46 protein-coding genes and 1 pseudogene are annotated in these 44,623 nt (G+C 44.7%); 27 read left to right on the forward strand and 20 right to left on the reverse strand.

Annotated features, from left to right (window positions below; translation table 11 throughout):
* The first annotated feature begins 222 nt into the window (after positions 1 to 222).
* Complete coding sequence (locus ACYQ4S_RS02345) at positions 223 to 1,176, forward strand: 2-hydroxyacid dehydrogenase (RefSeq protein ID WP_346024894.1); 954 nt, start codon at positions 223 to 225, stop codon at positions 1,174 to 1,176.
* Positions 1,177 to 1,244: 68 nt separating this feature from the next.
* Here the strand turns inward: ACYQ4S_RS02345 and ACYQ4S_RS02350 are convergent, their stop codons facing one another.
* Positions 1,245 to 2,168 carry an ATP-grasp domain-containing protein gene (locus tag ACYQ4S_RS02350; RefSeq protein WP_346024895.1) on the reverse strand — a complete coding sequence of 308 codons (924 nt, stop codon included), beginning with the start codon at positions 2,166 to 2,168 and terminating at the stop codon, positions 1,245 to 1,247.
* 166 nt (positions 2,169 to 2,334) lie between these two features.
* Between ACYQ4S_RS02350 and ACYQ4S_RS02355 the strand changes: the two genes are divergently transcribed.
* Entirely contained in the window at positions 2,335 to 2,466 is a 132-nt protein-coding gene (locus ACYQ4S_RS02355) for a hypothetical protein (protein WP_459769117.1), read from the forward strand.
* Between the two features lie 521 nt (positions 2,467 to 2,987).
* Here the strand turns inward: ACYQ4S_RS02355 and ACYQ4S_RS02360 are convergent.
* The gene (locus ACYQ4S_RS02360) at positions 2,988 to 3,605 is read right to left on the reverse strand and encodes an alpha/beta hydrolase (protein WP_459769119.1); all 618 of its coding nucleotides are present in this window, start codon (positions 3,603 to 3,605) and stop codon (positions 2,988 to 2,990) included.
* A gap of 34 nt (positions 3,606 to 3,639) precedes the next feature.
* The gene (locus ACYQ4S_RS02365; RefSeq protein WP_459769121.1) at positions 3,640 to 4,560 is read right to left on the reverse strand and encodes a VOC family protein; all 921 of its coding nucleotides are present in this window, start codon (positions 4,558 to 4,560) and stop codon (positions 3,640 to 3,642) included.
* A gap of 398 nt (positions 4,561 to 4,958) precedes the next feature.
* On the opposite strand from ACYQ4S_RS02365, the gene ACYQ4S_RS02370 reads away from it, so the two are divergent.
* On the forward strand, positions 4,959 to 5,942 hold the full coding sequence (locus ACYQ4S_RS02370; RefSeq protein ID WP_459769123.1) for an NAD(P)H-quinone oxidoreductase: 984 nt from the start codon (positions 4,959 to 4,961) through the stop codon (positions 5,940 to 5,942).
* A gap of 160 nt (positions 5,943 to 6,102) precedes the next feature.
* Here the strand turns inward: ACYQ4S_RS02370 and ACYQ4S_RS02375 are convergent, their stop codons facing one another.
* Entirely contained in the window at positions 6,103 to 6,462 is a 360-nt protein-coding gene (locus ACYQ4S_RS02375) for a hypothetical protein (RefSeq protein ID WP_459769124.1), read from the reverse strand.
* A 383-nt stretch (positions 6,463 to 6,845) separates the two neighbouring features.
* On the reverse strand, positions 6,846 to 7,745 hold the full coding sequence (locus ACYQ4S_RS02380) for a glycine betaine ABC transporter substrate-binding protein (protein WP_459769126.1): 900 nt from the start codon (positions 7,743 to 7,745) through the stop codon (positions 6,846 to 6,848).
* Between the two features lie 314 nt (positions 7,746 to 8,059).
* On the opposite strand from ACYQ4S_RS02380, the gene ACYQ4S_RS02385 reads away from it, so the two are divergent.
* Positions 8,060 to 8,995: an aldo/keto reductase gene (locus tag ACYQ4S_RS02385; protein ID WP_459769128.1), complete on the forward strand. Its 936-nt coding sequence runs from the start codon at positions 8,060 to 8,062 to the stop codon at positions 8,993 to 8,995.
* Positions 8,996 to 9,084: 89 nt separating this feature from the next.
* Here ACYQ4S_RS02385 and ACYQ4S_RS02390 read toward each other — a convergent pair whose 3' ends face one another.
* Positions 9,085 to 9,519, reverse strand: a complete 435-nt coding sequence (locus ACYQ4S_RS02390) for a GNAT family N-acetyltransferase (RefSeq protein ID WP_459769130.1) — start codon at positions 9,517 to 9,519, stop codon at positions 9,085 to 9,087.
* Between the two features lie 138 nt (positions 9,520 to 9,657).
* Between ACYQ4S_RS02390 and ACYQ4S_RS02395 the strand changes: the two genes are divergently transcribed.
* From ACYQ4S_RS02395 to ACYQ4S_RS02410, 4 genes are all read left to right on the forward strand, one after another.
* Positions 9,658 to 10,488, forward strand: a complete 831-nt coding sequence (locus ACYQ4S_RS02395; protein WP_459769132.1) for an SMP-30/gluconolactonase/LRE family protein — start codon at positions 9,658 to 9,660, stop codon at positions 10,486 to 10,488.
* A 373-nt stretch (positions 10,489 to 10,861) separates the two neighbouring features.
* Positions 10,862 to 11,062 carry a PLD nuclease N-terminal domain-containing protein gene (locus ACYQ4S_RS02400; RefSeq protein WP_346023804.1) on the forward strand — a complete coding sequence of 67 codons (201 nt, stop codon included), beginning with the start codon at positions 10,862 to 10,864 and terminating at the stop codon, positions 11,060 to 11,062.
* A complete protein-coding gene (locus ACYQ4S_RS02405; protein ID WP_459769134.1) occupies positions 11,062 to 11,979 on the forward strand; it encodes an ABC transporter ATP-binding protein in 918 nt (305 codons plus the stop codon). Before ACYQ4S_RS02400 ends, ACYQ4S_RS02405 begins: the two co-directional genes overlap by 1 nt.
* The gene (locus ACYQ4S_RS02410; RefSeq protein ID WP_459769136.1) at positions 11,976 to 12,743 is read left to right on the forward strand and encodes an ABC transporter permease subunit; all 768 of its coding nucleotides are present in this window, start codon (positions 11,976 to 11,978) and stop codon (positions 12,741 to 12,743) included. Before ACYQ4S_RS02405 ends, ACYQ4S_RS02410 begins: the two co-directional genes overlap by 4 nt.
* Before the next feature lie 138 nt (positions 12,744 to 12,881).
* On the opposite strand, the gene ACYQ4S_RS02415 is transcribed toward ACYQ4S_RS02410, so the two are convergent.
* On the reverse strand, positions 12,882 to 13,385 hold the full coding sequence (locus ACYQ4S_RS02415) for a hypothetical protein (RefSeq protein ID WP_459769138.1): 504 nt from the start codon (positions 13,383 to 13,385) through the stop codon (positions 12,882 to 12,884).
* A gap of 172 nt (positions 13,386 to 13,557) precedes the next feature.
* Here ACYQ4S_RS02415 and ACYQ4S_RS02420 point away from each other — a divergent pair, with 172 nt between their 5' ends.
* Positions 13,558 to 14,079 carry a cupin domain-containing protein gene (locus tag ACYQ4S_RS02420; protein ID WP_459769139.1) on the forward strand — a complete coding sequence of 174 codons (522 nt, stop codon included), beginning with the start codon at positions 13,558 to 13,560 and terminating at the stop codon, positions 14,077 to 14,079.
* A gap of 88 nt (positions 14,080 to 14,167) precedes the next feature.
* Here ACYQ4S_RS02420 and pulA read toward each other — a convergent pair whose 3' ends face one another.
* The 3 genes from pulA to ACYQ4S_RS02435 form a co-directional block, all read right to left on the reverse strand.
* Positions 14,168 to 16,153, reverse strand: a complete 1,986-nt coding sequence (pulA, locus tag ACYQ4S_RS02425; RefSeq protein ID WP_459769141.1) for a type I pullulanase — start codon at positions 16,151 to 16,153, stop codon at positions 14,168 to 14,170.
* A 107-nt stretch (positions 16,154 to 16,260) separates the two neighbouring features.
* Positions 16,261 to 16,854 carry a TVP38/TMEM64 family protein gene (locus ACYQ4S_RS02430; protein WP_459769143.1) on the reverse strand — a complete coding sequence of 198 codons (594 nt, stop codon included), beginning with the start codon at positions 16,852 to 16,854 and terminating at the stop codon, positions 16,261 to 16,263.
* An 85-nt stretch (positions 16,855 to 16,939) separates the two neighbouring features.
* Positions 16,940 to 17,593, reverse strand: coding sequence for a metal-dependent transcriptional regulator (locus ACYQ4S_RS02435; protein ID WP_346023811.1), 654 nt, complete (start codon positions 17,591 to 17,593; stop codon positions 16,940 to 16,942).
* Positions 17,594 to 17,764: 171 nt separating this feature from the next.
* On the opposite strand from ACYQ4S_RS02435, the gene ACYQ4S_RS02440 reads away from it, so the two are divergent.
* The 4 genes from ACYQ4S_RS02440 to ACYQ4S_RS02455 are packed head-to-tail and all read left to right on the forward strand — an operon-like array spanning position 17,765 to position 21,338.
* The gene (locus tag ACYQ4S_RS02440) at positions 17,765 to 18,703 is read left to right on the forward strand and encodes a metal ABC transporter solute-binding protein, Zn/Mn family (protein ID WP_459769145.1); all 939 of its coding nucleotides are present in this window, start codon (positions 17,765 to 17,767) and stop codon (positions 18,701 to 18,703) included.
* Positions 18,704 to 18,749: 46 nt separating this feature from the next.
* The gene (locus ACYQ4S_RS02445; protein WP_459769147.1) at positions 18,750 to 19,505 is read left to right on the forward strand and encodes a metal ABC transporter ATP-binding protein; all 756 of its coding nucleotides are present in this window, start codon (positions 18,750 to 18,752) and stop codon (positions 19,503 to 19,505) included.
* Positions 19,459 to 20,424, forward strand: a complete 966-nt coding sequence (locus tag ACYQ4S_RS02450; protein ID WP_459769149.1) for a metal ABC transporter permease — start codon at positions 19,459 to 19,461, stop codon at positions 20,422 to 20,424. Before ACYQ4S_RS02445 ends, ACYQ4S_RS02450 begins: the two co-directional genes overlap by 47 nt.
* A 5-nt stretch (positions 20,425 to 20,429) precedes the next feature.
* Entirely contained in the window at positions 20,430 to 21,338 is a 909-nt protein-coding gene (locus ACYQ4S_RS02455; protein WP_459769151.1) for a metal ABC transporter permease, read from the forward strand.
* A 172-nt stretch (positions 21,339 to 21,510) separates the two neighbouring features.
* On the opposite strand, the gene ACYQ4S_RS02460 is transcribed toward ACYQ4S_RS02455, so the two are convergent.
* From ACYQ4S_RS02460 to ACYQ4S_RS02470, 3 genes are all read right to left on the reverse strand, one after another.
* Positions 21,511 to 22,482, reverse strand: coding sequence for a LacI family DNA-binding transcriptional regulator (locus tag ACYQ4S_RS02460; RefSeq protein ID WP_459769153.1), 972 nt, complete (start codon positions 22,480 to 22,482; stop codon positions 21,511 to 21,513).
* Between the two features lie 128 nt (positions 22,483 to 22,610).
* A complete protein-coding gene (ppk1, locus tag ACYQ4S_RS02465) occupies positions 22,611 to 24,746 on the reverse strand; it encodes a polyphosphate kinase 1 (RefSeq protein WP_459769155.1) in 2,136 nt (711 codons plus the stop codon).
* Positions 24,747 to 24,748: 2 nt separating this feature from the next.
* Entirely contained in the window at positions 24,749 to 26,311 is a 1,563-nt protein-coding gene (locus tag ACYQ4S_RS02470) for a Ppx/GppA family phosphatase (protein WP_346023818.1), read from the reverse strand.
* Positions 26,312 to 26,632: 321 nt separating this feature from the next.
* Here ACYQ4S_RS02470 and ACYQ4S_RS02475 point away from each other — a divergent pair, with 321 nt between their 5' ends.
* From ACYQ4S_RS02475 to ACYQ4S_RS02485, 3 genes are all read left to right on the forward strand, one after another.
* The gene (locus ACYQ4S_RS02475; protein WP_346023819.1) at positions 26,633 to 27,892 is read left to right on the forward strand and encodes a 3D domain-containing protein; all 1,260 of its coding nucleotides are present in this window, start codon (positions 26,633 to 26,635) and stop codon (positions 27,890 to 27,892) included.
* Positions 27,893 to 28,218: 326 nt separating this feature from the next.
* Complete coding sequence (locus ACYQ4S_RS02480; RefSeq protein ID WP_346023820.1) at positions 28,219 to 29,016, forward strand: AAC(3) family N-acetyltransferase; 798 nt, start codon at positions 28,219 to 28,221, stop codon at positions 29,014 to 29,016.
* 20 nt (positions 29,017 to 29,036) lie between these two features.
* Positions 29,037 to 29,783, forward strand: a complete 747-nt coding sequence (locus ACYQ4S_RS02485) for an alpha/beta fold hydrolase (protein ID WP_459769157.1) — start codon at positions 29,037 to 29,039, stop codon at positions 29,781 to 29,783.
* 89 nt (positions 29,784 to 29,872) lie between these two features.
* Here ACYQ4S_RS02485 and ACYQ4S_RS02490 read toward each other — a convergent pair whose 3' ends face one another.
* From ACYQ4S_RS02490 to ACYQ4S_RS02500, 3 genes are all read right to left on the reverse strand, one after another.
* Positions 29,873 to 30,265 (reverse strand): DUF4430 domain-containing protein, encoded by a 393-nt coding sequence (locus ACYQ4S_RS02490; protein WP_346024972.1) that lies wholly within the window; start codon positions 30,263 to 30,265, stop codon positions 29,873 to 29,875.
* Entirely contained in the window at positions 30,258 to 30,839 is a 582-nt protein-coding gene (locus ACYQ4S_RS02495) for an ECF transporter S component (protein WP_346024973.1), read from the reverse strand. Before ACYQ4S_RS02495 ends, ACYQ4S_RS02490 begins: the two co-directional genes overlap by 8 nt.
* Before the next feature lie 164 nt (positions 30,840 to 31,003).
* Positions 31,004 to 31,171, reverse strand: a complete 168-nt coding sequence (locus ACYQ4S_RS02500; RefSeq protein WP_459769160.1) for a hypothetical protein — start codon at positions 31,169 to 31,171, stop codon at positions 31,004 to 31,006.
* A gap of 30 nt (positions 31,172 to 31,201) precedes the next feature.
* Here ACYQ4S_RS02500 and ACYQ4S_RS02505 point away from each other — a divergent pair, with 30 nt between their 5' ends.
* The 3 genes from ACYQ4S_RS02505 to ACYQ4S_RS02515 are packed head-to-tail and all read left to right on the forward strand — an operon-like array spanning position 31,202 to position 33,850.
* Positions 31,202 to 31,456, forward strand: a complete 255-nt coding sequence (locus ACYQ4S_RS02505; RefSeq protein ID WP_346024975.1) for a hypothetical protein — start codon at positions 31,202 to 31,204, stop codon at positions 31,454 to 31,456.
* 30 nt (positions 31,457 to 31,486) lie between these two features.
* A complete protein-coding gene (gene uvrC / locus ACYQ4S_RS02510) occupies positions 31,487 to 33,277 on the forward strand; it encodes an excinuclease ABC subunit UvrC (RefSeq protein WP_459769162.1) in 1,791 nt (596 codons plus the stop codon).
* 15 nt (positions 33,278 to 33,292) lie between these two features.
* On the forward strand, positions 33,293 to 33,850 hold the full coding sequence (locus tag ACYQ4S_RS02515; protein ID WP_459769164.1) for a GNAT family N-acetyltransferase: 558 nt from the start codon (positions 33,293 to 33,295) through the stop codon (positions 33,848 to 33,850).
* 124 nt (positions 33,851 to 33,974) lie between these two features.
* Here ACYQ4S_RS02515 and ACYQ4S_RS02520 read toward each other — a convergent pair whose 3' ends face one another.
* From ACYQ4S_RS02520 to ACYQ4S_RS02530, 3 genes and pseudogenes are all read right to left on the reverse strand, one after another.
* Positions 33,975 to 34,550, reverse strand: a complete 576-nt coding sequence (locus tag ACYQ4S_RS02520; protein ID WP_346024978.1) for an LURP-one-related/scramblase family protein — start codon at positions 34,548 to 34,550, stop codon at positions 33,975 to 33,977.
* A 143-nt stretch (positions 34,551 to 34,693) separates the two neighbouring features.
* The gene (locus ACYQ4S_RS02525) at positions 34,694 to 34,858 is read right to left on the reverse strand and encodes a YvrJ family protein (protein WP_346024355.1); all 165 of its coding nucleotides are present in this window, start codon (positions 34,856 to 34,858) and stop codon (positions 34,694 to 34,696) included.
* Between the two features lie 223 nt (positions 34,859 to 35,081).
* Positions 35,082 to 35,234, reverse strand: a pseudogene (locus tag ACYQ4S_RS02530) (bifunctional hydroxymethylpyrimidine kinase/phosphomethylpyrimidine kinase); the annotation flags it as partial.
* A gap of 134 nt (positions 35,235 to 35,368) precedes the next feature.
* Between ACYQ4S_RS02530 and ACYQ4S_RS02535 the strand changes: the two are divergent.
* From ACYQ4S_RS02535 to ACYQ4S_RS02545, 3 genes are all read left to right on the forward strand, one after another.
* Entirely contained in the window at positions 35,369 to 36,103 is a 735-nt protein-coding gene (locus tag ACYQ4S_RS02535; RefSeq protein WP_346024356.1) for an NAD-dependent protein deacylase, read from the forward strand.
* A 66-nt stretch (positions 36,104 to 36,169) separates the two neighbouring features.
* Entirely contained in the window at positions 36,170 to 36,808 is a 639-nt protein-coding gene (locus ACYQ4S_RS02540) for an NUDIX hydrolase (protein ID WP_346024357.1), read from the forward strand.
* Positions 36,805 to 37,335 carry an acyl-CoA thioesterase gene (locus ACYQ4S_RS02545; RefSeq protein WP_346024358.1) on the forward strand — a complete coding sequence of 177 codons (531 nt, stop codon included), beginning with the start codon at positions 36,805 to 36,807 and terminating at the stop codon, positions 37,333 to 37,335. Before ACYQ4S_RS02540 ends, ACYQ4S_RS02545 begins: the two co-directional genes overlap by 4 nt.
* Before the next feature lie 124 nt (positions 37,336 to 37,459).
* Here the strand turns inward: ACYQ4S_RS02545 and ACYQ4S_RS02550 are convergent, their stop codons facing one another.
* Positions 37,460 to 38,347, reverse strand: a complete 888-nt coding sequence (locus ACYQ4S_RS02550) for a Cof-type HAD-IIB family hydrolase (protein ID WP_459769167.1) — start codon at positions 38,345 to 38,347, stop codon at positions 37,460 to 37,462.
* A gap of 104 nt (positions 38,348 to 38,451) precedes the next feature.
* On the opposite strand from ACYQ4S_RS02550, the gene ACYQ4S_RS02555 reads away from it, so the two are divergent.
* The 5 genes from ACYQ4S_RS02555 to ACYQ4S_RS02575 all read left to right on the forward strand — a co-directional run bounded on the left by ACYQ4S_RS02555 (position 38,452) and on the right by ACYQ4S_RS02575 (position 44,452).
* On the forward strand, positions 38,452 to 39,138 hold the full coding sequence (locus tag ACYQ4S_RS02555) for a uracil-DNA glycosylase (protein ID WP_346024360.1): 687 nt from the start codon (positions 38,452 to 38,454) through the stop codon (positions 39,136 to 39,138).
* A gap of 87 nt (positions 39,139 to 39,225) precedes the next feature.
* Positions 39,226 to 40,209, forward strand: coding sequence for a phosphate acetyltransferase (gene pta / locus ACYQ4S_RS02560; protein WP_459769169.1), 984 nt, complete (start codon positions 39,226 to 39,228; stop codon positions 40,207 to 40,209).
* Between the two features lie 280 nt (positions 40,210 to 40,489).
* Positions 40,490 to 42,019 carry a glycerol kinase GlpK gene (gene glpK, locus ACYQ4S_RS02565; protein WP_459769171.1) on the forward strand — a complete coding sequence of 510 codons (1,530 nt, stop codon included), beginning with the start codon at positions 40,490 to 40,492 and terminating at the stop codon, positions 42,017 to 42,019.
* A 27-nt stretch (positions 42,020 to 42,046) separates the two neighbouring features.
* Positions 42,047 to 43,714: an FAD-dependent oxidoreductase gene (locus ACYQ4S_RS02570; RefSeq protein ID WP_459769173.1), complete on the forward strand. Its 1,668-nt coding sequence runs from the start codon at positions 42,047 to 42,049 to the stop codon at positions 43,712 to 43,714.
* Positions 43,715 to 43,729: 15 nt separating this feature from the next.
* Complete coding sequence (locus ACYQ4S_RS02575) at positions 43,730 to 44,452, forward strand: MIP/aquaporin family protein (protein WP_091265690.1); 723 nt, start codon at positions 43,730 to 43,732, stop codon at positions 44,450 to 44,452.
* Positions 44,453 to 44,623 lie beyond the last annotated feature (171 nt).

A 44,623-nucleotide genomic window follows, 5' to 3' on the forward strand; every position in this document is an offset into this window, starting at 1 on the left:
ATTTGATTCATAAGAAGACCTCTTTTCTGGATTTGTGGTTATCTCTAGATTAAGGGTCTTCTTTCTTTTTGTCTACTTTAATTTCTTGCCCTACTATTTTACTTTCCGACAACTATTTTACACATAGGTGGAAATTAATTTAAAACAATCACGCTGGCTCCCTTTTTATCTTGTCGGATGATATAGTAGAAGAGATAAACAGGAATTGGAGTGGATGTATAAATGAAAATTGCACTGATTGAATCGCTGCGTGTCCCTGAAACACTGATCGAACGGCTGGCCCAGCCCATTAAAGACAAGGGTCATGAGTTTATCTACTATAACGAGAAGACTACAGATACAGATGAACTGATCGAACGAAGCAGAGATGCGGACATCGTCATGATCGGAAACAATCCCTTCCCGGAAGAAGTGGTCGATGCTTTGGACAAGACTCAGCTGATCAACGTCGCATTCACAGGTGTGGACCATGTAGGTAAAAAAGCGGCTGATCGAAAAGGCATCAGTATTGCTAATGCAGCAGGCTACTCGGATCAGTCTGTTGCAGAACTGGTCATCGGATTGACTCTGGCTGTCTACCGGGCAATCTCAAAGGGGAACGAGGATGTCAGATCAGTAGATTTCCCCGGCATGATTCAAGGGAGAGAAATCCACGGGAAGACAGTCGGCATTATAGGGACAGGCAACATAGGGCTGAAAACGGCTCAGCTATTCAAAGCCTTCGGAGCAGACCTGATCGGATACAGTCGCACAGAAAAAGAGGAAGCTAAGGATCTGGGACTTGTCTACAAATCGCTTGACGAGGTCTTTAAGGAAAGTGACATCCTTTCCCTTCATCTGCCGGTGACCGACGAAACGAAAGGACTCGTCTCTTCAGAAAAACTGGCTTTAATGAAATCATCAGCTATTCTGATTAATTGTGCGAGAGGACCGATCGTCGACAATCAGGCACTGGCTGATCTTTTGAACAAGGATGAGATCAGCGGAGCGGGTATCGATGTCTTCGATATGGAACCGCCACTTCCACAAGACTATCCTCTGCTTAAGGCAAAAAATGCGGTGCTGACTCCTCATGTGGCCTATCTGACAGATGAGGCAATGGTTAAGCGGGCGCATATAGCTTTTGACAACACCTTGGCTTTCATCGAAGGAAATCCTAAGAATATTATCAGGTAAAATAAAAACGGGCTGCCTCTTATCGAGACGGCCCGTTTCATTTTGTCCGATTTATTTGAATGCCAGTCTTAAATTGCATCCAGTTCGTTTTTCAGATACTTAGCCAGTTCAAGCATAGCAAATTGACCGGCTTCTTTTTCGGCATCTTCATTGTAGTTAGTGTTCGTATTGACGTCGTATGTGTAGACGTCGCCTTTCTCATCGATAATGAATTCCAGTGCAGCGACATCGATATTCTGAGCATTCAGAAAATGCGTGTAGCGTTCGATCTGGTCTTCCGGCAGACGGTCGATGATCTTGAACTTGCTATCTTCCTGAATCAGCTGTCCGTCAGGTCCAATCTGGCAGGCATCGGCCGGACACAACTCAAAGCCGTTGCTCGAATCAACTTTCACGGCATAGACGTATTCACGTCCGACAAATTCCGAGCGAATGATGTGGCCGTCTTCTGAACGGATATACTGCTGGATCAGACTCAGTCCGTCAATCGAATCTTCAAAATCGGGCCCATTGATGTACTCCTTCAGTTCATCCATTGTATAGATAAGCTGGACACCAAGCCCTTTACCAGCCCGGTTGTGCTTAATGATAAATGGAAACTCATTCAGCTTTTCAGCTGCCTTGATGATGTTGTCTTTACCGACAGCACCGATCGTATAAGGTGTTCTAATCCCACTGGCCTGAAGTGCAAGATACTGTTTGAGCTTGCTGACCTCAAGAGAGAGCGCGCCAGTCCCGTTAATGACTCTTGCCTCTTTCTGTTCCAGCCAGGTCAGAATCTGATCAGTCAGTTCCGGTGCGTAGCGGTGACCTCTCGTATGAGAAGAGGCACTCATCCGGTTGTAGTAGACCGCGTCTTCGGGCAAATCCTGTATATCGATCATGCCGTCTGACAAGTCCCATTCGTCATAAGGCACATTCAGTTCTTCCAGACGTCTGATCAAGTGTTTAGTCCAGTCCATATTTTCATGCAGAATAATTACTTTTTTCATTTAAACGTACTCCTTTGTCAGTAAACTCATTGTCTATTATCCGGAAAACACTTACTTTTTGCAAGTGTATAATCGTATAGAAGGAATTGAAGTGGTGCATAACTTAGGAGTGTGAGTATTCAACTGTCAATTACCTAGGTTTATTAAAACGGATGAAATCGAGTATATGGATGATATAAGTACATTCCCGGAACAATTGGAAGATGACCGAGGATTGTTTGACAGTGTAGCGCGAGAACTAATTGAAGAAGTAAATAACAAAGCCGCCTCAGAAGAAGAATCCGAAATGCCCCATTAAGGGCCAAATCGATACATCCTAGAGGGATCTAGCGACATTTTATAGGGTCATAAGGATATAAACTATAACTAGCGACTGTCTAATGGCAGCTAACAGCCAAGTAGTGAAATATACTACAGCTAGAAGCCATCTAGTGACATTAAAAAAGTGCATAAGAAAATAAACTATAACTAGAAGCCGTCTAATGGCATTTCACTGGCACGATTGGAAATATACTACAGCTAAAGGCCGTCTAGCGACATCAAAGAGTCATATAAAAAAATAAGCTACGACTAGAAAACGCAGAGGGATAGATTAAGTCTCATATTTACTCTTTAACTGTAATTAAAGGCTTATTTAATTGTAGTATTGACTGAGCTTGAGAAGCAAACTGCAAGTAGAACTGATATAATAGCTAAGTACATAGCATGACTAATAGGGTGAAAGTGACCAGAAGTCACTTTCTCATCGAATGGAGCGGAATTTATCGCAGATGGCGAACTGATCCAGGTCATGTCAATAGACAAAGAAAAAATCGCCTGTTATTTCAGGCGATTTTTTTGTGCAGCAAACCATTCTGATGCTGCTTGAACTTCTGTTGAGGTCAGCTGGTGACCGTAGTTTTCCCAGTGAAGGGTCACTTCAGCTCCTGCTTCAGATAACAGATTTTCTAGTTCGGTTGATTCTTCCGGCGGGCAGATCGGATCATTTGTACCGGCCCCGATGAAGACAGGCAGGCCAGTCAGGTCCGGAAGATCAAGTCCTCTTAAAGGAACCATCGGATGATGAAGGATTGCCCCGGCAAGTGCATCACTGTAATGGAAAAGCAGGCTTCCGGCAATATTTGCGCCATTGGAATAACCTACAGCGACTACTTTCCTACGGTCAAAACCGTATTCTTCAGCAGCTTTGTCTAGAAAGCTGTTCAGTTCTTTCGTCTGAAACTTAAGGTCGTCCTCATCGAATACGCCAGGACCAAGTCGTTTAAAGTAACGGGCCATGCCGTTTTCATTGATGTTTCCAAGTACACTCAACACATTTGCATCAGGATCAATCACGTCTGCAAGTGGAAGCAGATCGCGTTCTGATCCTCCAGTGCCGTGCAGCAGCAGTAAAGTCAGGTCAGTTGTGTCGGTTCCTTTATTGAAAATGTGTTCCATTACTCTCTCTCCTTTAAATTGATTAAGCTTAAAATTAGTTTAACAGAGGAAGCACACGATTAAGCTCATCTCTATGCTTTTCATATTGTTCAGGCAGCTTCAATGACTCACCGAGACTGTCCAGTGGTTCATCTGCAGTAAAGCCGGGAGTATCTGATGCGATCTCAAACAGCAATTTACCATATTCTCTGAAATAAAGAGCTTTGAAGTAGTTTCTATCCTTGACTTCTGTGACCTGATAACCTTTTTCTCTCACATGTTTCTGCCACTCTAGATGATCGGTTTCGTCGGATGCACGCCAGGCAATATGGTGAACAGTTCCGATGCCCATGTCTCCTAATGAATAAGCTTCTAGTGGGACATCGATGGTATGACCTGATGGCCCTTCAGTTGTCAGACGTACTAAGTTATCTTCTTCAGATAATTGATTGAGCCCCATTGTTCCGGTCAGCGTTTCAATAGTCGCTTCGGGGTTGGTGGAGAATAGTACAGCGCCAGCAAATCCTTTAATTGCCACTTCTGGAGAAAGGCCATCGCTGGACCAGGTGTTTTGGGAACCGGCTTCGCGTTCGACCAGTTCAAGCTGCAGACCATGGACATCTTCAAACTGAAGGACAGTTTCATTGAAGCGGATGGTTTTGTGCACTACAATCCCTTTTTCTGTCAGACGATTTTCCCAGAAAGAAAGACTTTCTGGAGGAACGGCATAGGAAGTGACACCGACTTGTCCGCCGCCGATCTGTCCCTGAGCGCCACTCGTCCAAGGGAAGAAGGTGATGATCGTACCGGGTTCAGCTGTCCCGTTTCCGAAGTATAGATGATAAGTCTGTGGATCGTCGAAATTCACTGTTTTTTTGACCAGTCGCAGCCCTAGTATGGAAGAATAGAAGTCAGCATTTTCCTTTGGATGCCCGACGATGGCTGTAATATGATGTATACCAGCTGTTTTTTTCATGAATAGTGCTCCTTTTTTTATTACGAATTCGAGATAATATAAAGTAAGTATACCACCTTCTTACATTTTGTCAATAGTAAGGCTTTAAAGCTGGCATGTGTTAGACATGTACTCGCATCACAGTCAAACAAAAAAACTGGGACGGCAATTATAATATAGGTATTCACTGAGAGCGGTACGGGTTCACGAAAACAGTGTAAACATGATAAGCTAAAGGAGAGACTGTCAATAAGCTAATAAATATAGAATCTAGTGGGGCAGTAATTATTCACAGGTAACTGAGAAAAGGCCTTATACTGAATGAAGGTGATGGAGCATTTGAAATCAATTCATCAAATCCAGGCATTCATTGACAAAGACAAATAGTTAACAGATGCGGAGAAAGGGGAAAAAGATAGATGAAAGCATGGACAATCAACAAACCTGGAGGAAGAGATCAGCTGACTCAAGCGGAAAGAGAAAAGCCTGTACCGGCCGAAGGGGAAATTCTTATAGAGGTAAAGGCAGCCGGTATCAACCGTACGGATACGCTGACGAGGCAGAATACAGCTCTTGAAAAGCCTTATCCCATTCTGGGTGTGGAAGTCAGCGGAATAGTAGTCGAAAACTACTCGGAGCAAACCCACTTAACAGAAGGCACACGGGTGATGGGGCTGGTTAATCATGGGGGATACGCCGAGTACGTGACCATGCCGGCCGATCGGGCTATGGTGATCCCTGAATCTCTGACCTTTGACGAAGCCGCCGCAATACCCGAGGTGTTCCTGACGGCCTATCAGACTCTTTACTGGCTCGGAGAACTGAAACAGCATGAAAAAGTACTTATTCACGCAGCTGGAAGCGGAGTAGGCACTGCAGCGATTCAGCTCGCTCGTTACCTCAGTGAAGCAGCAGTTGTAGCAACAGCCGGTCAGCCTGAAAAACTTGAACTGGCCAGAGAACTTGGTGCGAACATTGGAATCAATTACAAGAAAGAAGCTTTCGATGAAGTCGTTCTGCAGCAGACAAGTGAGCATGGCGTGGATGTCATCCTGGACTTTGTTGGGGCATCATACTGGGAAAAGAATTTAGCCAGTTGTGCGGTTGATGCACGGTGGATCCTGATCGGGACATTAGGCGGCTCAACAGTTGAATCTGTCTCTCTAGGGAAGCTGATGAAAAAGAGGATCGCTTTAAAAGGTACACTGCTCACCCCTAGAAGCGATGAGTACAAAGCTGAACTGACCAGAGAATTTTCTGAAGCCTGTCTGCCTCTATTTGAAGAGGGAAGGCTCGCACCGGTCATTCATTCGGTTGTACCTTTCAGTGACCTGCCAGAGGCGCACCGTCAGATGGAAGACAATGAAAACTTAGGAAAGATCATTCTTTCTCTTGATGCCTAATTTTTCATTAACGAATTACTGAGGACAAAAGTATTCACCAGTAAGCATCATACAAAACGATCCCGTCTGTCTCCCAGAAGTTTTTCTGTGAAGCAGACGGGATTTAATGTAGAAAAGGTGCTGGCTTTCGCGATTCGCAGAATGTTTAACAAAGCTTTTCTTAATAGTAGTATTCAGACTCTTCGATTTCAGCTGTGACTGAACGGTGGTTGTTCTGAAGGGTCTTCTGGATATCTTTGACTTCGTAGTAGAGCTCGTTGAGCATATCGATGTTTCGACCGATGGTTTCTTTCGTACTCCAGTCAGAAAAGATATTATCGAAGAAAATATCAAAGAAGCGGTGCATTTCACCGAGTTCCTCGTAAGTCAGATCTGTTTCCATCTGAACATCCTTCAGTTCCTTCTTGTATCGGTCAATGGCCGTCTCAAGGTGGGTCAGTTCTTTTTCTGCCTGATCGATTTTGTTGTATTTAATCAGGTCAGTGAACAATCCGTCTGAAAACAGATCCCAGGTGGCCATGGAATCGGCTGAATCAAGCTTGTCGAGCGTGGCATCGAGCCTGTCCAGAACGGTTTGGCCGGCTTTATATGCTTCGTTTATTTCCTTGATCTGATCCTTCAGTTCCAGCCGTTTCTGGCGCTCCTGAGTCAGTTTCTCCGTGAATGAATCATCAGACAGTGACAGCTCACGCTTGAGAACATTCAGTCTTCTTTCTGTATCCTGAACCTGTTCACTCAGCTGTGTTTAGTTTTAATTGTCAAATTGCCGAATTTAGTTGGTTCAGAAAGCAGCTGAACCGTCCAGATTAATTCAATTACTGAACGGTGCTATAGGAAAAGAGCTTAGAGTAAAGACTACAAGCTCTTTTCCTATAGGTTTGCTGTTTCAGGACACTGATAATCTTACTCAGTGTCTCCGGTCAGATCTTCAATCGAATCAATATCCATATATTCAGGAACAACTAGCCCGATTATCGTGCCTTCCATGTTGACCCCCATATCGACGATGTCGTCACCGTATGCTTCAAGATACGTGCCCTGTGTTGTCGGCAGCCATGGCGCAACAGTTGCATCTACTTCACCTTGAGCAAGTGCCTGGAAGAGAATGGATGGATCGACATTTGATACAGTAACATCAAATCCGTGTTCTTCAAGGATCTGTGAAATGACTTGTGAAGATGCACGTTCCGAATCCCATGGGAATGACCCAAGTTCAATCGACTGCCCGTCCACTTCTTCTATACCTTCGACCCAGCTATCAGTAAGGTCACGATTCTCTTCGATCCAGTCTGATGCTGCTTCGTCAAACTCCATATCCTGGGCATTAAGCATGATCTGCTGCATATCATCGACTTCCCAAGAGAAGTTTTCCAGGATAGCGTACGCTTCAGGCATATCTTCTTCAAAACCAATTCGGGACATGGTGTGAACAAATTCACTGTCGCCATAAATACCTTCAGGGTCTTCGAGGAATTTCAGATCGTACATTTCAAATTTGTAATGTGGAGTCCAGCCAGTAACGACTAGCGGTTCTTCGTTTGCGATAGCTGAGTCAATCTGACCCATCATTCCTGCAGTTGAACTTGTTTCCAGCTCCCAGTCGTCCAGGTTATCGTAGGCATTCAGAGCCTGCTCAGTTGTTTCTGTAATCCCAGCACCAGGCTCTATACCGGTAATGGTGTAGTCAAGCTGCTCGCCTATGCTTGCGTCTTCTCCGTTCTGTGCTGCATCGTCTCCACAAGCAGCCAGCAGTAATCCAGCAGAAGCAAGAGAAACTAATTTTAAGGGTGTTGCTTTCATCATATTTTTGTATCCTCCGTTGGTAGTTTTAGTGTTTCATGAAAATTTCATAGAATTTTCACTCCGCATATTACCGTAGCATAAATAGTTGTATGACGCAAAAATTGACAGAACAAGAAGAATCTGATAGAAGAAATTTAATCGTATAACCTGTATAGCGTAAATAATTTTAGAAAATTATTAGAATTTTCTCATTATATAGTTTCTTCAGTTTTCAGTGCTTAAAACTTTTTAGTCCTGATTGAAGGTCTAAACTGGCACTATAGATGAGAGAGCGGTATCATGGGAATGATAAATACTAAAAGGAGGAACAGCGATTGAAAAAACGGCAATTGGGCAGTACAGGAATGGAAGTATCTGAAATAGGCTTTGGTGCCTGGCAGCTAGGAAATGGAAAAGACTGGTCCGAAATGAGTTACAGAGAGGCGGTTCGTCTGGTTCATGAAGCATTGGACCAGGGGTGCAATTTTTTTGATACGGCACCAACATATGGGGGCGGCAAAAGCGAAAGCATTTTAGGTCAGGCTCTTTCAGGGAAAAGGGATGAAGTGGTCATCAGCAGCAAGTGCGGGCATCAGGCTGATAAGGTGACGAGTTTTGAACCGGGAGACTTAATCAGATCAGTAGAAGACACATTGAAGCGTCTGAACACTGATTATCTGGACAGTCTGCTGCTGCACAATCCTCCCTTCAACCATCTGAACGGGTCATCAGCTCAGTTTGATGTGCTGAAGCAGCTTAAGAAAGAAGGGAAAATCAGAGCGTATGGTGCATCTGTCGATACAGGAGAAGAACTGAAGGAAGTCATCACGACATCTGACAGTACCGTTATCGAAGTGATGTTCAACATTCTTTACCAGGAGCCTCTGGAACAGATGACCGCTGCCTATGATAAAGGGGTAGGACTGATAGTCAAAGTGCCGCTCGATTCGGGATGGCTGACCGGGAAGTATGATGCGGACAGTACATTTACAGGAGTGAGGAGTCGCTGGAGCAAATCGGATATCGAATTTAGAGGAGCGCTAGTTGATAAAGTCAGGGGAATTATTGGACCGGACGCCTCGATGATCGAGACAGCTCTGCAGTATATTCTTTCCTACCGTGAAACAGCGACGGTGATCCCGGGCATGCGGACGAGTGAGCAGGTTAGAGGAAATCTGTCAGCAGCTGATGTGCCCATGCCTGAAGAGATGAAGCAAGCTCTGAGACAATTCTGGGTAGAAGAAATTGAAGGCAAGGATTTTCCATGGTAAAGCAGCTGAGTAATTGATTTAAGACTCGCCAGAAAAGATACGGGCCCGTATTCCCTGAAACAGGAATCTGACCCGAAAGTCCAGCTTACCTAGGCGTCCGCGTTTATTTTTACAAAAGCTAGGCCCCCGAGTTCATTTGAAGAGACAAAACCTAAGGATCGGTAAAAAGCCTTTGTTTCTTCACTGTCGTCGGTCATCAGAACCGTCTGTCTGATATAGTCGAATTCTTCAAGTGTCGACTGCATCAGTTTACGACCGATTCCTGATCTCTGATAGTCCGGTCTGACGAGGATATCCTGAATATAGACAATCGATGCATGGTCGCTCACCACTCGGATGAGTCCCACAAGTCGATCGCCGTGCCAGGCAGACTCGTGATAGGCACTGCCGTCAAGCAGTCGGGCCATTTTGTCCGGATGATCAGTATAGCCCGTCCACTCGACACTGGCATACAGATCCGTCAGAACAGAAACAGATATTGGACTGTTTGTCTTGTATGTAATAACAGATTTATTTTTAGTCATAAAAGCACACCATTTCATATTATCATGATTTAACCTTAGTATACCTGTAAAGGAGTACAATGAAATAGAATATTGAAGAAACAAATTGATTAGAATTGACAATATTACAAGAATCTATCAGCCGGAAGGATGTCACGAATGACTGAACAATTAAAATATGAACCGGAACTAATTTTCTATGCCGGAAGTGCACTGCTTGAAGGACCCGTATGGGATGAATCGAACCAGCAGCTGTATTTTATTTCCATATCAGATGGAATCATCTATCGTTTCGACCCGGAGACAACCGAACTGAATACTTACTTAACGGATGGACCGGTCGGAGCAGCGGTTCTTGATAAGGATGGCATGCTTTTGTCTGCTGAAAAAAGCGGCATTTACCGTATTGATCCGGAATCAGGAGAACGGACATTTATCTGTCAGCCCAATAAGGATGATCGACTGCGTTACAATGACGGGAAACTGGATCCAAACGGGCGCTTTTTCATTGGGACAATGGGTGATGAAGAAGTGATCGAAGGAGCTGCTGGTCTATATATTGTAGAAGGTGAGGAGTACAAAGAAGTACTCGATGGCCTGACGATTGCCAATGGACTGGGCTGGTCCGAAGATGGGACAACCTTCTATCATGTTGAATCGGGAGAGAAAATCGTCCGAGCTTTTGCGTATGACCTGGAAACTGGCGAGCTTTCTGGCGAGAAAGTCCTGTTTGAAGTTACAGACGGGGGCACACCGGACGGGATGTGTGTAGATCTGGACGGACATTTATGGGTTGCAGAATACGGTGGAGGAAAGGCATGCAAATGGCACGCTACTACAGGAGAGAAACTGATGGAAGTGCAGATGCCAGTGTCCAACGTCACATCGTGTTGTCTAGGCGGAAATGAACAGGATCACCTTTATCTGACGACCGCAAAAGAAGAGGGTGAACCCTTGTCAGGCGGACTGTTTAAGGTTCGTATCAGGTAAACGGGGGAATTAAGAGTGAAAGCCATATTGACGAGCCTCTGACCACCATAGGAAAAGCTCAAATAATTGAAGACAGAACGGACTTTTCTCCCTATTTGAATACAAGGTGGAGAAGGTATCTCGATTTCTGAGCACTTATTAGTTTCCAAGTATTGAATTAACCCAGGCTATCGTCGATATGATCTTATAGAAAATGACTTATGAAATCCGGCCGAACTGAGCCGGTTTTTTTTCTTTATAATCTCTAAGTGGTTTAATAAATTATGTGTGATGAATAAGAAAAATAAAGTCAATATACATCTGAAGTCCCTGTATTTTTTGTGAAAAAAAGGGTAAACTTAAGCTGACTAAAGCATTTGAAGGAGGAAAGCTCATGCAACTAATGACTGACTATTTTGCCATTCTGCTGCCTTTAATCATATTGCAGCTTATTTTACTGGTTACCGCAATTGTTCATCTGGTCAAAAATGACCGGCTGTCTCAATCAAACAAGATCATCTGGGCACTGGTGATCGTTTTCGTTAATATTATCGGCCCGATTATTTATCTGATTTTTGGAAGGAAAGAAGACTGATGGCCGTACTTGAAATTGAACAGCTCAAAAAGTCATATGGGACACAGAACGTGCTTGATGGTGTCACTTTTTCAGTAGACAGCGGGTCAGTTTACGGCTTTATCGGGAAAAATGGTGCAGGGAAAACGACAACGATGACGATTGCTCTGGGTCTGCTTAAACCAGACGAAGGAACGGTCAGAATCAATGGTGAACCGGTGACATATGGGGATACAAAAACTAACAAATATGTAGGTTATCTGCCGGATGTACCCGAGTTTTATCCGTTCCTGACTGCCGGGGAATATATGGCATTGTGCGCCGATGTCAGTGGTATCGACAGGAAAGAGAGCAAGAAGAAGATAAGTGAACTCCTTGAAATGGTCGGACTGGAAAACAACAAAAAGCGGATTAGAAACTATTCCAGAGGGATGAAACAAAGGCTCGGCATAGCACAGGCACTTATCAATGACCCAATCCTGCTGATCTGTGATGAACCGACGTCTGCGCTGGATCCGATCGGCAGACAGCAGCTGCTCGCAGTCTTGAAGAAAGTAAAGGAAAAGACGACGGTTATCTTCTCCACTCATATTCTTACGGATGTTGAAGCAGTCTGTGACAAAGTAGCGATATTAAACAACGGGAAAATCGTCAAGCAAGGCTCAGTGGACCAATTGAAGGCAGAAGTAAAAATCAATCAATGGACGGTAGTTCTGGAAACGGAAGAAGAAGCCGGAAGAGTAGCAGAGGCACTCGAAACTCATCCGGAACTGCTGCCGGTCAAACAGACGGGAGTCAAAGTCGAAGGAACGTCAGAATCAGCAGCAGACGCCATGAGTATCATTCTCAATTGTCTTCATACTCTATCTGTCATACCAGTAAGAGTTGAACGCAAGCAGCCGACGATGGAAGAAGTATTTATGGAGGCGATCCGATGAGAGGTTATGGCGCATTTATTCAAAAGGAAATCAGAGAAAACAGCCGCAATTACAAATTCTTCATCCTGGGGATAGTTTTCGCCATCGTTGGTGTGCTCAGTCCTCTGAGCGCCCGATTTCTACCGGAACTGATGGAAAATCTGATGGATGAAAATATAACGATCATTCTTGCTGAACCGACTCACATCGATTCATGGCTGCAATTCTTCTCCAATATCAATCAGATCGCACTAGTCGCTTTCGTCTTGGTGTTCAGCCCAGTAATGGCAAAAGAATATGAAAAAGGAACGTTTATTCATATGGTCACTAAAGGGTTACCGCGCTTGACGATTTACGGCGCCAAGCTGACTGTTCTGCTGCTCAGCTGGACAATGTTTTATCTTGTCAGCTTTCTGATTACATGGGCTTATACTGTCTATTACTTTCCGGAAGGGACAAGTGATGGCCTGTTCACTTCGGTGGGGAGTCTCTATTTGTTCGGTCTTCTGATTATCAGTCTCCTGATGCTTTCAGGGGTCCTGTTCAGGAACAGCTATGCGCCCCTACTGACTGTTGGCGGAGGAGTTGCCGTGTTATTTATTGGGAGCATCTTTCCGGTGATTGAAAGATGGAGCCCGCTTCAGCTTGCTACTAGAAATATTGAAGTCCTGACACTTCAGTCAACTGATCCGGCATTCACTCGTGGCGTGGTCGTCACACTTCTGATTACCTTTCTTTTCACCATAACAGGCGGCCTTGTCTTCAGACGAAAAGCTTTACAGTAACAGATTAAACAGATAATAGTTAAAAAATAAACACTTCCCGATCCTAATCAGACCATTTTATAGGTGCTGTGAGAATCGGGAGGTGTTTTATTAAGCGCACAGAAACTGATCAGAGAATAAGCAGGCTCGCACGACACATCATGTAAATTGAGCAAAGATATCCAAGCCCAAAGGTGATTCGCCTTCAACAGCTTGTTCCGCTTCCCGATCGTACTCGAGATAAGGGCCACCCGTCACGTAGACAAAAGCAGTCAGCAGGTGCTTGGTCTGATAGTCCTGAATGGCTTTTGCCTTTTCTTCAGGAACGAAACCGATTGGGGTGCCTTCCACCACGACCAGAATACGGTCTTTTTCTTTGACGTCAAAATCAACATTTACGGTAGTGATGCTTTCGTACTTGTAGACGCGTTTACTCAAAGCAGTCATGTCTTCAAGGGTCTTGCCGCTATAGTAGTTCTTGAACGGATCTTCTTCTACCATTTTAGCAACCACAGCGTTTATAGTTGCCTCGTCCGCTTTTAGTTCATGCGCGGTTACTTTGGCTTCATATTTGACAGTTATCTGATCCGTTTCTTCATTACTGACCGGTTCACTGCTGGAAGCCGGTTTGTTTTTACCTTTAAAAAAATCAAATAGTCCCATGATGATCCCCTTTCTAAAATTACCTTTTCTTTATCTAAGAATACTGAAAGTGCCAATAATAGTCAATTTTATACATATCACTTAAAGACTCAAAACGTATGAGTTGCAGTTTGAAGACACGTTTGCCACACTGAAGTGTAGAAGATATAACTCATTTAAGGAGGTTTTATGCATGGTCGAGACTCATCGGTTTAAAGAACAGTCTCCTTTTCCTAATCACCCTTTACCGGTGATCATTTATCCGAAAGCTGTGGAGGAAGTCATTCAGGATTATTCCAATCCTGCTGAGGCAGTCAAATCTTTTTTTTCTAACAATGGCTATACGAACGGATGGGAGAATGGAATCTATGATTTTCATCATTTTCATTCAAACACACATGAGGTTCTTGGATGCGCGTCCGGAAGAGCGACTGTTCAGCTTGGCGGGCCACATTCGAATGAATTCACTGTAGAGGCCGGAGATGTCATGCTCCTCCCAGCTGGTGTTGCACACAAACTGCTGACATCTACTAATGATTTTAAAGTGGTCGGCGCTTATCCGAATGGTGAAAGTCCGGACCTTCAGCGCGGAGATGCTGTCGATTACGAGCGTGTAAAACAGAGGTGTTACGATATACCCGTTCCGGAGACAGACCCCGTAAGTGGTGAAAGTGGAGCGGTTCAGAAGTACTGGGCCCTATCTACGGATGAGTAGAAAAAACTGAAAAAGCCGATGTCTTATAAGTTGAGAGAGCTCATCTTATCATAGAGATCGGCTTTTTTTTATCAATGGTATAAGGTGATCAGCTAACCAAAATCAGGACTTCTCTTGGGTTGATGATCAGTTTATTTCCAGTGATTGTTCCCAGAGGACTTAGTCCGGCAGTATGACGATTAGCAATGATCGTCCATTCTTTAGGTAGCGGATAACTGCTTTTCAGAGCGACCCGATCGGGTTGCTGACTTGAATTGACCACAACAGCCATCATCGACCAATCACCTTCACCGGTAGTGTTCGGGATCGTATAGGCTAGAAGGTTTTCTCTCAGCTGTGAGAAGAAAACGGCGTCGCCAGTCTGATTCGTGTCGTCCCGGAGTGGAGCATACGCCTTTCTGATAGCAATCATTCCTTTATAATAGTTGACAAGGTCAATATGCTCATAGGTGCGCGTCCAGTCAAGAAGATTGATGTCAATGGATGAACGGAAACTGTTGTCATCGCCGTATTTCGTCCGACCCCATTCTTCACCCGCCTGCATGAAGACACCTCCAAGCGAGGTATACAGTAGCGCAGCGTTCAGTTTGTTCATCTGAATAAGATCCAGATTTCGCTCGTAAGCAGGTTTCTTAAGAGTAGATGCCACCAGTTTGTCATAGAGAGTCAGATTATCGTGAGCAGATGCATAGGTCACGACCTGGCTTGGATTACGTGCCCACTGCTTTTCATCCGGCAGACGGAAACGTCCCACATCGGACTGAGTATTAGCCAGAATACTGGCAATCAGATCATTCGTCGCATAGGCGCTGTCTTCGTGTCCGTTGGCTCCCTGCAGAAACCCGCCTTTATCGGCTTCAAATACAAGACCTTTGATCGCATCGCGGAACTCATCATTAAATATGGCTATACCGTCTTCAAAATCTCCTATATGGAATTTATCTGCCGGTTTATTGGGCTCATAAATAGCCACACTTCCAGCATTCCAAGGTTCTCCGTATAGAATTACGTCACTATGGCCTCTTTCATTCAAAGTCCGTCTCAGCTTATTTATGGTTTCGACATCATGAAGGCCCATAAGATCAAAGCGGATCCCATCGATATGATATTCTTCCACCCAGTATACAATGGAATCAATGATGTACTTACGCATCATTTTCCGTTCACTCGCCGTTTCGTTCCCGCATCCTGATCCGTTAGATAAGGACCCGTCCGATTCCTGACGATAATAGTAGTCAGGTACAGTCAGCTGGAACCAGGAATCGTCAAATGTAAAGGTATGGTTGTACACCACATCCAGGACCACACCGATCCGTTTCTTATGAAGACTGGCGACCATTTCCTTGAATTCTCTGATTCGACTGAGTGGATCGGCTGGATCAGATGAGTATTTGCCTTCAGGGACCATATAGTTCTTCGGGTCATATCCCCAGTTGTATGCAGGAGAAGTTTCGTCGTTTTCATAATCGAAAGCAGGGAGGAGGTGCACATAATTGATTCCCAGCTCGCTCAGATAGGCCAGGCCTGCCGGCTGATTAGGATGAGCAAATACATGGACCTGATCATCGGTAAAGGCCTGATATTTCCCTCTATGTTCTTTTTTAAATGTTGCCGATTCATCGCTTGAAAAGTCTTCGACATGAACTTCCCATATCATGGCATCAGTGATTCGTGACACTCGCTCGAAATGATCTTCTGACCATCCCTCTGGATCCGTTTCTGCTAAATCAATGACTGCCGACTTGTTTCCGTTCAAGCCGACTGCTCTGCTGTAGATATCTGCTGCCTCGGTTTCAACGCCATCGTGAATAAATGAATACGTATAAAATAATCCCTTCAGGTCCTCATTGACCGTAAGTTCCCAGACTGTGTCTTCCAAAGACATCTCGATCTGACGAGACGATGTGTTTGCGTCAGCTGAGTCGTACAGATTGACCCAGGCCTGTTCAGCAAGAGGGGACCAGACCTTGAACGTAGAGGAAGCGGCTGTATAGGTCAGGCCCAGATCATCCTGACTGTAGCGGTTATCTTCGAGATAGGGAATGCGTTTTTCTAACGGTTGACTGCTGTTCATAGTAACAATCCTTTCTTTCTACTTATTATAAAGTATACCATGTGGACAGTGGTTAATCTAAAAGAATGATAAAAAGGCTTTCCAGCACGCTCTACCATTCTTTCAAACTATATGATGCCAATTAGTTCCAGAAGGGTCGTCCATCCAAGACTGTATAAGGCAATCGATAATGGTTTTCCTAAAAGAATAATGACTGAGACTTTCAGAATGGACATATTGGATAGACCGGCAAGGTAACAGACTACATTGTCAGGAGCAAACGGAAGAAAGATCACAGTAGTAAAAAAGCGCTCGAATGTCTTACCATTTGTGAGTTTATCTTCGTATTTTTGAATTCTCCGTTGATTAACCAGTTTTTCCAGAGCCGAGTGACCGTACCGTCTTACAATGAGAAACGCCAGAATTGAACCAATACTTATGCCGATATAATTATAAAGAACACCTATGAATGGTCCGTATAAAATGACTCCTGCCGCTACGGTAATAGCTGAGGGAAGAAGCGGCAGGAAAATCTGCAGAATCTGAAGAATGATAAATATAGCTACTGACAATCGTCCAAAACCATGAACGTAGGCTACAAAATCTTCCCTTGAGTTGAACACGCCATCCTGCCATGCAAAATAAATAAGTATGACAGAAAGGCACAATCCGATGAGGCTCAACAGATCGATCCATTCCAGTTTACGATGCAGTTTTTCCACACAACTTCCTTCTTTCCAGAGTGTACTGCTTATATTTTATCAGGGAACTAAAAAAAACGCTCATAAGAACGCTTTTATCAGTGGGTCACTTTAGTATGTCTACAAATATTTTAAAAGCCGCCTTATGTCCGATAACCGTTTTTTCACCAGCTGATGTTTCAAGGGTCAGCGGGCCGTCATACGGTTCGATTTCAGCTAAGGTGTATTCTTTGCCTAAGTGAACCTTTTTATACAGCAGGTATTCCAGAAAGTCCTCCTGATCATCGACTTCCTGTATTTTGAACCGGTCACCGACTTTGCACTCAATAAGAGGCGTTGAATGGATTTCGGGGACTGTCCCGTCCTGATTCGGGATCACTCCGCCGTGAGGATCAAATGTCGGTTCCTCCAGAAATATATTAAGGCGTTCGATCAGAAGATCAGAAGACACATGTTCCAGAAGGTCGGCATCCGCATGGACTTCATTCCAGTCGTACCCCAATTTTTCTGCAAGAAAAACTTCCCAGATCCGGTGTTTCCTAATAAGCTGATTAGCAATAAGCAGGCCTTTTTCAGTAAGCATGACGCCCTGGTAAGGCAGGTGTGTGATGAGCTCTTCCTTGAGCAGACGTGTATTCATATCTGTCACAGATGCTGCAGAAATCGAAAGCATCCGGACCAGGTCTTTATTGGTCACGACCTTTTCTTTTCCACCAAGTTCAAAAATTGCTTTAATAAAATCCTCTTTATTGGGTGTCATCGTTATACCCCTCTATCTTTTTCATTTCTATAAAAGTGTACCACATTTATCAGTTTCTAATCAAAGGTGTATTTAACTTTTGTTTCACAGTTGACTGAAATTATTTTTTAGGGTAGACTAAAAAATAGTTAAAGTAAAATAACACTATTTGTATAGAAGGAGATAGATATAATGAAATGGGTAAAAGGATTAGCATTAATGGCAGGTGTCGTGTCACTGGCGGCATGCGGAAATGAACAGACAGATGAGGTTTCAGAAGATAATCCATTGAACGTTGTGGCAACTACATCAATGATCGCCGATCTAATGGAGACAATCGGTGGAGAAAAAGTGTCAGTAGAAGGTCTGATGGGTCCCGGAGTCGATCCGCATGAGTACCAGCCGTCCACATCTGATGTAAATGCCATGCAAGAAGCAGACATTGTCGCGTATAATGGATTAATGCTTGAAGCACGTTTTGTGGAAGTCTTTGAACAGTTGGATGAAAGAGGAGTCTTTACCATCGTCATGGCAGATGCCTTGAATGAAGGAGAGCTTCTCGATCCGGAAGAAGATGAAGAGGATCTGGAGTATGATCCGCACATCTGGTTCAGCGTTTCTCATTGGGAAACAATCACAACTTATGTGGCAGACCAGCTGAGTGAAAAAGATCCGGACAATGAAGACTATTACCAGGAGAATGCGGAGGCGTATTTAGTTGAACTGGGAGAATTAAGAACGTATATTGAAGAAAGAATCGAAGAAGTACCGGAACAGTCCCGTTATCTGGTGACGGCACATGATGCGTTTCAGTATTTTGGGGAAGAATTTAATTTTGAAGTGGTCGGTCTGCAGGGATTGAATACACAGACAGAAGCGGGAACTGGAGACATCAGTCAGCTCGCGGACTTCCTGGTAGATAACGAGATCAATGCGGTATTCGTTGAAAGTTCTGTTTCACCAAGAAATATCGAAGCGCTGATCGAAGCAGCCGGAAGCAGAGGTCACGAAGTAGTCAATGCCGGAGAACTGTATTCCGATGCATTAGGCAGTGAAGAAGACGATGCTGAAACCTATCTGAAAATGTACCGTGCCAACATCGATACGATCGTTGATGGTCTGGCTGATTAAGTTCAGCTGAGTACGACAGGTTTTTTAATAGAAAGAAGGAACAGGTATGGAAAACAAACAGGCAATTTCAATCGAACATTTGACGGTCGCTTATGATGCGAAGCCGGTCTTGTGGAATGTTACTACAGGATTTAAAGAAGGCCGTCTCACGGCGATCATTGGACCAAATGGAGCAGGAAAGTCGACTCTGATCAAATCAGTATTGAATTTTCTTCAACCTATCACTGGGACAGTAGCCTTTTCCATACAGAATGAACAGAATGTTCCTTACAAGAAAATAAAAAATAAAGTAGCCTATGTCCCTCAGAATACTTCAGTCGACTGGGACTTCCCGGCTACCGTTCTGGATGTCGTTCTGATGGGCAGATATGGCCACTTAGGCTGGCTGAAACGACCAGGAAAGAGAGATAAAGATTTATCAAAACAGATGCTTTTAAAAGTCGGGCTGCCGACTTTTGCCTCCCGTCAGATCAGTCAGCTGTCTGGCGGTCAGAGGCAGCGTGTGTTCCTGGCACGTGCGCTGGCTCAGGAAGCGGATATATATATAATGGATGAACCGCTCTCGGGTGTTGACATGAAAACTGAACGCATCATCATGAAACTTCTGAAAAAACTGGTTGAGCAGGGCAAGACCGTTATTGTCGTTCATCACGACTTGCAGACGGTTGAAGACTATTTTGACGACGTGGTGTTCATTAATCGCGAAGTCATTGCTCAAGGGCCGGTTCAAGAGGCGTTTACTCAAGGAAATATTGATGAAACTTATCATCAGGATCGAAACTTGGGAGAAGGTGAAGGCTGATATGCTGGAACAGATCAGATTGCTGCTGAATGACTACACGTTTCAAGTCGTTGCTTTAGGCACCGGATTCTTAGGGCTGTTAAGCGGAGTGATCGGAACCTATGCTACATTAAGAAAAGAAAGTCTGCTTGGGGATGCATTGAGTCACGCTGCCTTACCTGGAATTGGGATCGGCTTTATTCTTATACAAAGAAAAGAACTGTCTTTACTGATGCTTGGGGCAATCATCTCAGGATTGATCGCCACGGTGATTATTCAGACTATGAGCAAGAAAACCGTGGTCAAACTCGACAGTGCCTTGTCACTGATCCTGTCCAGCTTCTTTGGTCTGGGTCTCGTCATCCTGACTTCAATACAGAATAATCCGAATGCTCAACAGGCTGGACTAAGCAACTTTATTTTCGGGCAGGCGAGCGCTATGCTTCGAAGCGATGTCCAGTTGATCGGTCTGACCGGACTGGTCCTGCTCGTTCTGGTAGCATTGTTCTGGAAGGAATTTAAAGTATTTACATTTGATCCGATGTTTGGACGGACATTAGGCTTCTCAAGTAAGATCGTTGAATCCCTGTTGTCGACAATGATTGTTGTGACCATTATTTTAGGACTGGAGTCAGTAGGGGTCATCCTGATCAGCGCATTGCTGATCGGTCCATCAGTAGCCGCCCGTCAGTGGACGAACCGGTTGAGTCTGGTCATGCTGCTGGCAGCGGGTATTGGATTTGTTTCCGGTGTGACGGGAACATTTATCAGCTCTATGGGGGCTCGAATACCAACAGGGCCATCGATCGTAGTCGTTGTCAGTATGTTCGTGTTCCTCAGCCTCTTTATATCTCCCGGAAGGGGAATACTGGCTAGACACATGGCCTGCAGAAAGAGGCAGAAAGTATTTATGAAACAGATCAGAAGTCTAAAGGAGTGAGCGCGATGAGCATGATCAATGAAATAACCCTGATAGCAATTATTGTTGCCGTCGCCTGTGCGCTTCCAGGTGTCTTTCTGGTGCTGAGAGGAACCACAATGGTATCCGATGCAATCACACATACAGTTCTGCTCGGAATCGTTCTGGCCTTCTTCATTACACAGGATCTGAACTCGCCTCTTTTGATGATTGGAGCTACGCTTGTCGGGGTGGCGACGGTCTGGGCAATAGAAGCGCTCCAGCAGACTAAGCTCTTGTCCAACGATGCAGCTATCGGTATTGTCTTTCCATTATTTTTCAGTATAGCGATCATTCTGATTACACGCTATGCCGGAAACGTTCATTTGGATGTAGATTCAGTCTTGATGGGGGAACTGGCCTTTGCGCCTTTCAGACGTCTGGTGCTGTTCGGTGCAGATTTGGGACCGAGAGCGCTCTGGACGATGCTGGTCATCCTGCTGATCAACAGTCTCTTTATTGGATTGTTCTATAAAGAGCTGAAAATCACGACGTTTGATGCAGGCTTTGCTGCAGCAATAGGATTCTCACCGGTACTCATCCACTATGGGCTGATGACCCTTGTGTCTCTGACGGCCGTTGGCGCCTACGATTCAGTAGGATCCATTCTGGTGGTAGGGTTCATGGCCGGACCTCCGCTAGCGGCCTTTCTACTGACAAACAAGCTGCATGTCATGATTGGTCTGACAGCTGTAATGGCAGTGATCAACAGTACAGCAGGAGTGAGGCTGGCTTTTATGCTTGATACGACGATTGCGGGAATGATTGCTGTGGTGACAGGAGTCACAACTTTACTTGTCTTTGTCTTTTCTCCGGAAAAAGGACTGATTAAAGCTACGGTCAACCGAAAAAGAGAACAGAAGAAAATCGATCAGCGTCTTAAGGAAATAAGCTGATAAGATTGGTCGGTAGAAAAATATCTTGAAGAAGCAAAATAAATCTGGATCATGTGCCCCTGCTGTTATGGGTCAGGGCTGCTCATGCTCCAGATTTTTTATTTTATATTCAGCAAGTATATGGTTTAACTGTTGACGTGTCGAGGCTGAACGGCACGCGAAGCTTTTATTATTATAGCGTCGTTTTTCGTTTGATGAGCTTGAATGACAACGGCTTTAGCTCATCGACGGGCTGATTCAATGTCTGAAGAAGCAGACGGCAGGCGTTTTTTCCCTGTTCCTCGATCGAATAATCGATAGTAGTCATATCCATCACATCGCTGACATCCAAGTTATCGAATCCAGTGACGGATACATCTTCAGGTACACGAATTCCTTTCCTTCTAAGTCGGGAAACGACAAGCGCTGCAATGGAATCGGAATGAGTGACCACTGCATCAGGTTTGACTTCAGCCGATTCGTACCATCTGATAAAGTCATCGACTTTTTCAGCTGTGACTGTATCAATGAAGAGGTCAGGATTATGCGGATCAATCTGATGGTCTCTGCAGAAGTCTGTATAGGCATCAATCCGCCGCTGGGTGTTGAGCCCTTTAGGTGTCCCGTATAAATTGAGGATTTGACGGCATCCGGTTTCCCATAGATAGTCTAGAGCGAGGCGATGTCCCTTATAATGATCGATGAAGACAGAAGGAATCTGTTCAGAATCGACATTGTGTAAGGTGACAACTGGACCAAAGGATGCATATTTTTCCAGAACAGACCAGTCATTGGCACGGTAAATCAGGAAAATGCCGTCCAGCTGCTTGGATTTCAGCAGGTCAAAAGCTTCCCTTTCTCTTTTCATATCCCCATTTGTAACGAAGAGAGTCGTTGTATAGCCGTTCGCGTAAGCAGTAGAGATAAATGAATTGATACGGGCCACTGCAGTATCATTGAACTGTGTACTGATGATCCCGAAGTTTTTAGTTGATCCTGTTCTCAGATGCTGGGCATTTTTGTTTGGGCTGTAGTTCAGCTGCTCAATGGCATCTTCTACTTTACGTCGGGTCTCTTCACCAACATATCCGCTGGAATTGATGACGCGGGAAACAGTAGCGGATGACACCCCAGCGTGTCGGGCAATATCCAATATCGTTGGCATTCGTGCACCTTCTTTCCTTGCATTCATTATATCAGATATTCTTCAGACCTGTAAAAATGAAAAAACCGCCCGTCATATATCCTGGAGAATCTTGAACTCCATGGTACATGACGAGCAGATGTAAAGTGTTATCGGCTGAAGAGCGCGGATAAGTAAGTGAGCCATTTATTTAAAGAAGTATGATCTTCTTTAATCTTTTCCTGTTCACTGCTGATGGACAGGAGTTCATTTTGAGCATGAACAGGCTTGCTACTTAGTGAAGGTTTTTTATAAAACCCGTCACTAGTCAATATCCAGGCTTTTGTATTGTCATAGAGATAAAGCTTGAGAATAGAGAGAATGTGAGATTTCAAAGGTGGTTCCAGTACTGGAAAAGCTATCTCGATGCGCTTGATCATATTTCTTGTCATCATATCGGCGGAAGAGAGGTAGAGATTTTCCTCGCCATTATGATAGAAGTAATAGACTCGGCTATGTTCAAGAAAACGACCCACAATACTTCTCACCGTAATGTTTTCACTTACCCCAGTGATGCCAGGAATCAGACAGCAGATCCCTCTGACAATCAGCTCGATTCTGACCCCTGCCTGACTGGCTTCATACAGTTTAAGCAGCATTTTCTTGTCGGTCAATGAATTCATTTTAGCGATGATATGGCCGTTTCCGTACCTTGTGTGCAGCTTGATTTCCTTTTCAATATTTTCAATGAATGCATCCCTGATATCAAAAGGGGAGACATGCAGATAGTGATAGTCGGGCTGTTCCGAATACCCGCTCAGATAATTGAAGAAATCGAAGACATCCTGAGTGATTTCATTATTCGATGTAATAAGCCCCATGTCCGTATAGAGTCTAGCAGTCTGTTCATTATAGTTTCCGGTCCCAAGATGGACATAACGCCTGAACCCGTCCGTCTCTTTTTTTATGACCAGAGTGGCCTTGCTGTGGGTCTTCAAACCTTTTACACCATATAATATATGAGCACCGGCTTCTTCCAGCTCCTTGGCCCAGTGGACATTATTTGCTTCATCGAACCGTGCTTTCAGTTCTACAAGAACAGTCACCTGGATACCCTTTTTTGCTGCGTTCTTCAAAGCTTCAACTAAAGGGGAATCATCGCTGACCCTGTATAGAGTCTGCTTGATGGAGACTGTCCGGTCGTCTTCGGCTGCTTCCCTGACAAAGGAGATGATCGGATCAAAAGCATCAAAAGGATGATGGAAAAACAGATCCTTTTTTCTTGCCAGCGCATAGACTGACTGCTTTTTCAGCTCAGCTGGATAGTTTGGCTCAAATGGCCTGAAGGATTCTGTTATTCGCTGCTCCTTCAAAAGAGGGATGACTTCACTTAAAAAAGTCAGATCCAGCGGGCCATTCAGGGTATAGATATCCCGCTGCTTGATAGATAGAGCCTTTTTAAGCAAGGCAACGTCCTCATTAACTGAAACTGCACTCTCTCTCCGGTCGATTTCGAGCCTCACAGCCATTCCGTTTTTACGTTTCTCCAGATAGTCTTCAATGGCCGAAAGCAGGTCATCTGCGCCGTCTTCCTGAATCTCCAGATCTGCATTTCGTGTAATACGGAAAGTGAAGGAGTACGTGACATCGTAGCCTTTGAAGAGATCAGACAGAAACGAATAAATCAGGTCTTCGATCAGCAGGAGATAGGTATGCTCGTTGTTGTGAACAGCATACACCCTGGACAGACGTTCCGGAACTGGCACGATGGCTATGAACGGCTTACCGGACCGCTTCAGTTTGACGAACAAGTGCAGTACTCCATCGCTCAGATGAGGAAACGGACGATAGGCATCGATACCGTAAGGAGTGATTGCTGGCTTGATTTCCCTTTCGAAGATGGCTCGGGCCTTATTTTTGTCACTTTCGTTCAGTTCCCATACTGATTTGAAATAAAGCCCCTCTTCATTCAGCTGCTTTCTTTTAAGGTCAAACAGATCATACTGGCGGCGCACATTGATCCGGTTTTTCTTAGTGATCTCCTGAAGCTGCTTTTTAGGCGACCACATCTTTTTCGTGTCCGGTTCTTCAACCCCCATTTTCTGCTGATCCTGAAGTCCCGCGACCCTTACTTTATAGAATTCATCCAGGTTTGATGCCCCAATGGATAAAAAAGTTAGCTGCTCCAATATAGGATTGGCAGGATCGTTCGCTTCTTCAACGACACGGGCATTAAAATCGAGCCAGGACAGCTCTCTGTTCTGGAAATGAATCGGATCATCAATCAAGATTTCTCTACTGCTCATACTTATTCCTCCGCTTTGATAGAGCCTTCAGTAACACTCTTAAGTGAAATAGTCAGTGGTTTGCCAAGAACTCGTTCGAAATGGTTCTTATGCTTGTTTAACCGATATTCTTCTGCAATCGCATCACCCATATATGTCACATCCAGACGGTAGTCATCCCCGTCTTCCTCGAGAGCCATATCCTGAACAAAATTGACGTGTGAATCATTCAGCGCCTCCGCAAACTTGATGATGCAACCCAGATGAAGCAGGGCTTCCTTTTCATCATCGCTGAACCAGTCGTCTACTGTTTTTAAATATTGTTTGAACAGTGATCTGTTTTTATAGCTGGCCAGCAGAGCCAGTCTGACCCTGTCTTTGTGACTGAATCCATGAAGATTCGTATTGGAAATGATGTAGAATGTGTGCTGCGATTTGGAATCATCTTCTATATAACTGCCCAGGTAATATAAAGTTGCTCCATAATGAAGAAGATAGAGCTGCTCTTCGCTGACTTTCAGGATACCTTTTTCCTTTAAAAGAGTAATGAGCTGGTCAGCGAGCATGATGCGCTGATGGGCACTGATCGGGCGTATATCATACTGTTTGAACAGGCGCTGAACAGTCTGACGCTTCACACCGTAAAGATCATAGGGCTCTCTGTACTCTTTGTTGAGCCGTTCAAGGATGATGCCTTCACGCAGACCTCGGTTACTGATGGCAAAGCTTGGCGCAGCCATCACATCGACTAGTTCCTTGAAGACAATCCCTGCTGGAATGATGATGTCCCGGCGGTCCCCGCTTAAGCCATCAAGATCGCTCAAGTCGTCCATAGAACTATCTACTAGCAGATCAAAGGTGTTTTCCAGCTCATCGGGTGTCATCTGATATTCATGAATACCGGCAATTGGGTAGTCGGTCTGACGCTGGTTGATTTCAGCATAGTTACGTGCCGACCCACCGATTCCGATCAGAGGCACCTGCGCATTGGGCACCCACTCAAGCTGCTTGAACTGATCTCTGATCCACTTGGTGGCTTTCTCAATAGACTTTTTGTCATTGTGCTTTTTGTCCGAGAAAAACTGTCGTCTTAAAGATACCGTTCCGAAAGGGAAACTGTGTACTTCCTTGACTTCTTTGTCTTTGAAAAGGGTCAGTTCAGTACTCCCCCCACCGATATCGATACTGATTCCATCCATAAGGTGCATAGTATGCCGGACTGCATAGTTTCCGTAATACGCTTCTTTTTCTTCCGCAAGCAGCTCCAGTTCCAGCTTGAGAACCTCTTGTACCCGCTGGATGATGGTGTCACGATTCGCTGACTGACGAACAGCAGCAGTAGCTATTGCCTTCAAATCTTTTATAGCGTAACGTTCAGCTATTGCAGTAAAACTTCTGAGGACAGCCAGGAGTACGTCGATACCCTCATCAGACATCTTCTTGCTGTCGTCCAGATACTGGACAAGCCGGGCAGGTGTCTTGATATTCTGCAGCTCGGTCACTCCTTGATAGTCGTCCATTTCGAAGATGACCAGTCGTATTGTATTTGATCCCACATCTATTAATCCAAACCGTTCATTAGCCATAATGCACGCTCCAATCTCCTTTTTATCTTTAAACAAGCTCTATTTCTTAACTTAATCATACTAAAAGCGAGAAGGCTATGTCTAAAATCAGACCTTTTTTACAATTATATTACAAAAAACAGGAAAGCGATACCATAACTGGGTTTGATTACAATAGCTACAAGTATACAGCTTAATATTTATGAATATTTTGACTTTCTGTAACAAATTGTAAGAATATAGAAATGTACTTCATGCAATTTCTCGGTATAATAGCGTGGCATTGAACAACTTATTTTAAGATATCTCAAATTCAAAAGAGAAAGGATTGTTCTTTAAGCGATGACAAAGAATATAGTGGGGATGGTTGTAGCAGTACTGGCCTTCCTGTCCTTAGGTCAAGCAACCACTGCATCAGCCCAGACGCTAGAAGCTATTCGGGAGCAGCAGGAACAAACTCAAGAAGAAATTGATTCATTACAGAAGGAAGTCAATACCGTGCTGGAAGAAGTGAGCGTATTGAGTACCGAACTAGCTGAACTGGATGTAGAAATCGAGGAAAAGCTGGAAGAAATCGGCCAGACTGAATCTGAAGTCTCAGCCCAGGAAGAAATCGTTGAGGCGAGAATGGAACAGGCAAGACAGCGTCTGCAGTCTCTTCAGTTAAATGAATCCACTCAGAACATTGTATTGACTATACTTGAATCTGAAAGCCTGTCTGATTTATTTAATCGTGCTCTTATTATTATGCGTCTGACAGATGCAGGCAATCATCAGCTGGAACTGGCTGAAGAAGAAGTTCAAGTACTTATTACTTTACAGGAAGAACTTGAAGCGGCACAGCAGGAGCTTGAAGAGAGACGAGAACTGGCCACTTCACAGAAAGAAGTCTTTGACGGAAAAGTTTCCGAGCTGCAGTCTCTGATCAGAGATAATCAGTCTCAGCTGACTGAACTGATCGAAAGAGGAGCAGTAGAAGAAGCGAGAATCGAAGAAGCGCGTCGAGTGGCTAGAGAAGAAGCTGCGAGAGCTGCTGCACAGAAAGAAGAAGAGGAAAGAGCTGCGCGTGCCGCTGCAAGAGCAGAAGCCGAACAGCAAACTGAAGTATCGGTTTCTTCTTCAGACAGTTCAAGTGCACAAGCTGCCGAACAGACTGCATCAAACAGCTCATCTTCAAATTCAAGTTCAGCTGCAAGTTCTGGTTCAAGCAATAATTCAAACAATAATTCCAGTTCAAGCACAAGTTCAAACAGCAGCCCGGCCCCTGCGCCGGCACCAGCTCCTGCGCCAGCACCAGCTAAGCCGGAAGTAAGTTCCGGTAGAACGTTACGTGTTCAGGCTACAGGCTATTCAACCAAGCAGCCTAACTTAAGCACACATACGGCAACCGGCATCGATTTAAGAATCAATCCGCGTGTCATAGCAGTTGATCCTTCTGTCATTCCACTAGGATCAATGGTAGAGGTTGAAGGCATGGGCGTCTATATTGCCGGAGACACAGGTGGAGCAATTAGAGGAAACATCATTGATATCCACTTCCAGACAGTAGGAGAAGCACTGAGCTGGGGAAGACGAAGCGTAACGATTCGAGTACTGGATTAACCTCATTACATTATTATAGAAATCGGCCCATTGGAGACTAGTACTTCTCCAGTGGGTTTTTTTACTGTTGTGGACTAAGTGAACGAGGTCAGATTATGGAGTTGGTTTAATAATCCTGACATTCGGGGGACTGTCCCTCCATGACAGGACCAGAGACTTCTCTATTGACCTGTAACAGTATTCTGATTCAATGGAAGCTGATTTCGAGAAAGCAAGCAGTCATTATTAGATAAAGAAGACTTATTTGCTTTATAAAATGGAATGGTGTTTAATCTAAAGAGAAAGAGATTCTGGAATAGAGTTGACAAATGAACAAGGAGAATAGCATGTATTCTAAAAAACATTTAATGGATTGTCTCGACCATTTGAGGATTGAAAAAGAAGGGACACTACTGGTTCATTCGTCCTATAAAAGCATAGGGGAGGTGGATGGACGAGCTGATACTGTTCTGGATGCCTTGAGCGACTATATGGCAGACGGTCTGCTTGTCCTTCCGACTCATACGTGGAAGTACATCAGCAAGGACAACCCTGTCTTCGATGTCAAGAAGTCGCCGTCCAATGTGGGAATCCTGACTGAACTGTTCAGAAACCGGGAAAACACGATCCGATCGGAACATCCGACTCATTCGGTAGCGGCCCTGGGGAAAGATGCGGCCGCCTTTACAGCGGGTGAATACAAGCATGATACCCCATGCGCCGGAGAGTCGGTCTGGGGAAAAATCGTTGACAGAAAGGCACAGATTATTCTGGTCGGTGTCGATCTGACTAGAAACACGTTTATTCACGGCATAGAGGAATGGATGGATATCCCAGGCAGAATGACGGACAGTCATGAAGAGCTGTTCAGTATTCTGCATTCTGGAGAAAAAGTTCGGGTGCCCTCACGCCGTCACTGTGGATTGTCGTGGTCTGAGCATTTCTGGAAAGTCAATGATCTCCTGATTGAAGAAGGGGCGATGAAAACTGGACGATTCGGGGATGCAGAAACACGAGTTGTGGACGCACATATGACGACGGTGCTGCTGACCGAACTGCTGGAAAAGAACCCCGAGCTATTTACGGAGAATAAGCCGCTGGAACCGGAGTGGCGCTGTTATTTTAGAAACAAACGTATGAACTAAGCTGGAAAAGAGGCGGATTTATGAAACTGACGATCAGAAAACGAACCCTTGGAACTATCCCTCTGCTGGAAGTGGTGCAGAAAGAAAATAGAAACGAGCTACTCCCTCTGATAGTTTATTACCACGGCTGGCAGTCATCTAAGGAGCTGGTGCTTACCCAAGGTAGGAAGCTGGCACAGGCCGGTTTTCGCGTTCTTCTACCGGATGCAGCCAATCACGGGGACCGTTACCAGGAAATGACCCGTATTCCTTCGCTGGCTTTTTGGCAGAGCATCCATACCAATCTGTTTGAATTTGGTTTTATTGTCAATCACTTCAGGAAGCTCGGCCTGGCTGACGACCGTATTGGCGTAGGCGGGGTATCCATGGGTGGATTCACTACCTGTGCTCTCCTGACACATAATCCGGAAATCAAAGCTGCAGCCTGTGTCATGGGCTCTCCGAAACCGGTCGCTTATCGTGACAGAATACTGACACGGGCAAAAGAAATGAACCGGTTTTATCCTCATGATTATGAATCGCTTCTGTCCTGGATCCCTTCGTACGATTTGTCTCTGAGGCCAGAAACACTGGCCGGACGCCCTCTTCTGTTCTGGCACGGCACGCAGGACCGTATCGTTCCTTACGAAGATACGGCGGCCTTTATTAAGGGAAATCAGATTCCAAATGTCAGGTTCATTGAAGAGGGCGAGAAGCACCTGGTCAAAGGCCCGACAATGGATGAAGTCACTTCGTTTTTTGTCAGGGAATTGGCCGGTCCTTATTAAAAATCTACTATCCAAAAGACACCTCTGCTTCCCAACCAGTATAGTAACTGAAAGGGACAGCAGAGGTGTCTTTTAAAAAACTGTTTGTATTAAAAGGCTGTGAGTTCCCACACGATGTGGTCACCTTCTTCGGGAACGAAGTCCGCAGCACTCACAGTGACAGTTTCTTCGTTAACTTCATATATCCAGTAAAGATTTTCTTCAGGAAGCTGGTCTATGCCTTCGATAGACTCAATAAAGCCATCATCAGTCACAATCAGATCGTAGTGCTGACTCATGATATCAAGTAAGGTTGAATCGTCAGCGACATCAAGAGTATCATCGGCAATGATTTCACCGTCGGCTACTATTGTCATGTTAATTTCTTTATCCAGATCAGCGGTTGTCGGGTTATTGGATGCAAGTCCTGAATACCATAGTCCTAGAACTAGCAGGATAACAAAAACGGAAACACCGATCAGGTATTTTTCTTTTTTATTCATTCGTTTCTCCTTTTTCTTGAGTGGACCGTTTCTCAAAAGCTGAGGTATCCGCCATTTTAAAGACTCTCATACAAGCTGGGTAAAGGATGGGGAAGAAGACTGCATTTCCTGCGGCATGAAGCAGATCATAACCCAGTCCAGACAGGTAGTAGGGCAGAAGAATATTCCAGCCAATGACAGGCGCCTGCATAACTGACACGACTAAACCGTATAGAATGCCTAGAAAGGCCACGTAGATCTGCAAAAAGATAAGCGGTGTGTTCTGATGGCTGTCTTTAAACATATGAGAAAGCAGAATAAGTGCAGCAAACCCACCGATCTGAGCTGCCGTCCATGGGCCCATACCCAGATACAGGTTAGTAATGAGCACGGAAAGCAGAGCGACCGTCAGCCCCATCTTCCAGCCATAATAAAAAGTGATGCATATCAGAAGAACTGTCATCGGCTGAACATTTGGAATAAATGAAAAAGTCAGTCTGCCCACAGAAACCAGACTGGTCAGTAAGGCGATCCTTGTCAGAGCATACGTTCTTCCAGAAACCGGAGACCGGTTAAATTTTGACTGTCCAGTCATACGACATCCTCCTCAAGAGTCAGTAATGGCTTCAACGAAAACATTCATCTCAGATCCACTTTGTGACGTACTGTTTTCTATCATACAAAAGAATGCACTGAAAGACAATGAAAAAAAGGCGCCCCCTGTGTATAAGAAAGGGATGCGCTATTATTATCGAAGAATCAGTATGCACCACGGATGTAGTCATGAACATTATCCCAGTAGAATGTGCTCAGCGTATCCAGTTCCTCCTTAGAGAAAGGCAGGACATCGAGAGACTCGAGATTGTCGATCACCTGTCCTCGAAAAGCTGACAAATGTTCCCATTTCTGGTAAAATAGACTGGACATTTATGAGGCTTGAAAGGAGTGAAGGGGAACATGGAAGAGAATTATATCGATTTTTACAGAGGGAAAGACGAAGAGGCTTTCCTAAGTGCCTGGGAAGCGGAGCACGCAAAGCTGTCTGACGAGGCGATCGATGACCTGTACGCAGACATTGCCGATGCTGTTGACGAAGCAGTGAAGAACGGGACGCATGAACTGGGGGAGTCCTTCAGTTATAAGAACGTAAAAGTCGGACGATCAGACTTCAATACGTTCCATTCGCTTTATATTTTTGAAGAGTCCAACTAATTTAATCAACTGAAAGAAGGGGGTGCTTTTTTGACTACGGAAATCATCGAACATAAACTACAGCTGCTGACTGATCTGCCAGGCTGTTATATCATGAAAAACAGCAACGACGAGATCATTTACATCGGGAAGGCCAAGAATCTGAGAAACAGGGTCCGGTCTTATTTCAGAGGCGAACATACGGGAAAGACCAAACGTCTGGTAGAAGATATAGTAGATTTTGAAACGATCGTGACCGGTTCAGACAAGGAAGCCCTGCTTCTGGAGGTCACCTTGATTCAGAAACATCAGCCTAAGTATAATATCCGGCTGAAAAGAGGGACCAGTTATCCTTATCTTAAAATAACTAATGAACGGGATCCTCAGCTGGTGATAAGTTCAGAAGTTGAACAGGATGGGGGCTATTATTTTGGACCTTACCCTGATGTCTGGGCGGCTTCCGAAACAAAGCAGCTGATCCAGAAAATCTATCCATTGAGAAAATGCAACGGTCATCAGAAACGGGCTTGTCTCTATTATCATATCGGTCAATGCATCGGACCTTGCGATCATGAGGTCTCGAAAGAAGAATATGATGCTCAGATCGCCCGGATTAAGTCATTTTTGAATGGAAATGTCACAGATATCAAGCGGGATCTGAAAGATAAAATGCAGGAAGCGGCTGAAGAGATGAACTACGAGCGTGCTGCCGAGTTCAGAGATCAGATATCCTACATTGAACGGACCGTTGAAAAACAGTCCATTATATCTAACAATTTCACGCCGCGTGACTTTTTCAATTATTACATGGACAAAGGCTGGATCTCTATCCAGGTCTTTTTTGTTCGCCAGGCTACACTCATCAAGCGGGAAGCTACGATGTTTCCGATTTATGACACGCCAGAAGAAGAGCTGATGAGTTTTATGCTGCAGTACTATCAGGATAAAAACAACCAGAAACCAAAGGAAATATATGTCCCTGAGACAGTCGATCAGGCCCTTCTGGAAGATACGCTCGATACGAAAGTTCTGGTGCCTAGAAAAGGCCGGAAAAAAGAACTGCTTGAGCTGACCGGGAAGAACAGCGAGCTGGCTCTGAAAGAAAAGTTCCGTCTGATCGAAATGAAAGAACGCAAGACGACCGGAGCCATTGAGGAACTGTCCCAGGCGATGGGGCTTCCTTACATCGAACGGATCGAAGCGTTCGACCACTCGAATATTCAGGGATCCAATCCGGTTTCTGCCATGGTTTCCTTTAAAGACGGGAGCCCGGACAAAACTAATTACCGGAAGTATAAGATAAAAACGGTCGTCGGGAGCAACGAGTATGCGACAACGCAGGAAGTTATCCGGCGCCGCTACAGCCGGCTGCTGAAAGAAAAGAAACCTCTGCCGGATCTGATCATGATGGATGGAGGAAAGGTTCAGGTAAATGCAGCCAGGGATGTGCTTCAAAATGAACTGTCGCTCATGATTCCTGTCGCCGGCATGGTCAAGGACAATAAGCACCGGACAGCCGGACTGATTTTTGGAGATGAACTGGAACCGGTGATTCTCGATCCAAGGAGCCAGGCTTTTCACCTTGTTCAGCGTGTGCAGGAAGAGGTCCACAGATTTGGCATTACCTTCCACCGAAACGTGAGGAGCAAGAACAGCTTTACCAGTCAGCTGGATGACATCGAGGGCGTGGGTCCGAAAACCCGTACGAAAGTCCTGCGTCATTTCAAGTCAATGAAACGCCTGCGTGAGGCAGAACTTGAAGAGCTGACTAAGTTGGGGATTTCAAAACCAGTCGCTGAACGGATAAAGCAGACACTTGAAAATTCAGCTAAAAAAACATAATTGAGGAGTTTTAATATGATTAGAGAAGCATCCCGTCAAGCTGCAGAAGCAATCGTTGATTTATTTAAAGTGATTCTGACAGATATGGAACTGCCGATCATGTCTCAAGTAATTTGGGATGATCTGCGGCCTGCAATGGTTCATGCTGTTCGAAGTGAATCGTTTATTCAAGGGTACAAAAATGCCCTTTTAAAAGAGATCGATGGAGAAATAGCCGGTTTCTGCTTTTCCTACCCAGGGGGAAGTGCCGATCAGTATGATCAGCTGTCAGACTTGATATCGGCCTACAAGCTCCCTCCTTTTGAAACATTTATCGAAGGTGAGACTTTCGAAGGCGAATGGTATCTTGATTCCATCGTAACGAAGGATACGTTCAGAGGAAAAGGAATAGGTAAAGAACTGATGCAGGCGGTTTATGACAAAGCGAAATCAGAAGGCTTTACAGTGGTCGGACTCAATGTCGACCATGATAATCCCCGGGCTCTGAAGCTTTACGAAGCACAAGGCTTTCAGAAGGTAAAGGAAGTCATGATTGCCGGCCATCATTACGATCATATGCAGAAGAAGGTATAGACAGGAATACTGGTATAATTGTGAACTGACCGAGTGATCAGTTGCAAATTGAACAGGACTGATTTTTAAAAATAAGCCCGAAGACTGGCAAAAACTCAGTCTTCGGGCTTTTAGACTATCGGGATTACTTGTTTGACCAAAGCAGTCTTTTTACTCTCAGCCAGACCGGATGCATGAAACTGAGACTGTATTTCTGCTGCTTCATATCATTCCAGACAGTGGATTTATTCTGACCGTAGTGATCCAGCAGCTGAGAAATGAGACAGGCTACAGGTGCAATTTTCTCATTCTGAAAATCGAGGATATAAAATTCTCCAGTGAATGACACGCATTTTTCGATAGACAGAATCTGCTTTCCGAATCGTCTGACGGAGAAAATTTGTTTATCGTAATCACCTGTGATAATCCAGTTGAGTCGTGTAACTGTAAAGTATGGGTGAGTCATTCCACGAAGACCTTTACGTTTCTTTATTGTTCCGATTTTCTTTCCATCCTGAAACAGACGGAACTTAGGAAAAACTGAGAGTTTGACTTGTCTGGCTTCTATGATCCGTTTTCCGTCCATAGAGTAGACAGTCAGCCTGTCTCCGAGTCTGCCCCATTTTCCGACAATCAGGTATATTTTTTCACCTGCAGCATCTTTTACGATCATCCGGTCCTGCAAGGTCTGGTATTCCTTGTTGATAAATAGCCGAACCATTTCTATCACCTCTAGGTCGTCAAACGTGTACGGTGCTTTTATTTATTATACCACTATTACATAAGAATAGAAAAAAAGAAAAACTTCACGTGCTGTTCAGTTTCAAAATGAAAAAGAGTGCCTCAAAAAGACACTCTCGAGAATTACCGGTGGCGTGCTTCAGTCACAGCCGTCAGATCGTTGAGCGCTTTGACTACCGCATCGAGCTTATTTTCCATGCGATGAAGCAGCACCAGTGAAATGAAGATAGGAAATCCTACATTAGCAATCATGTCGATCATCGCCGGAAACCAGTCAGTTTCAGACATAACAGTCAGCCTCCTTTCTTCCGTATACAGGTAATAACGGAAAGAAGGGGTAAAGTGTAACCCGATTTGAGGTGGTTAGATATCGGACTGTCTGTTGAGCCTGTAGCCACTGTGATAGACTGGACCGACATACTCATTGAACGCAAAGCCTGCCTGCATTGCTTCAGTCACAAAATGCTTGGCTTTTCTGACCGCTTAGACAGGATCCAGTCCTTTAGCAAGACCAGCTGTTATCTGGATCCATTGTAGCGATCACTGTCAGTGCAGCAATCCCGTAAGTACCATATTCGGCAAAGGTTTTTAGGTCTGCAGCAATTCCAGCTCCTCCGCTGGCATCATTTCCGGCTATTGTTAAAGTAAGTTTTGGTCCAGACATGGTTAGGCCCTCCTTTTTTTATCTATCGTGAGTCTGATGAATCTGTTGCACTTCTGTACTACATTCCTAGTATAATAGGATAAAGGTACTCGAGTAAAGGATAATGGCGGAGAAAAGAAGGAGTGGCATGATACATGGACAAAGGGAGTATCAGAAAAGCAGCGGAATGGCTGAGTAGCAGTAAGTCCATAGCTGTAATCACTGGAGCAGGAGTGTCTACAGAAAGCGGTATACCGGATTTTCGTTCAAGCGGGGGATTATACAATAGGCAGACGAATCTGACTACTCCTCTCGAAGAAGTTCTGAGCCATCATTTTTTTGAACAGGAACCCGCTCAATTTTATACATTTTATAGAAAGAATCTCCTGAGAAGAGAAGCGCAGCCCAATCCGGGGCATGTCTTTCTAGCTGATCTTGAGAAGATTGGGAAAAAAATAACGGTCATCACACAGAATATTGACAGCCTTCATCAGAAAGCTGGAAGCAGTAAGGTCATTGAACTGCATGGGAGTACTGCTCGGGTAGTGTCCCGGAATGGAACGGTTTATTCTTGTGAGGATGCCGTTGAAACGGAGACAGCCATGTATGTCGGCAGGGAATGGGTCAGGCCGGATGTCACGCTATACGGTGAGATGCTTGATCCCGAAGCGATCCGTCAAAGCATTAAGGCCATCAGTCAGTCAGATGTCCTCCTGGTTCTGGGAACGAGTCTGAGCGTGTATCCCGCTGCCGGATTCGTATATGATTTTAAGGGGGATAAAAGCATTCTGGTCAATAAAGGAAGGACCGGACTTTCTTATCCATTCGGCCTGAGTTTCAAAACATCAATCAGTCAATGGGCAGAAGCAGTAAAGAATGAACTGGCATGATCCGACATTATAACTGGCAGAATAGGCCTGAAAGAACAGTCGGAAGTCAGATATGGGGTGTTGGACATGGAGAACAACAGAATAAGAGATAAAATCAGTCAGTATCGACCAGAACCATTAGGCAGACAGAGACGATTTTCTGTCTTTCTGCCACTTATTATTATCGATGGCGAAAAGCATCTTCTATTTGAAAAAAGAAGTCAGAGCGTGTCACAGCCGGGGGAAACCTCTTTTCCCGGAGGAGCTGTCGAAGAGGGGGAAACATACAAAGAGGCCGCAATTCGAGAGACAGTTGAGGAACTGAATGTGAAAGAGAGTCAGATCGATATCTATGGAGAAATCGATTATATCGCAACTCATACTCATATCATTCACTGTTTCGCTGGAGAACTCAGGAACTGTACATTAAAGTCGCTCCAGCCGAACGAGGAAGTGGAGTCAGTGTTCACGATTCCCCTCAATTATTTTCTGACACATCGACCTGAATATCATTATGTGGATCTGATCATGGAACATAAGGAGGATTTCCCATTCGAGCTGATATCCAATGGAGATAAGTACAGATGGACCACCAGAAAGCAGGGCATCCCTTTTTATCGGTTGGAAGGTCAGTACCTCTGGGGATTCACAGCTCAGTTTACTCATCGATTTATAGATATCATCACAGACCGTCAGACGACTGAAATCAAAGGAGAGCAAATATGACTATTAACAAACAGATGAGCTGTAACGAAACAAGGGTCGTTCAGACACACATAGTCCTCCCATCTGAACTGAACGGACACCAGACTCTGTTCGGCGGGAACTTGATGAGTCTGATCGACAATACGGCATCCATGTCGGTTGCAAAGTTTGCCCGTTCAAATTCTCTTGTGACGGCTTCCATGGACGAGCTTCATTTTCTTCATCCAATCAAAGCCAGTCACGCGGTGAGTGTGGAGACCTATGTAACAGGTTCCGGAAGACGGTCGATTGAAGTGTTTACTAAAGTTCTGGGTGAAGACCTGGAATCAGGAGAAACTTATATCGGGGCAACCAGTTTTCTCACCTTCGTACTCGTCGGTTCATTCGAAACAGATCAGCCCCTTCTTCCTGATCTGGTCTGTGAATCAGAGGAAGAACAGAAAGTCTGCAGAGATTACAGTGAAAGAAGGAAGAAACGACTAGCTGACAAGAAACTCAATGAAGAACTGGTTGAAGGGCTGACATTGACGCCGCCCTGGATGAGCTGATTGAATTTTTTCAAGTCGTTATTTAGCCGGAGGTTCCACTATACTGTTCAGAAAAAAAGCCCTCTCCGGGCCTGAACGGTTGTTATTGAACCATCAGAACAGGAGAGGGACGGGCGACATGCCCTTAATCATTCTTATAAATTTTACCACTTAAAACACGAGTGATCGCTTCGGCTACACCATTCTTACGGTTACTTGAAGTAAGATAATTGGCAGCCTCCTTGGCTTCAGGTGCAGCATTTTCCATGGCAACTGAATATTTTGCCCATTTAAGCATGGAGATATCGTTGATGTTATCCCCGATAGTCATAACCTGGTCGGCTTTAAGGTCCAGTTTTCTGGCCAGTTTAGCGACGGCCAGTCCTTTCTGGGCATTCTTATGGTTGATCTCAAGGTTTCGTTCACTTGAAGCAGTGATGGCCAAATCAGGAACCGCCTCATAAAGTTTTTCCTTTAAGGGGTCAAGCAGCGCCTTTCCTTTTTTTGTATGGACCGCCACCTTCAAGACGACAAGACTCTGATCGTTCAGAACGTCGGAGTAGTCATCCACATAAGTGATCGGCATCTCATCTACTCGCTTCTTAGCTGTTTCAAGAGCTTCTTCAAATGTGATATCCGGGTTCATATCTGATAACATGGACGCGAGCATTTCTTCACGCTGATCCTTATTATCGGAGAAGATGCCTTTATATGTCATCAGCTCTTCGTGAAGTGAGTCGTATTGAGAAAAGATGTCAAGCATCTGTCTGACCGTCTTTTTTTCCAGCCCGATATTGTAGAGATTTTTTCCGGTTTCGTCAAAATACTGGGCGCCATTCTGTGCAATCAGCGGACAGATAATGGTATGCTCCTTGAGCAAAGGCGAAGCCATCGGGTAATCTCTCCCAGTCGCAATAGCAAAATGGATGCCTTGTTCCTGCGCACGCTTGATGGCAGAGGCATTTGCATTGGATATTTCCATGTGTTCATTAAGCAGTGTTCCGTCCATATCGGAAACAATCAGTTTGATCATTCATTTCGTCCCCTTTAATAATCTATCTTTTGTATAGTATCAGTCTAACAAAAATAGAGGACAAAGGGAGATAAATTTACTCAAAAGAGAAAGGAAGTTTACATATGTTGATTCCAGTAGACAATGACTGGACCCCCATTTTAAAAGAAGCTGAACAGACAGAGTCCTATCAGGAATTAAGAGAGTTTTTGAAGAGAGAATACGCTGAGGCAGCAGTCTATCCTGTCGTGGAAGATATCTGGCAGGCATTTGAATGGACACCTTTCAGTGAAGTTAAAGTCGTGATTTTAGGGCAGGATCCCTATCACGGCAGGTATCAGGCTCATGGCCTCAGTTTTTCTGTCAGACCTGAGGTGGATGTACCTCCTTCTCTTAAAAATATGTATAAGGAGCTAGAGAGAGATCTGGGGATTCCTCCAGTCTCACACGGGTATCTGAAAAAATGGGCAGAAGAAGGCGTACTGCTTCTCAATACAGTATTGACTGTTCGAGGAGGAGAGGCGCATTCGCATCGCAACAGAGGCTGGGAAGATCTGACAGACCACGTGATCAAGGCCTTGAGTGAGAGAGAAGAACCGATCGTGTTTCTTCTCTGGGGGAATGCGGCTCAGAAAAAAGAGAAGATGATCGATACCAGCAGACACGTTGTTCTTAAAACCTCTCATCCGAGTCCGTTGTCTGCATATCGGGGCTTTTTAGGGTCAGGCGTGTTTTCAGAAACCAATCGGATTCTTGAGAAAATGGGTTTCGAGCCAGTTGACTGGAGCCTGCCTGAAAACCCGAATGACTAGAATAATTTAATGGCTAAACTGTGAAAACCATAAGAAAAGTGGTATGATTAAGAATGTGGAAAAAACAAATCCTGGAGGGAAAATCAAGTGGAATTATTTGAAAGTCTGAGACAGAACATTCAAGGAAAAGATCTGAAAATCGTCTTTCCTGAAGCGACAGATGAACGTATTTTAGGTGCTGCATTGCGCCTTCATTATGAAAACATTCTTGAACCCGTTCTGATCGGAAAAGAAGAAGACATTTTTGAGGAAGCAAAAGCTCGTGGATATGATCTGAAGGATATCGAAATCATCGATCCTGAAACATACGACAAGTTTGACGAAATGGTAGAAGCATTTCTTGAGCGCCGTAAAGGGAAAGCCACAGAAGATCAGGCTAGAACTCAGCTTAAAGATGTGAACTACTTCGGTACCATGCTTGTCTATCTGGACTATGCAGTTGGCCTGGTCAGCGGAGCGGTTCACTCAACAGGAGATACGGTCCGTCCGGCTCTTCAGATCATCAAGACCCGTCCTGGCGTAAGCCGTACATCTGGGGCATTCATCATGCTACGTGGAAGAGGACAGGAAAAATATCTGTTCTCTGACTGTGCGATCAATCCTAACCCGGACGAGCAGGTCCTGGCGGAAATCGCGGTTGAAAGTGCCCGTACAGCTAAAATGTTCGGTATCGACCCTAAAGTTGCATTACTGAGCTTCTCTTCAAAAGGAACAGCTAATGCACCGGAAGCAGAAAAAGTACGTAACGCAACGAAAATTGCGCAGGAACTTGCTCCTGACTTAGCTATTGATGGAGAGCTTCAGTTCGATGCGGCTTTTGTTCCTGCTGTAGCCCAGCAGAAAGTACCCGAATCAGACGTTGCAGGTGAAGCAACTGTGTTCGTCTTCCCTGAACTGCAGTCAGGAAATATCGGCTACAAAATAACTCAGCGTTTAGGTGGATTTGAAGCAGTCGGACCGATTCTTCAAGGTCTGAACAAACCTGTCTCAGGCCTGTCACGTGGATGCGTCGAAGAAGATGTCTATAAAACAGCTATCATCACGGCAAATCAGGCACTGATGAACGACTAATCATACGATCAAAATAGTGTAAAGAAAACAGCTCACTCGAGCTGTTTTTTTTGTTTTAATTAAGAATCATGTAAGATAAGTGGTCGTCACAATAAATTACTCACTAGAGAAAATGAACAGTCAACTTATGACCTCAACTAATAAAAGTAAAATAAAATGGGGATGAAATTAACAAATTTACCTCTTCATATGCTTTCTATTAGAAGAAGTGAAGGATGCAATGTTATACTGGGTTCGACAGTAAGCCTTTACAAATAAGAGAAAGGGAGTAGATATAGCAATGGCTGATTACATTATGGCAATCGATCAGGGAACGACAAGCACGCGGGCAATCATATTCGATAAGGAAGGGGAACCAAGATGGAGTTACCAGAAGGAGATTGAGCAGTCCTTCCCGGAACCGGGTTGGGTCGAGCACAATGCGAATGAAATCTGGTTAAAGACGCTTCAGGTCATTGCAAGTGTCATGATCGAAGCAGGTATTGAGGCAAACGACCTTGACAGTATCGGCATAACAAACCAGCGAGAAACAACAGTCATCTGGGATAAGGAAACAGGGGAACCGATTTACCCTGCAGTCGTCTGGCAGTCCAAGCAGACATCTGATGTTGCGCACCAGCTTGTTGAAGACGGACATAAGGACATGATCCATAAGAAAACGGGTCTCATTGTAGATTCCTACTTTTCAGCGACCAAAATCAAATGGATCCTTGATAAGGTAGAAGGCTCTAGAGAACGGTCGAAAAATGGAGAGCTTCTATTTGGGACTATTGATACTTGGCTTTTATGGAAGCTGACTGGTGGAGAGGTTCACGCTACGGATTATTCAAATGCCAGCCGCACGATGCTTTACAATATTTATGATATGCAGTGGGACTCAGATATACTGGATCTTCTGGATATACCTGAAAGCATGCTGCCGGAAGTCAAACCGTCTTCAGGTATATTTGGAGAGACTATGGATGCGATCTTTAAAGGCGTTCAAGTGCCGATTGCAGGAATTGCCGGAGACCAGCAGGCAGCTTTATTCGGACAGACTGCTTTTGATAAAGGAATGGTTAAAAATACGTACGGAACAGGTGCCTTCATTATTATGAATACCGGAAAAGAGCCGATTCAGTCTGAGAATGGTCTGCTGACTACTCTGGCATATGGATTGGATAATGAAGTGTATTATGCGCTGGAAGGGGCAATTTTTGTTGCCGGGTCTGCCATTCAGTGGCTGCGTGACGGACTGAGAATGTTCAGAGATGCGCCGCAATCAGAAAACTATGCTACACGAGTGGATACAACAGACAATGTTTATGTCGTTCCTGCCTTTACTGGACTGGGGGCCCCGCATTGGGATCAGGATGCCAGAGGAGCCGTCTTCGGACTGACTCGAGGAACGGAAAAAGAACACTTTATTCGTGCGACACTTGAATCATTGGCTTACCAGACAAGAGACGTCGTGGATGCGATGAATGAAGATGCCGGGCTTAAGACAGAAACGATGCGAGTGGACGGTGGAGCCAGCATGAACGATTTCCTAATGCAGTTCCAGGCTGATATTCTGGATGTGAAGATCGAACGCTCTAAAATCATGGAAACAACCGCTTTAGGTGCAGTCTATCTCGCTGGTTTGGCTACGGGGTTCTTTAAAGATTTGGATGAAATCAAAGCGAAATGGGATAAATCAGCAACCTTTGAGGCTAATATGGACGAAGAGGTCCGTGAAGATCTGTACGAAGGCTGGCAGGCAGCTGTCAAGGCAACTCAGGCTTTCAAATTCAAGCCGAAAAAAGTAAAAAAAGAAGAGGAAGACGGTTAAAAACTTAAGAAAGGAGCTGACGGACGCATGACATTTTCAGCTCAGACCAGAAAAGAGAATATAAATAAGCTGTCATCTGATCAGGTCGATCTGCTGATCATCGGAGGCGGCATCACTGGAGCTGGATTAGCTCTCCATGCCGCTGCCCGAGGCATAAAAGTTGGTCTGATCGAGATGCAGGACTTCGCAGGAGGGACGAGCAGCCGGTCCACAAAGCTTGTTCACGGGGGTCTACGCTATCTGAAACAGTTTGATGTGGAGCTTGTGTCAGACGTAGCTAAGGAACGGGCTGTTATTGGAAAGAATGCCCCTCATATTGTCCAGCCGGGCTATATGCTGATGCCGGTATATGAAGAACCAGGTGCTTCTTTTAATGCCTTCACTGCAGAAGTTGTTTTGCACCTGTACGATTATCTGGCAGAGACTGACGAAGAATGGGCCCATTATATCGTTGACAAGGAAGAGGTTCTTAAGGAAGAACCTCACTTGAAAGAAGAAGGACTTATAGCCGGAGGTTTCTACCTTGACTACACGAATGACGATGCCCGACTGACAATCGAAACGATAAAAAAAGCTGACGAACTGGGAGCCATTATAACCAACTATGTTAAAGCTGAATCTTTCGGTTACGATGAGGATGGAAAGATAAGAACTGTCAGAGCAGTGGATACGTTGAACGAGGAGTCCTTTGACATCGATGCGAAAGTCGTGGTGAATGCCACCGGTCCATGGTCGGATGAGACAAGAAAGAACAGGGAGGCAGATACTGGAGGCAAAATGTTCCCTACAAAAGGAGTCCATTTTGTAGTGGATCATTCTAAGCTCCCTGTGTCCAGAACCATTTACACTGATACCGGACATGAAGATAATCGTATGGTCTTCATTATCCCCCGTGGCAATAAAACATATTTTGGAACGACGGACACCCCATTTGAGGGGGCGTACGAGGACCCGTCCATCGCACAGGAAGACATTGATTACCTCCTGCAGACAATCAATCACCGATTTGACGGGGTATCCCTAACATTGGATGATATCGAATCGAGCTGGGCGGGGCTCAGACCGCTGATTAAGGATGAGAATAATGATGACCCGTCAGGCATTTCCAGAGGACACGAAATCTTTACTGAAGAAGACGGACTGATCACGATTGCAGGAGGAAAACTGACCGATTACCGGCGTATGGCGGAAGACGCCTTTGAAGTCATCGATAAAGCTTTTGAAGAACTGAATGTAAGGTTCGATCAGGTGGACACGAAGACCATTCCGCTTTCTGGAGGAGATGTCGAAAATCCTTTTGCATTCCAGACATTTATAGATCAACACAGTCAAGATGGGACTGATGCAGGTCTGGATCAGACTGATGCACGTTTCCTGGTTGACTGGTATGGGACAAATATATTTAAGGTGTATGAACTGCTGGGTAAGGCTCGCTCGTTCGATATGCCTTTAAAAGATGCCCTGCAGCTGGCGTATGGGCTGGAGCATGAAATGATTTTGTCTCCAGAGGATTTCTTTGAAAGACGCACAGATTCAATATTCTTCAATATAGACCGGGTTATTGAACTGAAAGAATCGGTTATTGATGCCATGCAGAAAGAACTTGGATGGAGTGAAGAAGAAAAAGAAAACTGGTCTGCTCATCTGGATGAAAGAGTAAGAGAAGTATCACTGGAGGAATACAAAAATAAATAAAGCGAGGGATTTATAGTGGAAACAACTTTATTTCAGCAGTTACTTGGTGAGTATTTCGGCACGATGATCCTCATTCTTCTGGGAGACGGTGTGGTTGCTGCCAATGTACTGAAAAAGACGAAATCATATGATAGTGGATGGATCATGATCGGTATAGGGTGGGGGCTCGCCGTAGCTATGGCGGTTTACGCTGTAGGCTGGCTGTCTCCGGCACATATTAATCCGGCAGTGACCCTCGGAATGGCTGTGGCTGGTGAAATTGGATGGGAGATGGTAATCCCCTACACCATTGCACAAGTTGCAGGAGGTTTTACTGGTGCCGTTCTGGTCTGGCTTCATTATATTCCTCATTTCAGAGCTACGGATGATCAGGAAGCTATCCTGGCTGTGTTCTCAACAGGTCCAGCCATTAAAGGATCAAAATGGAATTTGTTATCTGAAACGATTGCGACGATTGTTCTAGTATTCGGCCTACTTGCTTTTACTCAAGGCGATTTTACAGATGGACTGAATCCTCTGATTGTAGGGTTGCTTATTGTGGCAATCGGGTTTTCGCTTGGAGGAACAACAGGGTATGCCATCAATCCGGCCCGTGATTTGGGTCCGAGAATCGCTCACCAGATACTTCCTATAGCTAATAAAGGAGGTTCTGATTGGGAGTATTCATGGATCCCTATCGTTGGTCCATTCATTGGTGGAGCTGTCGGGGCACTCATCTTCCTCGCCATGACGGTCTAATTCCCTGAGTATCTTATCGCTCAATAAAAGACCACTGCTCAATATAAACTGGACCCCATGTCAAGGACAGTTTGATAAAAACCCCTTATAATTTATTATCGCTCCTTCTATGATAACGTCATAGGAGGAGCGATAATACGTTTAAGCCTGGATCAATACTTAGATTTTGGG

It is taken from the genome of Alkalibacterium sp. s-m-28, assembly GCF_054658175.1.

Excerpts from the sequence above, each read along its gene's own strand:
- ACYQ4S_RS02515 (WP_459769164.1), top strand. The coding sequence starts at position 33,293 with ATGATTAGAGAAGCATCCCGTCAAGCTGCAGAAGCAATCGTTGATTTA.
- ACYQ4S_RS02355 (WP_459769117.1), top strand. The coding sequence starts at position 2,335 with ATGGATGATATAAGTACATTCCCGGAACAATTGGAAGATGACCGAGGA.
- ACYQ4S_RS02545 (WP_346024358.1), top strand. The coding sequence starts at position 36,805 with ATGACTATTAACAAACAGATGAGCTGTAACGAAACAAGGGTCGTTCAG.
- ACYQ4S_RS02480 (WP_346023820.1), top strand. The coding sequence starts at position 28,219 with ATGTATTCTAAAAAACATTTAATGGATTGTCTCGACCATTTGAGGATT.
- ACYQ4S_RS02535 (WP_346024356.1), top strand. The coding sequence starts at position 35,369 with ATGGACAAAGGGAGTATCAGAAAAGCAGCGGAATGGCTGAGTAGCAGT.
- ACYQ4S_RS02345 (WP_346024894.1), top strand. The coding sequence starts at position 223 with ATGAAAATTGCACTGATTGAATCGCTGCGTGTCCCTGAAACACTGATC.
- ACYQ4S_RS02440 (WP_459769145.1), top strand. The coding sequence starts at position 17,765 with ATGAAATGGGTAAAAGGATTAGCATTAATGGCAGGTGTCGTGTCACTG.
- ACYQ4S_RS02470 (WP_346023818.1), bottom strand. The coding sequence starts at position 26,311 with ATGGCTAATGAACGGTTTGGATTAATAGATGTGGGATCAAATACAATA.
- ACYQ4S_RS02505 (WP_346024975.1), top strand. The coding sequence starts at position 31,202 with ATGGAAGAGAATTATATCGATTTTTACAGAGGGAAAGACGAAGAGGCT.
- ACYQ4S_RS02540 (WP_346024357.1), top strand. The coding sequence starts at position 36,170 with ATGGAGAACAACAGAATAAGAGATAAAATCAGTCAGTATCGACCAGAA.
- ACYQ4S_RS02450 (WP_459769149.1), top strand. The coding sequence starts at position 19,459 with ATGAAACTTATCATCAGGATCGAAACTTGGGAGAAGGTGAAGGCTGAT.
- ACYQ4S_RS02365 (WP_459769121.1), bottom strand. The coding sequence starts at position 4,560 with ATGAAAAAAACAGCTGGTATACATCATATTACAGCCATCGTCGGGCAT.
- ACYQ4S_RS02455 (WP_459769151.1), top strand. The coding sequence starts at position 20,430 with ATGAGCATGATCAATGAAATAACCCTGATAGCAATTATTGTTGCCGTC.
- ACYQ4S_RS02390 (WP_459769130.1), bottom strand. The coding sequence starts at position 9,519 with ATGACTAAAAATAAATCTGTTATTACATACAAGACAAACAGTCCAATA.
- ACYQ4S_RS02570 (WP_459769173.1), top strand. The coding sequence starts at position 42,047 with ATGACATTTTCAGCTCAGACCAGAAAAGAGAATATAAATAAGCTGTCA.
- ACYQ4S_RS02395 (WP_459769132.1), top strand. The coding sequence starts at position 9,658 with ATGACTGAACAATTAAAATATGAACCGGAACTAATTTTCTATGCCGGA.
- ACYQ4S_RS02495 (WP_346024973.1), bottom strand. The coding sequence starts at position 30,839 with ATGACTGGACAGTCAAAATTTAACCGGTCTCCGGTTTCTGGAAGAACG.
- ACYQ4S_RS02420 (WP_459769139.1), top strand. The coding sequence starts at position 13,558 with ATGGTCGAGACTCATCGGTTTAAAGAACAGTCTCCTTTTCCTAATCAC.
- ACYQ4S_RS02485 (WP_459769157.1), top strand. The coding sequence starts at position 29,037 with ATGAAACTGACGATCAGAAAACGAACCCTTGGAACTATCCCTCTGCTG.
- glpK (WP_459769171.1), top strand. The coding sequence starts at position 40,490 with ATGGCTGATTACATTATGGCAATCGATCAGGGAACGACAAGCACGCGG.
- ACYQ4S_RS02500 (WP_459769160.1), bottom strand. The coding sequence starts at position 31,171 with ATGTCCAGTCTATTTTACCAGAAATGGGAACATTTGTCAGCTTTTCGA.
- ACYQ4S_RS02490 (WP_346024972.1), bottom strand. The coding sequence starts at position 30,265 with ATGAATAAAAAAGAAAAATACCTGATCGGTGTTTCCGTTTTTGTTATC.
- ACYQ4S_RS02375 (WP_459769124.1), bottom strand. The coding sequence starts at position 6,462 with ATGGCCACCTGGGATCTGTTTTCAGACGGATTGTTCACTGACCTGATT.
- ACYQ4S_RS02555 (WP_346024360.1), top strand. The coding sequence starts at position 38,452 with ATGTTGATTCCAGTAGACAATGACTGGACCCCCATTTTAAAAGAAGCT.
- ACYQ4S_RS02410 (WP_459769136.1), top strand. The coding sequence starts at position 11,976 with ATGAGAGGTTATGGCGCATTTATTCAAAAGGAAATCAGAGAAAACAGC.
- ACYQ4S_RS02460 (WP_459769153.1), bottom strand. The coding sequence starts at position 22,482 with ATGCCAACGATATTGGATATTGCCCGACACGCTGGGGTGTCATCCGCT.
- ACYQ4S_RS02475 (WP_346023819.1), top strand. The coding sequence starts at position 26,633 with ATGACAAAGAATATAGTGGGGATGGTTGTAGCAGTACTGGCCTTCCTG.
- ACYQ4S_RS02525 (WP_346024355.1), bottom strand. The coding sequence starts at position 34,858 with ATGTCTGAAACTGACTGGTTTCCGGCGATGATCGACATGATTGCTAAT.
- ACYQ4S_RS02360 (WP_459769119.1), bottom strand. The coding sequence starts at position 3,605 with ATGGAACACATTTTCAATAAAGGAACCGACACAACTGACCTGACTTTA.
- ACYQ4S_RS02380 (WP_459769126.1), bottom strand. The coding sequence starts at position 7,745 with ATGATGAAAGCAACACCCTTAAAATTAGTTTCTCTTGCTTCTGCTGGA.
- pulA (WP_459769141.1), bottom strand. The coding sequence starts at position 16,153 with ATGAACAGCAGTCAACCGTTAGAAAAACGCATTCCCTATCTCGAAGAT.
- ACYQ4S_RS02445 (WP_459769147.1), top strand. The coding sequence starts at position 18,750 with ATGGAAAACAAACAGGCAATTTCAATCGAACATTTGACGGTCGCTTAT.
- ACYQ4S_RS02435 (WP_346023811.1), bottom strand. The coding sequence starts at position 17,593 with ATGACACCCAATAAAGAGGATTTTATTAAAGCAATTTTTGAACTTGGT.
- ACYQ4S_RS02415 (WP_459769138.1), bottom strand. The coding sequence starts at position 13,385 with ATGGGACTATTTGATTTTTTTAAAGGTAAAAACAAACCGGCTTCCAGC.
- ACYQ4S_RS02350 (WP_346024895.1), bottom strand. The coding sequence starts at position 2,168 with ATGAAAAAAGTAATTATTCTGCATGAAAATATGGACTGGACTAAACAC.
- ppk1 (WP_459769155.1), bottom strand. The coding sequence starts at position 24,746 with ATGAGCAGTAGAGAAATCTTGATTGATGATCCGATTCATTTCCAGAAC.
- ACYQ4S_RS02550 (WP_459769167.1), bottom strand. The coding sequence starts at position 38,347 with ATGATCAAACTGATTGTTTCCGATATGGACGGAACACTGCTTAATGAA.
- ACYQ4S_RS02520 (WP_346024978.1), bottom strand. The coding sequence starts at position 34,550 with ATGGTTCGGCTATTTATCAACAAGGAATACCAGACCTTGCAGGACCGG.
- ACYQ4S_RS02405 (WP_459769134.1), top strand. The coding sequence starts at position 11,062 with ATGGCCGTACTTGAAATTGAACAGCTCAAAAAGTCATATGGGACACAG.
- ACYQ4S_RS02370 (WP_459769123.1), top strand. The coding sequence starts at position 4,959 with ATGAAAGCATGGACAATCAACAAACCTGGAGGAAGAGATCAGCTGACT.
- ACYQ4S_RS02400 (WP_346023804.1), top strand. The coding sequence starts at position 10,862 with ATGCAACTAATGACTGACTATTTTGCCATTCTGCTGCCTTTAATCATA.